The sequence below is a fragment of the Collinsella aerofaciens genome (genome assembly GCF_902501475.1).
In the GTDB taxonomy this organism is placed as follows: Bacteria; Actinomycetota; Coriobacteriia; order Coriobacteriales; family Coriobacteriaceae; genus Collinsella; species Collinsella aerofaciens_AL.
Map to the genome: position 1 here is coordinate 57,672 of NZ_CABWIF010000011.1, position 57,671 is coordinate 115,342.

General features: G+C 59.9%; 52 protein-coding genes, 2 tRNA genes, 1 other RNA gene and 1 pseudogene (2 of these 56 cut by a window edge). 19 read left to right on the plus strand and 37 right to left on the minus strand.

All coding sequences use genetic code 11. The features are described 5' to 3' along the window. Positions 1-1,697, minus strand: partial view of a formate dehydrogenase subunit alpha gene (gene fdhF / locus GDJ93_RS03100; protein ID WP_082222889.1) — the 5' portion only. Its footprint begins 526 nt before the window's first position; 1,697 of the gene's 2,223 nt are visible here — the first part of the coding sequence; the start codon lies at positions 1,695-1,697; its stop codon lies off the left edge, out of view. 76 nt (positions 1,698-1,773) lie between these two features. After that, entirely contained in the window at positions 1,774-2,292 is a 519-nt protein-coding gene (locus GDJ93_RS03105) for a 4Fe-4S dicluster domain-containing protein (protein ID WP_022095206.1), read from the minus strand. Between the two features lie 428 nt (positions 2,293-2,720). Between GDJ93_RS03105 and GDJ93_RS03110 the strand changes: the two genes are divergently transcribed. Both GDJ93_RS03110 and GDJ93_RS03115 read left to right on the plus strand, forming a co-directional pair. After that, positions 2,721-3,044 (plus strand): type II toxin-antitoxin system RelB/DinJ family antitoxin, encoded by a 324-nt coding sequence (locus tag GDJ93_RS03110; protein ID WP_152067705.1) that lies wholly within the window; start codon positions 2,721-2,723, stop codon positions 3,042-3,044. After that, the gene (locus GDJ93_RS03115; protein WP_193221427.1) at positions 3,037-3,513 is read left to right on the plus strand and encodes a type II toxin-antitoxin system VapC family toxin; all 477 of its coding nucleotides are present in this window, start codon (positions 3,037-3,039) and stop codon (positions 3,511-3,513) included. Before GDJ93_RS03110 ends, GDJ93_RS03115 begins: the two co-directional genes overlap by 8 nt. A gap of 110 nt (positions 3,514-3,623) precedes the next feature. Here the strand turns inward: GDJ93_RS03115 and GDJ93_RS03120 are convergent, their stop codons facing one another. Then, positions 3,624-4,625, minus strand: a complete 1,002-nt coding sequence (locus GDJ93_RS03120; RefSeq protein WP_152067706.1) for a hypothetical protein — start codon at positions 4,623-4,625, stop codon at positions 3,624-3,626. A gap of 535 nt (positions 4,626-5,160) precedes the next feature. Between GDJ93_RS03120 and GDJ93_RS03125 the strand changes: the two genes are divergently transcribed. The 7 genes from GDJ93_RS03125 to GDJ93_RS03155 all read left to right on the plus strand — a co-directional run bounded on the left by GDJ93_RS03125 (position 5,161) and on the right by GDJ93_RS03155 (position 10,962). Continuing rightward, complete coding sequence (locus tag GDJ93_RS03125; RefSeq protein WP_152067707.1) at positions 5,161-6,444, plus strand: tyrosine-type recombinase/integrase; 1,284 nt, start codon at positions 5,161-5,163, stop codon at positions 6,442-6,444. 27 nt (positions 6,445-6,471) lie between these two features. Next, a complete protein-coding gene (locus GDJ93_RS03130) occupies positions 6,472-6,693 on the plus strand; it encodes a hypothetical protein (RefSeq protein WP_152067708.1) in 222 nt (73 codons plus the stop codon). A gap of 156 nt (positions 6,694-6,849) precedes the next feature. Then, the gene (locus GDJ93_RS03135; protein WP_152067709.1) at positions 6,850-7,293 is read left to right on the plus strand and encodes a helix-turn-helix domain-containing protein; all 444 of its coding nucleotides are present in this window, start codon (positions 6,850-6,852) and stop codon (positions 7,291-7,293) included. A 290-nt stretch (positions 7,294-7,583) separates the two neighbouring features. Further along, on the plus strand, positions 7,584-7,832 hold the full coding sequence (locus GDJ93_RS03140) for a helix-turn-helix domain-containing protein (RefSeq protein ID WP_152067710.1): 249 nt from the start codon (positions 7,584-7,586) through the stop codon (positions 7,830-7,832). Between the two features lie 12 nt (positions 7,833-7,844). Next, the gene (locus GDJ93_RS03145) at positions 7,845-8,318 is read left to right on the plus strand and encodes a helix-turn-helix domain-containing protein (protein WP_152067711.1); all 474 of its coding nucleotides are present in this window, start codon (positions 7,845-7,847) and stop codon (positions 8,316-8,318) included. Positions 8,319-8,655: 337 nt separating this feature from the next. Continuing rightward, positions 8,656-10,341, plus strand: coding sequence for a DnaB-like helicase C-terminal domain-containing protein (locus tag GDJ93_RS03150; RefSeq protein ID WP_152067712.1), 1,686 nt, complete (start codon positions 8,656-8,658; stop codon positions 10,339-10,341). A 114-nt stretch (positions 10,342-10,455) separates the two neighbouring features. Further along, on the plus strand, positions 10,456-10,962 hold the full coding sequence (locus tag GDJ93_RS03155; protein ID WP_152067713.1) for a hypothetical protein: 507 nt from the start codon (positions 10,456-10,458) through the stop codon (positions 10,960-10,962). Positions 10,963-11,265: 303 nt separating this feature from the next. On the opposite strand, the gene GDJ93_RS03160 is transcribed toward GDJ93_RS03155, so the two are convergent. The 19 genes and pseudogenes from GDJ93_RS03160 to GDJ93_RS03250 form a co-directional block, all read right to left on the minus strand. Then, positions 11,266-11,339 (minus strand) — tRNA-Gly (locus GDJ93_RS03160). Positions 11,340-11,345: 6 nt separating this feature from the next. Further along, a tRNA-Pro gene (locus GDJ93_RS03165) sits at positions 11,346-11,422 on the minus strand. Between the two features lie 91 nt (positions 11,423-11,513). Then, positions 11,514-12,872: a branched-chain amino acid transport system II carrier protein gene (gene brnQ, locus GDJ93_RS03170; RefSeq protein ID WP_152067714.1), complete on the minus strand. Its 1,359-nt coding sequence runs from the start codon at positions 12,870-12,872 to the stop codon at positions 11,514-11,516. A gap of 67 nt (positions 12,873-12,939) precedes the next feature. After that, a complete protein-coding gene (locus GDJ93_RS03175; protein ID WP_152067715.1) occupies positions 12,940-14,079 on the minus strand; it encodes an aminotransferase class V-fold PLP-dependent enzyme in 1,140 nt (379 codons plus the stop codon). Beyond that, positions 14,076-14,327 carry a putative Se/S carrier protein gene (locus tag GDJ93_RS03180; protein WP_152067716.1) on the minus strand — a complete coding sequence of 84 codons (252 nt, stop codon included), beginning with the start codon at positions 14,325-14,327 and terminating at the stop codon, positions 14,076-14,078. Before GDJ93_RS03180 ends, GDJ93_RS03175 begins: the two co-directional genes overlap by 4 nt. Positions 14,328-14,346: 19 nt before the next feature. Next, positions 14,347-14,973, minus strand: a complete 627-nt coding sequence (gene yedF, locus GDJ93_RS03185) for a sulfurtransferase-like selenium metabolism protein YedF (RefSeq protein ID WP_152067717.1) — start codon at positions 14,971-14,973, stop codon at positions 14,347-14,349. 61 nt (positions 14,974-15,034) lie between these two features. Then, positions 15,035-16,084: a selenide, water dikinase SelD gene (selD, locus tag GDJ93_RS03190; protein ID WP_152067718.1), complete on the minus strand. Its 1,050-nt coding sequence runs from the start codon at positions 16,082-16,084 to the stop codon at positions 15,035-15,037. Then, positions 16,077-17,294, minus strand: a complete 1,218-nt coding sequence (locus tag GDJ93_RS03195) for a glycosyltransferase family 4 protein (RefSeq protein WP_152067719.1) — start codon at positions 17,292-17,294, stop codon at positions 16,077-16,079. The genes selD and GDJ93_RS03195 overlap by 8 nt, the downstream gene beginning before the upstream one ends. A 14-nt stretch (positions 17,295-17,308) precedes the next feature. After that, positions 17,309-17,951: pseudogene (locus GDJ93_RS10195) on the minus strand (BadF/BadG/BcrA/BcrD ATPase family protein). Positions 17,952-18,106: 155 nt separating this feature from the next. Beyond that, positions 18,107-19,270, minus strand: coding sequence for a double-cubane-cluster-containing anaerobic reductase (locus GDJ93_RS03205; protein WP_152067720.1), 1,164 nt, complete (start codon positions 19,268-19,270; stop codon positions 18,107-18,109). Positions 19,271-19,328: 58 nt separating this feature from the next. Beyond that, positions 19,329-20,156, minus strand: coding sequence for an ABC transporter permease (locus tag GDJ93_RS03210; RefSeq protein WP_152067721.1), 828 nt, complete (start codon positions 20,154-20,156; stop codon positions 19,329-19,331). Then, the gene (locus tag GDJ93_RS03215) at positions 20,149-21,126 is read right to left on the minus strand and encodes an ABC transporter permease (RefSeq protein WP_152067722.1); all 978 of its coding nucleotides are present in this window, start codon (positions 21,124-21,126) and stop codon (positions 20,149-20,151) included. Before GDJ93_RS03215 ends, GDJ93_RS03210 begins: the two co-directional genes overlap by 8 nt. Before the next feature lie 85 nt (positions 21,127-21,211). Beyond that, on the minus strand, positions 21,212-22,804 hold the full coding sequence (locus tag GDJ93_RS03220) for an ABC transporter substrate-binding protein (protein WP_152067723.1): 1,593 nt from the start codon (positions 22,802-22,804) through the stop codon (positions 21,212-21,214). A 135-nt stretch (positions 22,805-22,939) separates the two neighbouring features. Then, positions 22,940-24,223: a double-cubane-cluster-containing anaerobic reductase gene (locus tag GDJ93_RS03225; RefSeq protein WP_152067724.1), complete on the minus strand. Its 1,284-nt coding sequence runs from the start codon at positions 24,221-24,223 to the stop codon at positions 22,940-22,942. 429 nt (positions 24,224-24,652) lie between these two features. Beyond that, positions 24,653-25,723 carry a sulfate/molybdate ABC transporter ATP-binding protein gene (locus GDJ93_RS03230; protein ID WP_152067725.1) on the minus strand — a complete coding sequence of 357 codons (1,071 nt, stop codon included), beginning with the start codon at positions 25,721-25,723 and terminating at the stop codon, positions 24,653-24,655. Positions 25,724-25,726: 3 nt separating this feature from the next. Further along, positions 25,727-27,169: a molybdate ABC transporter permease subunit gene (gene modB / locus GDJ93_RS03235; RefSeq protein WP_226812439.1), complete on the minus strand. Its 1,443-nt coding sequence runs from the start codon at positions 27,167-27,169 to the stop codon at positions 25,727-25,729. A gap of 68 nt (positions 27,170-27,237) precedes the next feature. After that, positions 27,238-28,113, minus strand: coding sequence for a molybdate ABC transporter substrate-binding protein (gene modA, locus GDJ93_RS03240; RefSeq protein ID WP_152067726.1), 876 nt, complete (start codon positions 28,111-28,113; stop codon positions 27,238-27,240). Positions 28,114-28,316: 203 nt separating this feature from the next. Beyond that, entirely contained in the window at positions 28,317-28,796 is a 480-nt protein-coding gene (locus tag GDJ93_RS03245; RefSeq protein ID WP_152067727.1) for a MogA/MoaB family molybdenum cofactor biosynthesis protein, read from the minus strand. 10 nt (positions 28,797-28,806) lie between these two features. Further along, positions 28,807-30,069, minus strand: a complete 1,263-nt coding sequence (locus GDJ93_RS03250; RefSeq protein WP_152067728.1) for a molybdopterin molybdotransferase MoeA — start codon at positions 30,067-30,069, stop codon at positions 28,807-28,809. A gap of 210 nt (positions 30,070-30,279) precedes the next feature. Between GDJ93_RS03250 and GDJ93_RS03255 the strand changes: the two genes are divergently transcribed. Next, complete coding sequence (locus tag GDJ93_RS03255) at positions 30,280-31,713, plus strand: chloride channel protein (RefSeq protein WP_193221428.1); 1,434 nt, start codon at positions 30,280-30,282, stop codon at positions 31,711-31,713. 87 nt (positions 31,714-31,800) lie between these two features. Continuing rightward, the gene (locus GDJ93_RS03260; protein WP_152067729.1) at positions 31,801-32,763 is read left to right on the plus strand and encodes a diacylglycerol/lipid kinase family protein; all 963 of its coding nucleotides are present in this window, start codon (positions 31,801-31,803) and stop codon (positions 32,761-32,763) included. Positions 32,764-32,849: 86 nt separating this feature from the next. Here the strand turns inward: GDJ93_RS03260 and GDJ93_RS03265 are convergent, their stop codons facing one another. The 4 genes from GDJ93_RS03265 to GDJ93_RS03280 form a co-directional block, all read right to left on the minus strand. Further along, entirely contained in the window at positions 32,850-33,230 is a 381-nt protein-coding gene (locus GDJ93_RS03265; protein WP_370739706.1) for a peptide chain release factor family protein, read from the minus strand. 84 nt (positions 33,231-33,314) lie between these two features. Continuing rightward, complete coding sequence (locus GDJ93_RS03270) at positions 33,315-33,893, minus strand: xanthine phosphoribosyltransferase (protein WP_152067730.1); 579 nt, start codon at positions 33,891-33,893, stop codon at positions 33,315-33,317. Positions 33,894-34,050: 157 nt separating this feature from the next. Further along, positions 34,051-35,355 carry an MFS transporter gene (locus GDJ93_RS03275; protein ID WP_152067731.1) on the minus strand — a complete coding sequence of 435 codons (1,305 nt, stop codon included), beginning with the start codon at positions 35,353-35,355 and terminating at the stop codon, positions 34,051-34,053. A gap of 141 nt (positions 35,356-35,496) precedes the next feature. After that, complete coding sequence (locus GDJ93_RS03280) at positions 35,497-36,780, minus strand: O-acetylhomoserine aminocarboxypropyltransferase/cysteine synthase family protein (protein WP_152067732.1); 1,284 nt, start codon at positions 36,778-36,780, stop codon at positions 35,497-35,499. A 229-nt stretch (positions 36,781-37,009) separates the two neighbouring features. Between GDJ93_RS03280 and GDJ93_RS03285 the strand changes: the two genes are divergently transcribed. Then, positions 37,010-37,456, plus strand: coding sequence for a C-GCAxxG-C-C family protein (locus GDJ93_RS03285; RefSeq protein ID WP_226812440.1), 447 nt, complete (start codon positions 37,010-37,012; stop codon positions 37,454-37,456). Between the two features lie 70 nt (positions 37,457-37,526). Here the strand turns inward: GDJ93_RS03285 and GDJ93_RS03290 are convergent, their stop codons facing one another. From GDJ93_RS03290 to rpsA, 3 genes are all read right to left on the minus strand, one after another. Then, positions 37,527-38,165, minus strand: coding sequence for a YigZ family protein (locus GDJ93_RS03290; RefSeq protein WP_193221430.1), 639 nt, complete (start codon positions 38,163-38,165; stop codon positions 37,527-37,529). Between the two features lie 228 nt (positions 38,166-38,393). Further along, positions 38,394-38,755, minus strand: an RNA gene (rnpB, locus tag GDJ93_RS03295) — RNase P RNA component class A. Positions 38,756-39,082: 327 nt separating this feature from the next. Next, positions 39,083-40,249, minus strand: coding sequence for a 30S ribosomal protein S1 (gene rpsA / locus GDJ93_RS03300; protein WP_022095232.1), 1,167 nt, complete (start codon positions 40,247-40,249; stop codon positions 39,083-39,085). 315 nt (positions 40,250-40,564) lie between these two features. Here rpsA and GDJ93_RS03305 point away from each other — a divergent pair, with 315 nt between their 5' ends. Further along, complete coding sequence (locus GDJ93_RS03305) at positions 40,565-41,323, plus strand: HAD family hydrolase (protein WP_152067735.1); 759 nt, start codon at positions 40,565-40,567, stop codon at positions 41,321-41,323. Here GDJ93_RS03305 and GDJ93_RS03310 read toward each other — a convergent pair. Then, entirely contained in the window at positions 41,320-42,639 is a 1,320-nt protein-coding gene (locus GDJ93_RS03310; RefSeq protein WP_152067736.1) for an L-cysteine desulfidase family protein, read from the minus strand. The two genes, GDJ93_RS03305 and GDJ93_RS03310, sit on opposite strands and share 4 nt — an antisense overlap. A 271-nt stretch (positions 42,640-42,910) precedes the next feature. On the opposite strand from GDJ93_RS03310, the gene rpiB reads away from it, so the two are divergent. Then, complete coding sequence (gene rpiB, locus GDJ93_RS03315; RefSeq protein ID WP_117762860.1) at positions 42,911-43,378, plus strand: ribose 5-phosphate isomerase B; 468 nt, start codon at positions 42,911-42,913, stop codon at positions 43,376-43,378. Between the two features lie 151 nt (positions 43,379-43,529). Here rpiB and ndk read toward each other — a convergent pair whose 3' ends face one another. The 4 genes from ndk to GDJ93_RS03330 form a co-directional block, all read right to left on the minus strand. Further along, positions 43,530-43,934, minus strand: coding sequence for a nucleoside-diphosphate kinase (gene ndk / locus GDJ93_RS03320; RefSeq protein WP_035138006.1), 405 nt, complete (start codon positions 43,932-43,934; stop codon positions 43,530-43,532). 385 nt (positions 43,935-44,319) lie between these two features. Beyond that, a complete protein-coding gene (gene argH / locus GDJ93_RS03325) occupies positions 44,320-45,750 on the minus strand; it encodes an argininosuccinate lyase (protein WP_152067737.1) in 1,431 nt (476 codons plus the stop codon). 118 nt (positions 45,751-45,868) lie between these two features. Next, positions 45,869-46,039, minus strand: a complete 171-nt coding sequence (locus tag GDJ93_RS09980; protein WP_158550218.1) for a hypothetical protein — start codon at positions 46,037-46,039, stop codon at positions 45,869-45,871. A gap of 233 nt (positions 46,040-46,272) precedes the next feature. Continuing rightward, complete coding sequence (locus GDJ93_RS03330; RefSeq protein WP_152067738.1) at positions 46,273-47,499, minus strand: argininosuccinate synthase; 1,227 nt, start codon at positions 47,497-47,499, stop codon at positions 46,273-46,275. Between the two features lie 554 nt (positions 47,500-48,053). Here GDJ93_RS03330 and GDJ93_RS03335 point away from each other — a divergent pair. Further along, positions 48,054-48,881: a Cof-type HAD-IIB family hydrolase gene (locus GDJ93_RS03335; protein WP_152067739.1), complete on the plus strand. Its 828-nt coding sequence runs from the start codon at positions 48,054-48,056 to the stop codon at positions 48,879-48,881. Positions 48,882-49,156: 275 nt separating this feature from the next. On the opposite strand, the gene polA is transcribed toward GDJ93_RS03335, so the two are convergent. Beyond that, positions 49,157-51,907 (minus strand): DNA polymerase I, encoded by a 2,751-nt coding sequence (gene polA / locus GDJ93_RS03340; RefSeq protein ID WP_152067740.1) that lies wholly within the window; start codon positions 51,905-51,907, stop codon positions 49,157-49,159. A 166-nt stretch (positions 51,908-52,073) separates the two neighbouring features. On the opposite strand from polA, the gene GDJ93_RS03345 reads away from it, so the two are divergent. Together GDJ93_RS03345 and GDJ93_RS03350 are read left to right on the plus strand one after the other, a co-directional pair. Further along, complete coding sequence (locus GDJ93_RS03345; RefSeq protein WP_152067741.1) at positions 52,074-53,471, plus strand: aminopeptidase; 1,398 nt, start codon at positions 52,074-52,076, stop codon at positions 53,469-53,471. Positions 53,472-53,575: 104 nt separating this feature from the next. Further along, a complete protein-coding gene (locus GDJ93_RS03350) occupies positions 53,576-54,385 on the plus strand; it encodes a YaaA family protein (protein WP_152067742.1) in 810 nt (269 codons plus the stop codon). Between the two features lie 23 nt (positions 54,386-54,408). Here the strand turns inward: GDJ93_RS03350 and GDJ93_RS03355 are convergent, their stop codons facing one another. Beyond that, positions 54,409-54,924: a hypothetical protein gene (locus GDJ93_RS03355; RefSeq protein WP_152067743.1), complete on the minus strand. Its 516-nt coding sequence runs from the start codon at positions 54,922-54,924 to the stop codon at positions 54,409-54,411. A 171-nt stretch (positions 54,925-55,095) separates the two neighbouring features. Between GDJ93_RS03355 and thiC the strand changes: the two genes are divergently transcribed. Beyond that, positions 55,096-56,430: a phosphomethylpyrimidine synthase ThiC gene (gene thiC, locus GDJ93_RS03360; RefSeq protein ID WP_152067744.1), complete on the plus strand. Its 1,335-nt coding sequence runs from the start codon at positions 55,096-55,098 to the stop codon at positions 56,428-56,430. Positions 56,431-56,612: 182 nt separating this feature from the next. After that, positions 56,613-57,443, plus strand: a complete 831-nt coding sequence (gene thiD / locus GDJ93_RS03365; RefSeq protein ID WP_152067745.1) for a bifunctional hydroxymethylpyrimidine kinase/phosphomethylpyrimidine kinase — start codon at positions 56,613-56,615, stop codon at positions 57,441-57,443. 60 nt (positions 57,444-57,503) lie between these two features. Here the strand turns inward: thiD and GDJ93_RS03370 are convergent, their stop codons facing one another. Continuing rightward, positions 57,504-57,671: the 3' portion of an SGNH/GDSL hydrolase family protein gene (locus tag GDJ93_RS03370; RefSeq protein WP_152067746.1), read on the minus strand. The gene runs 492 nt beyond the window's last position; 168 of the gene's 660 nt are visible here — the last part of the coding sequence; its start codon lies beyond the right edge, outside the window; its stop codon occupies positions 57,504-57,506.

Sequence of the window (57,671 nt, forward strand, 5' to 3'; positions counted from 1 at the left end):
TCGTGTGCCATCAGGTTGGCGCGGCCGTCCTTGGTGGTGAACTTGCCACCAGCGAACATGTCGGGCGTACCGTGGTCGTTCACATCGGTGCTCTTGACGGGCCACTGGGCGTAACCGCCCTCGGGAGCCATCTTCTCGTAGGTCGCGCCCACAAAGTTGGGGCACAGGCTAATGCACTCGTTCCAGATCTGCTCGGTGTTGTCGTAGTGCATGGGATAGCCCATGCGCGTAGACAGGTCCGCGAAGATCTCCCAGTCGTGACGGCACTCGCCCTTGGGCGGAACGGCCGCGTCAAAGTGCTGGAAGCTACGGTCGGATGCGGTAAAGACACCCTCGTGCTCGCCCCAAGAGGTAGCGGGCAGGATGACGTCGGCGAGCATGGTCGTCTGCGTCATAAAGATGTCCTGGCAAATGAACAGGTCCAGCTCGGAGAGCGTCTTGCGCATGCCGGCCGAATCGGGCTCGGTCTGCACCGGGTCCTCGCCGTAGTTGTAGAAGCAGTGCACCTTACCCTCGTCGACCAGGTGGCCCAGGTCGGTGAGCTTGTAGCCCTCCTCGAGCGGGAGCTTTTCCTCGGGTACGCCCCAAGCCTTGGCAAACTTGGCACGCACTGCCGGGTCGGTGACCTTCTGGTAGCCAGGGTACAGGTTGGGCAGCATGCCCATATCGCAGGAGCCCTGGACGTTATTCTGGCCACGCACGGGCGCGAGACCGGAATTGGGTTTGCCGATCTGGCCGGCAACGCAGGCGATGGAGGCGATGGTGTGCACCGTCTTCAGGTTCTGCTTCTGCTGGCATACGCCCATGCCCCAGCCAATGATGGCAGAGGGCTTCGCCGTGGCGTACATCTCGGCAGCTTGGTGGATCAACGCGGGCTCGACACCCGTGATGTCCTGTACGGATTCGGGAGTGTAGTTCTTGATGGTCTCCCACCACTCGTCAAAGCCGTTCGTGTGCTCGGCGACGAATTCCTTGTCGTAGAGGCCATCGTTGACCAGACAGTTGGCAAAGGCGTTGAGGAACGCAACATTGCAACCGTTCTTGATCGGAAGGTAGAGATCGGCGATACGCGCGGTTTCGATATGGCGCGGATCGGCGACGATGATCTTGCAACCCTTTTCTTTGGCTCGCACGATACGCCTTGCGACGATGGGGTGCGAATCGGCAGGGTTATAGCCGAAGAGGAAAATGCAGCCCGCATCCTCCATACCGGGGATGGAGCATGACATGCAACCTGAACCAACCGTGTCCATCAGACCGAGGACAGTAGGGCCGTGTCAAGTACGGGCGCAGTTGTCCACGCTGTGGGTGCCGATGCACGCACGCGTAAACTTCTGCATGACGTAGTTCGCCTCATTGCCGCCGCCTCGCGAAGAGCCGGTGGTCATGACAGCGTTAGGACCATATTCGTCAATTATGGCCTGCATCTTAGATGCGGTGAAATCCAGTGCCTCGTCCCAGCTTACGCGCTCAAGATCCGCGCCCTTGGTGCGGCGGATCATCGGGTGCAGTACGCGGGGAGTCAAGATCTTGGTGTCGTTGATGAAGTCGTAGCCGCTCATGCCCTTAAGGCACAGCTCGCTCTGGTTGGTGATGCCGTTGAGCGGTTCGGTACCCACGACCTGGCCGTTTTGGACCAAGAGGTTAAACTGGCAACCGGCGCCGCAGTACGGGCAGATCACTTTATGCTTCTCCATGACACCCTCCTTCCTTTCTCTGCTACCGAATGCTCGGTACTTATTTGACAATCATTGGGCCTGTTTGGCCGTCCGCTTACGCCTCGTTTTCGATGGTGGCGCGGGCACGTTCGGCAGTCAGTTCTGCCAGACGCTCCTCGTCTACCAGGGTGAGGCCCTTGGTCGGGCACGCCTCGGCACACGCCGGACCGCCGGGACGGTCCACGCACAGGTCGCACTTGAGCACGAAGCTCTTAGTCTGCGAACCCACGCGCACGTCACCCATCAAGACGGGGACCTGCGTGGTCGCCACGCTCACGGCGCCAAAGGGGCAGGCCATGACGCAGCTCTTGCAGCCGATGCAGTTGTCCTCGTTGACGCCAATGCGATGGTTCTTTGGATCAAAGAACAAGGCGCCCGTAGGACAGGCCTTCGCGCACGGAGCGTCCTCGCAGTGGTGACATGCCACCGGCGCGGAAATCTCGTAGGTGCGCGTTACGCGCAAGCGAGGTGCGGCGATGTTGCCGGGAATATCGTGTGCCTCGATGCACGCCGCCATACAGGTTTGGCACCCAATGCAGCGTGAAGAATCGGCTACGACTCGTTTATTGCCCATGTTGTTCACTCCCTCCTGAATCCCATGCCGGAGAAATCCTGTCGACGTAGTCCCGGACCGCCCGTGGTCCGGCATCGGCGTATCGAGTGCATGCGGCGAAACAGGCACTTCGATAGAATTCCTCCAACGATATACAGGTTAAATATACGCAGTTGCAGGGGGCAAACTTGAGCTTAGGCCCTGCAATACGGGTGTATTGCAGGGGTTTTGGCAGGTTGGAATTATTCTCTAGAAGCTATAAAGGTGAGTGTATTACATGCGTACACCTCTGAGATTTTTACACGCTCTCATTTTGGATGTACTACGCTTGTATTCGTGTTAATGGTTATTTACTTGAGTAAAATAAAGTAATGGTTATAAGATTCTATGATGTCGGCACATGCCGCATTTGACCGACTATATTGCACGTTAGCTAAGGGAGGGCAGTGATGTCATCGACGCAAAAACGAGCCATCCTGCAGGTGCGCATTCGCGAAGAGGACAAACAGCATGCCGAGCGCCTCTACGACGCCATGGGCACATCGCTCGCCGAGGCTGTCCGCCTTTTTGTCGCGCAGAGCATTTTGATGCGCAAGCTTCCCTTTCAGCCGGTCGCCGTGCGCTCAAAGGACGGCACCGCCGCCTATGGATCGCTCAAAGCATACGGAGATCCCAATCGCCGCGCCGAGGAGCGCAATGCCTGGATTGAATACCTTGCCACGGAAAGCGACGATTCGATTTTGGGTCCCGAGGAAGTAGATATCCATGAGTAGCACCATCATCGACGAGACCGTCATCCTACGCTACCTGCTCAACGACGACGAAGTTCTGTCACCGCGCGCCGCCAAGGTCATCGCCACGCGCACCGCTCGCGTCTACCCCGAGATCATCACGCGCGTCGTGGTCACGCTGCGCGACGTCTATAAGGTTCCCCGCGCTGAGATTGCTACGGCCATGAGAAGGCTGCTCGATGACGTCATGGTCGACGAGCCCACCGTTGTCGCCCTTGCCGTCAAACTCTTTGGCAAGACCCATATGGACTTTACCGACTGCCTCCTCGCAGCCCGAACCGCCATCTACAACGATGATGTCGTGAGCTTTGGCAAGCCCATCATCCAAGGCATGATCGATTACCGCCGCCAGCGCCAAACCGCTGCCGACGCCCGCGACCGCGCCGCCGAAGCCCGCAGCCACGGCACCGACGCCACCATCGACAAGCTCCGCCACCGCCCCCGCAGCTAACCCCATCCCCTCCTAAGTTGCGGTGAAATACGGACTGTTTTTGCTGGTCAAACCGCAAAACAGTCCGTATTTCACCGCAACTTATTGAAGGTTGACCGCGAACGATTTCGCTATCGGGAGTCGGCGTAGGGTTTTGTTGTCGGAATGCCGTAGCCGCGCATCATGGCACCGAACGATTCCACGTCGTAGGTGTCCGAGAGTTTGAAATGAATGACATTGTGGCCCATGGCGCGAAGGTTCGCGTCACGCATGAGGGCCGCTCGATAGGTTTTTGACGCCGCTTGCTCTAGATCATTTCGAGCTTCGCCTTCAAACTTACCTAGCCCATGCAGCTCTCCCAGCGTCCATGAGCCGCCTGGCATCTGCCAGCCATAATCTGCTAGATAATAGCCAGCGTTTCCCGGTCGCGTTATCTCAACTTGAAGCTCAGGCGCGGCAACCCCAGCGAGAATCATCGCTGCTCTCGCCTCGGACTCGCCGCCATTGTCTGACCTGCCATCCATATACTCAAAAACGTCAAATGCACGCGCGATGCCATGCAGTCCTCGGCAATTTGCCTGCGCATACGCTCGCAGCTCTTCGCGTTCGACATCGTACTCACGGGCCAAGCCATCGACATAGCCCAGCGCATAGCGAAAGGCGCTCGTTCGGGCGATATCAACAACCGTTCGACACGGATCCGTAAGCGTAAACAGACCGAGCCGCCACACTTCGCCCGCCCGCCAGCGCTTGTATTCAACGAACTCATACGTATCACGCCTTGTAGACCGTGGTAGCAGCACTTGCACTTTATCCAGAAGCGTATACGCCGAGCCGATGCCATAGAGCAGCGCTGCCGTCGATCCGCAAAACACAGCATCCGGTTCAACGACCGCAATAGCGGATGCCAACTGAAAGATCCGATCTGCAACCCCAAGATTATTCCAATAGACCGGATCCGCATACACATGGTTGTAAAGACGAAGCATGAGCTCTTCCTGCATAAGCTCGCGCGCACGGCGTTCATCCCAAGGATCAATTGTTATAAGCAGCTGTCCATCTTGATGAATTCCAACGGCCGAGAATAGCATCCTTGCATAGGACTGCGGAAAATGTTTGCCTTTATCGAGCATGGCCAACCCCATAACCATCACGACGGAGAGAATACCATTACGCTATCGCATGCTTCCGTCCGCAGGCCTTGCCAAAAGCTGACCAAAAGCTTGACGCCGCAGGTCAGAGCTTAAAAAAATATTTCCACTCTCGGTAGACGGTCGCTACGACCCTCCCAACGGCATCAAAATCCAACCTTACAAATAGTTGCGGTGAAATACGGACTACATGGGCCATAAAAGCCGAAAAACAGTCCGTATTTCACCGCAACTTAGAAGGGGATGTGGGGTCCCGGCATGTATATGAAAATGGCTCTGGTCCCAAAAGGAATCAGAGCCATTCATCTATCTTGTGGAGCGGGCGACGGGAATCGAACCCGCGTCATCAGCTTGGAAGTGTTGCGACTTTTTACACCAGGCCGTCTACCTGCAAAAATGCGGTCGCTCTACCTGCTGTTTCTCTGTCTGTTGCGTCTAAAAAGACTATGTTTTATAGTTCAGTCAACGCCATTTTGCGACTATTTTGCGACCAAGATTGCGACTAAAAAGGAGAGACATGGATACCCTGCTACCTGCGGAAACGTTCGCCACCTATTCGCTAATCAAACACGACAATGTGCGCAAAGACGGCACGACCGACTACAAATGGAAAGCCCAGTACCCTTACAAGGACGAAAACGGCAAGTGGAAGAAAAAGACCGTCACGCTCAAAACCGAGGGACGCGACAACGGGCGCTCTAAGCAGGTCGAAAAGGCGGCGAACCAAGAAGCAGAAGCAATCCGCCAGCAGCTCAACGAACAGGCTGTCAAAGACCCCCACAGCGGCGAGACGGTAGCCGAGTATTTCGGGAAGTACGTGGAGGAACGCGCAAACAGCATCGAGCGTTCATCAGCCAACGAGCTAAGGCGCATACTCAAAAGCTATATCGCACCCAGTATCGGGGCTATCGAGCTGGATGCACTGACCCCAGACGATGTGGCGGCATGGGTTACGAAGCTCAGCAAGAAGTATTCACCGTCCACGGTGAAGAAGTGCCTAACCAACCTGCGCTCAGCCATGCGGCAGGCGGTAGACCGTGACAGGCTCGTTAAAGACCCCACGCGCGGCGTTAAGAACCCCCAGCAAGCGCACAGGAACCCCAACGCCCTAGATGCAAAGGGACGCGCCAAGGTAGCGCAGTTCATCGCCCTAGACCCCGACAAGCCGCTGAACGTTGGGTTTGCCCTAGCAATGTATATGGGTTTGCGAGAGGGCGAGATATGCGGACTGACGTGGAAGTGCGTTGATCTGGACGAGGGAACCGTAAGCATCGAGCGCACTATAGGGCGTGACGGCTCAAAGTGGTACGTAAAGGAACCCAAGACGGGCGGCAGCAGGCGCGAGCTGTACGCGCCCTCTATCATCGCCGATATGCTCACGGCACGCCTAGCCAACGCCAAAGCCGAGTGCCTAGAGCTGGGCGTTCCGTTCGATGAAAACATGTACGTGACGGGCGGCGCTGACGGTTCGTTTATGCAGCCCCACTATCTTTCGCATAGGTGGAGGATTGCGGCTGACGCTTTGGAGCTTATCGGTACGGAGGGCAACCGCCCAACGTTCCATGACCTGCGCCACACGTTCGCAACGGCGGCGGTTACGGCAGGCACGGATATTAAGACCGTGGCGAGCATGATGGGACACGCCAACGCAGCTATGACGCTGAACATATACGCGAGCGCTGACAGAGAAGCCAAGAAGCGCGGCGCGGCTGTGGTTGAGCAGGCGTACATGGCAGACGTTGCCCAGCACGCAAAGGACGGCTCAGTTATCGAGCTGAACAGGACGGGAACCGAGGACTAGGAAGGTAAGAGGAAGGGACAGAGGTTAATGGCTTTCCCAAACATGCGAGCGGAGTTAGAGCGTTCCGCAATCAGCTATCAACAATGCGCTGATCTTCTCGGGACTGATCTGGACAGCTTCAACTTGAAACTGGACGAGCAAGCACCTATGACCGTTGTGGAAGCCAAGCGCATCCGCGATGCTTTCTGCCAAGATTGCACACTGGATTACCTACTTGAAAGCGATAGCCCAGCCAAACCAACCATCTAGCGCTATCGCCGAGCGGGAATAGAATATAGACAGGTCGGGGCGCTCGAAAGCCGAACGCCCCTTTTTCGTAACTCCCCGCGCTGCAAACGGGAAATGTACACGCCGCCATTCTAGCGCATCGTTGGGACACGCGCGGCACTTGGAGGTCTAGCGCCTATGATTGACGAGCGCCTGAAAGAGCAAATGGCAGATGCAATGGCTTTTCTGCCCAACGGCACGGTCAAGACGGCGCTACAGGCTCTATTCAAGCATTACGGCGTATCGCAATCCAAGATAGCGAAACGAATAAGCATTGACGGCGGGACGCTAAGCAGGCGGCTAGACAAGCTAAAGGGTCTATCAGAGCGCGACCAAGAACGCATCTACCAAATACTGGAAGCCGTAGCCGAGATTAGCGCCACGCCGCCCAGATCGCCCAAGGATGTTGCCGAGCGGTTCATTGGTGAGCTGGAAGAAGCGAACACGTTGGAGTCACCGACCACCCCGCGCGACATAGCCGTTATGAATATCGCCCAGATGCTAGATAATCTGACCGACAGCGACATAAAGCTTGTAGAGCGGATGGTCGAGAGGTTGCAGGAGCATGGCAACGGCTCATAGCGCCCATTAGTGCCCATATCTCAAATATGAACAGCCCATGTGTTTTCTGCCCCAATCGAAAATTGCAGTCATTGCACAATTCGTGCAACGTGGCAGTAGCCGCAGGGCTATAGCCGCCTTATACAATTCGCATCGCTTCTACAGAGGGCTATACGCGCCTATGGAAAAATAAGGCGCTCAGCCGTTGCGCCGAAAGCGCAACGAAAGCCGCCCAGACGTGCGCGGCGGCGTTTCTCCCCTACGGGTATCTTTCGACTTGTAAGACCGTCCGCAAGCGAAAGAGGTAAGACATGGACGCTGATACCAAGACCACAACCAGCCAAGAGAAAGCCCGCAGCGCGGAGACGCTAGAGGAAATCTTGAACTCTGACGCGCTCGTTCTGACCGTCAAGCAGGCGGCAACCCTGCTGGATTGCAGCGAACGTTCGGTTTGCCGAGCGTGCGAGCGCGGCATGATTAAAGCCGCCAAGGTTATGAGCATGTGGCGCATCAACAAGGCGGCGCTGCTCGAATATATCGGAATCGATACAGCCGCCTAATGGGTCAGCTCTATGAAGTTTGAAACTAATGAGCTGTTTTCGAGGATGTTCGAAAAGTGGTATTGGCAGATTGCCGAAAACAATTTCAGCAAGAACGAAATGCTAATCATCATGGCGTTAGCGCAAAACTTGGAAGCCGATGAGAACGGCAGGCTATACGCTTGGCGATCACGCGAAGAGCTAGCGCAGCTAACTGGAATGACCACGGGCAGCGTATCGAGCGCGATTCATAGGCTAACCAAGCCGAACCCAGCCAAGGGGCGAAACATACGCGGTCTTGAACTGAAAAGCGCGGGACACAGGAACAGATGTTCCGTGTATTACGTTATGCCCGACACGCCGATTGAGGTTAAGTTGCTCGACAACAAGAACCCCCACAACGGGAAACCAAAGGCACGCAAGCGCAAGCGTACCGACACCGACCAAGCAGCCGAACCAGAGCGGGAACTAACGCCAACAGAAACAGCCGAGAAGCTAGGTCTGTAAAGGTGTAGCAGTTAGGCTAAACCAAAGCCGTATTAAAAGGTATAGCCGCTATCGCTAAACCAAACGGCTTAAAGGTGTAGCGATTAGGGCTAAACCTATCGAGCTTAAAGGTGTAGCAGGAAGGCGCATTTAGGTATAGCCCCATAGCTACACCCATAAGAAGAGAAGAAGGGGGCTGCTATACGCCCACCGCTTATTCGCGGTGGGACGATAGCACCCCTACTCCTGCTTTCAAAAATAAAAAACCGCGCGACCACTACCGACCACTCATGACGGTGAATCGCGTGGGCGGTCTGGAAGTATCCGCGCGTGGCACGAGAGGGGGCGACACGCCCGAATGGATGAAACGGAAAGGGAGCGATCACGTAGAGAAAAGTTCGCGTTTGTCGATGATGTGTTCGAGCGGCTCACGGCTATGGGAATTACCGACCTGAAAACGCGAGTGGATATAGCCGAGCATGAATGGTACCTGTTCACCCTGAATTGCGAGTACTACGAACAAGAGCGGTTGAAAAGGTATCTGGAACGCGAACGGCAGAGGGAAATCGAAAGGGAGTGTTTGTGGTTGATGGACGAAGAAGAAGCCGCGCGGCAGGTCGAAACACCCAGCACCGACCACGATGAGAAGCAGGAAAGCGCCACCGACCACGACCAGCACCCCGAGGGCGAGAAGCAGGGCGATGGAGGGGCAGAACTGGAAACGGACACGACCGAGGGCGATGGGAATGAACCCGACAACGAAACCGCCGAATCACTTGAACTGCTAGCGGAAATTGATGGGATGTTGTCGGGTGTGGCTGATGTCACCAGAACGGCAGCGGCGAACGCCATACCCAGATTAAAGACGGGAATCAAAACCCTAGATGAAGCACTGGGCGGCGGACTTTATGAGGGCTTGCATGTACTCATGGCACCGCCCAGCGAAGGAAAGACCTCGCACTCATTGTTCATGTGCCTAAAGGCGCTCAGCGAAGATGCAAACAAATGGGGCATAGATGATCTAGTTCTCTACTGGGGTCTGGACACGAGCGAATCAGACGTGCGGGCACGCTTGGCAAGCTGTGTATCAATGCTGAAACGAAAAGAGCTTGGCATAGAGCCGTTTGCATACAAAGACGTTCCGAGCGATGAACTCATACGGCTAAACCAACTCATGAATGACGTTGAGCGCTACAGGAAGAACCCCGCCAACCATGAGCGCGAATTGAGGGAGTGCAAAGAAGCTATAAAAGAGATCATGGGCGGCACCGTGGGCGATTACCTGAAAGCCACCCACAAGGTTGAAGAGATGGTACACGGCAGATTTGACAACGCTGGGTTTAAGTTCATGAGACCGACCGACAGCACGCGCAATGACCTAGACAAGATCTTTAGCGGCTGGAATAGGCAGTGGTACCTCGATAGGGATATGGGCGAAAAGCTGACGGATTACCTAGAACTAGAGCCACTGGTCAATGAGTACGGAGAAGAGGATTGGGAGAAAACGTTTGATATTTTCTATGACGAAACTCTTTCCTTTAGCAAACTGGTCGGCAAGGGCTTGATAGGTCGAATACCAGCAGGTGACGAGGTGGAGCTGCTTCTTTCCTATCTGCACACAGAGAACGTACGCCTATGTGTGGTCGATTACTTGAAACTGCTGAAGATTGCGCCAAAGAACGGTAAAGGAGACGAGCAGCAGAGAAAAGACAGAATAATAGAGCTGCTATCAGATACAGCAATGGAGAAGAAGATACCCATAGTGCTGATATGCGATATGAGCAAGACGGGCGCACAGTCTGACAGACCAGACATGATGAACGCGAGCGGCAGCTCAACGCTACAGTACAAAGCCGAAACGATAACGGAAATGAGAACAAAGAAGAAAGGGCAGGGCGAAAACACGGTCGAGCTGCACGTAGAGAAGAACAAGCGCGGGAAACCGTGCACCGTGAAGCTTAAATATGCGCCCGCGTACAACTGCTTTGCCGAGGTGAAGGAAGCAGAACAGGAGGGCGCGGGCACGGCAAGGGAGGGGCGGTAACGGATCGCATCGAAGCGCCCACGGACTACCATCCGCATGTGCCCCATTCCTCTCTCCCCGACCATATTAGCGGGGCTGTAGCCCTGCGGATGAAACGCCCAAGGAGGTAGCGGGATGGAAGGAAACGCCAAAAAGAACGCTGGAAGCCCACCAAAGGGCAAGAAACGCCAAAACAAGGGCGACACGACCGACAACCCGACCGCATACGACATAGTGAAGCGGGAAAACGAGCGCGGGGACGCGCAGAAGAGCGGCAAGCCATGGACGGACGAAGATAAGCGCTACCTGATAGCCCACGCCGCAGACGGGTACGTTTTCCTAGCAATGGCGATGGGCAGGACGGAGGGCGCGATAAGGTCGAAAGCCGATGAGATGGGCGTACGCATGACCATGCGCCCAAGGCTGGGCGGTCTGTGCCCCAACTGCGGGCGGCACAGGATGAGGGAAACCAGCACACGCGCGTACAACATGGGGCTGTGCCCAACGTGCTACGAGATCGCCAAGGCTGACGCTATGGCAGAGCGCGTGGACTTTATGAAAGCCCGCAGGCGCTACACGGCAAATAAGAGAGAGTGCCAAAGGGAGAAGGGGCGGGCGCGGAAGCAGAACCGAGAACCCTAGCAGAGCCAACCAGAAGCCCCAAAACGGCGCACAGCACCGAACAGCAACCACGCAGCACAAGACCGAAACAAGGCGCTCAGAGCCGTCCACAATCACCGTGGGCGGCTTTTTTCATGGCACGGGAAAGGCGAAACCAACAGCACCGCAGGGCGCACGGGCAAGTGAAAAAAGGGGCGCTTGGACAGGGCTGGAACGGTCGCAATCAAAGCGCAATCGAATGGTATTTTGCGACTATTTTGCGACTATTCATTGCGACTAAAAAAGCAGGCCAGAAGCTTTAATACCTCTGACCTGCGGTTTTTCTGGAGCGGGCGACGGGAATCGAACCCGCGTCATCAGCTTGGAAGGCTGGGGTTCTACCATTGAACTACGCCCGCAAGATATGGTCGGGACGACAGGATTTGAACCTGCGACATCCTGCTCCCAAAGCAGGCGCGCTACCAAACTGCGCCACGTCCCGAAGGTGTTGAGCAGCTAAGGTCTAGACCTTGCGTGTCCCAAAGCGAAGGAAATTATAGGGGAGACTCCCCGCCTGTGCAAGCGCAGAAACCCTAGCTCCTCGAATGTGCGACAAACTGGCTATGAACCAGACCAATCACAAACGCGACCACAGCAACCGGCGCCCACGCAGCGCCGATATCTGCCAGCGGCAACGCATCAAACGGCAGCCACGCGCCAGCAAAGAACGCATCGCGGACCGAAGTGATTACGCTCTGTACCGCGACAACGCCGCCGACCCAGACCCACACCTGCGGGTGCGCGTCGCAAAAGCCGTGCACCAGGCCCATAAGTACCAGCACAATGGCAACGGGATACAGGGCATTGAGCATAGGCACCGAGAACATGAGGATCACGTCGAGGCCCACGTTGGAGAGCACACACGAAAACGCTGCGAACACAAAGGCGAGAATCGCAAAGGGACGGCGCATGGCCTCCTCGGAGGCCCCCGCTCCCCCTTCGACCACATACGTCTCGCAGAAGTAACGCGCGCAGCAGCTGATGAGGCCGATGCACACGTTCATACAGGCTAAGAAGAAAATCGCAAAGACGACAACCGTGCCGACAAGGCCAAAGTGCACGGAGGCAGAGCGGGCAAGGATGGCGGCGCCGTTGGTGGCATCGGGCATCACGGTGCTGAGCTGCGTGCCGGCAAGCGCCAGGCCGCAGTAGATGACGGCCATGAGCACGCCGGCGATCACACCCGAACGCGAGATCTCGAAGGCCACGCGCTTATCGTCGGTAACGCCGAGCTCATGGATGGTCTCGGCGATGATGATGCCAAAGGCGAGCGACGCAAGCAGGTCCATGGTCTGGTAGCCAGTCAAAAAACCCTGCACGGCGGCACCGGCATTGTAGGGAGCCTGCGGCGCGGCAGCGGGACCCAGCGGCGAAATCACGGCAGCACCCACGACCAGCACGATGAGCGCAATGAGCGCGGGACCTGTAATGCGGCCGAGCACGCGCGTGATGACACCCGGGCGCAGCGTGAGCGCAAACGCGACGACGAAGAACCCAACGGCAAACACCAGGCGAGCCGTATCAAGCGAAACGCCCTCGGGCAGCAGCGGCACCAGCATCTCGAAGGCCGTGGAGCTCGTGCGCGGAATAGCCAGGCACGGGCCGATGGCCAGATAGACCGCCGCGACAAAGAACTCACCAAACTTGGGGTGCACGCGGCCGGCAAGCTCGCGCGCCGTGCCGGCGAGCGCGACGGCGATAAATCCCATGACGGGCAGACCGATGGCGGCAATCAAAAAGCCGATCATGGCAAGTGGCGTGGCCGTGCCGGCCTGAAGTGCCAGCAACGGCGGAATGATGAGGTTACCGGCGCCAAAGAGCATCGAAAACAGCGCAATGCCGACGGTAACGACATGGTCGGAGCGCAGACCGCGCGGGGCGGATGAGGCCATAGGCACACCTTTCGGGTCGAAACAAAAACGGGACGGGCAAAAGACCCGTCCCGCAAGTATATACGCTCTAGCAGGCTAAATCGCGCAAAGCGTCAATCGCGGTGTCGACTTCCTCGTCCGTGTTGAAGTAACCAAACGAGAAGCGAACCACGCCTTGGCGCTCGGTCCCGAGCGCGCGGTGCATGAGCGGAGCGCAATGGGCGCCGGGGCGCGTCGCAATCCCCCACCCTTGCATGAGCGCGTCCGAAATCTCGGCAGAGTCGATATCGCCCACGTTGAGCGACACGATCGCCGAGCGCGCGGGTTGGTCAAAGGCACCGTAGAGCTTAATCCCCGGAATCTTTCGAACACCGGCGAGGAAGCGCTCTGCAAGCGAGTGCTCATGCGCCGCAATCGCCTCGACCCCGCCTTGCGCCTCGATAAAGTCGAGGCCGGCAGAAAGCCCAGCGATACCGTGACCGTTGAGCGTGCCCGCCTCAAGGCGCGTGGGCCACTCAAGCGGCTGCAGCGCATCGAAGCTGTGCACGCCCGTGCCGCCCATGGCCCACGGCGCCACGTCAATGCCCTCCGCCACGGCCAGCCCGCCGGTCCCCTGCGGACCCATGAGCCCCTTGTGGCCAGTAAAGCACACCACGTCGAGCCCCATGGCCTGCATATCGATATGCGCCGTGCCGGCAGACTGCGAGGCATCGACAATCACAAGCGCGCCGGCCGCATGGGCCATGGCGGCCACGCGCGCAATGTCGACCTCATTGCCGGTCACATTGGAGGCGTGCGTCACCACCACAGCACGCGTGCCCGGCGTGACCAACCGCTCAAGCTCGTCATAGTCGAGCACGCCGTTCGCGTCGCAGCCCGCATGCTCAACGGTAGCACCCTGTTCTGCCGCCAGGCGGTTGAGCGGACGCAGCACCGAGTTGTGCTCGAGCACCGTCGTGACCACGCGGTCGCCGGGGCGCACCACCCCGTTGATGGCGGTGTTGAGCGCCGCCGTAGAGTTGGGCGTAAAGCAAACATGGTCCGCCCTCGGGCAACCCAAAAGGCGCGCGAGCTTGGCACGGCAAGCGTGAATCGTACGAGCAGCATCGAGGGCACCCGACGTGGCGCCGCGCCCGGCATTGCCGAGCGAGCACATCGCCTGCGTCACGGCATCGATAACCGTCTGCGGCTTGTGCATGGTCGTCGCCGCGTTATCCAGGTAGATCATCGCACGACCTCCCACATATCAATCACGGTATAGCCCTCGGTGGGAACGCCCGCCGAGGTAAGCTCGCTGCGCAGCAGCTCCTCATCGGCAGGCAACGCCTTCCACGCCAGACCGCAGCCGGCAGCGACCTCCCCGGGCACGGGAATCGTTCGCCCGGGAAGGCCGCGCTCGATGCACAGGGACTCGCAGCCCATGGCGGCCGCCGTGGTGGGAAACGTGATGACAAGCGCCGGGCGCTTCTCCCTCATGGCAACTCCAACCAATACGCTACGGGCGCACGACGCGCACGGCCTGCTCCATCTTCTCCACGATCACGTACATATTCGTGACCTCGCCCACCGCGAGCTGGTCCTTAATGCCATAGTGATCGAGGCAGGTGCCGCAGGTAAGGATCTCGACGCCCTGCTCGGCCAGACCCTTCAGGTCGTCGAGCACCGGTGAGCCCTCGACGGTGAGCTTGGCGCCACCGTTGTAGAACAGCATGGTCGCGGGCAACTCCTCCTGCTGCGTCACGGCAAAGATAAACGCCTTCATGAGCTTGTGGCCCAGCTCGTCGTCGCCGCGGCCCATGCAGTCGGTGTAGACGGAAATGACGAGTTTGCCCTTACCGGCGCTGGCGTCGCAGAAAGCGGCACCGTCCTGCTCGGGGTCCGCAACGGCAACGGCGCCAGAGGTCGCCACGGTCACGTGCCACTCGGCGTCAGAAACCTTCTCGACTGAGGCCGTGCAGCCCTTCTCCTGCGCCATCTTGGAGATGTTCTTGACGGCGGTCTCGTTGTCGACCGCGGTCACGACGGCGCCCTCTCCATTGAGCTGCTTGAGGGCCTTAAGCGTCTTGACGACGGGCAGCGGGCAGGCATCGCCCATGGCATTGACTTCAATCTTGGTAGACATAGCAAATTCCTTTCGAAAGAACCGTTCTAGAGAACGGCAAACAGTTACATAAACGTGCGGGCTAGCGAACAACGCGGACGGCAGGACCGCCCAGCTCCGCCTCGCACACGCGCCCGACGACGGCCGCGATGCGCCCCTCGGCATCCAGGCGACGCGCAAGCTCATCCACATCCTTCGCGGGCGCCGCAATAAGCAAACCACCCGAGGTCTGCGGATCGTACAGCGCGTCGAGCATGCCCAGCTCCAGGTCCTCTTCGGCAGCCACACGCGGGCCAAAGAAGTCCTGGTTGCGATAGGAGCCCGCGGGGATAATGCCCAAACGCGCCATGTCGAGCACCTGATCAAAGAGTGGCACCGCCCCCGACGCAAGCTCAACTTGCACGCCCGAGCCCTCGGCCATCTCGCACGTATGTCCGATCAAGCCAAAACCCGTAACATCGGTGCAGCCGTGCAGCTCAAGTCCCTCGGCCAGACGAATCGGTGCCTCGTTGAGGGTGCGCATCGATTCAAACATGGCTGCGGCCTCGTCCTGCTCGATGAGCTCGCCCTTAATGGCCGTGGTGATGATGCCCGAGCCGATCGCCTTGGTCAGCAGCAGAACATCGCCCACGCGCGCGCCGCTGTTGGCGAGCATACGGTCAAGCGCGACAAACCCGCTCACGGACAGGCCGTACTTGGGCTCGTCGTCGTTGATGGTGTGGCCGCCCGCGATGGAGCAGCCGGCCTCGACGCACTTGTCGGCGCCGCCCGCCAGAATTTCGCCGGCAACCTCAACTCCCAGGCAACTGGGAATGCACAGAAGGTTCATGGCATGGCTCGGCCGCCCGCCCATGGCGTAGATGTCCGACAGCGAATTTGCCGCGGCAATCTGGCCAAACAGAAACGGGTCGTCGACCATCGGTGGGAAGAAGTCGATGGACTGCACGAGCCCCAGGTTCTCCCCTACGCGGAAGACGCTCGCATCGTCGGAGGTATCGAACCCCACGAGCAGGTTGTCGTTATGCACATTGGGTAAATCACCCAGGACCTGGGCGAGGGCTCCGGGAGCCAACTTAGCGGCTCAACCGCTCGCGGCCGTCATGGACGTGAGCCTCATGGTGTCCTTAGCCATACGAACCCCCTTCCAACAAATCAACGACTTTAAGTATACGCCCCAGGCACGCTTCCCAAGAGACCGCCGACGGCTCGAACGTCGAAGGCGGTGCCGCAAGCGCCTGCACGATAGCATCTGCCAGTGCGCGCTCAAACAACGGAAGGTCGGCCGCCACGGGCGTGTCGACATCCGTCATACGCGGCGACGCCACCCACGTCACGGGAGCACCGGGAAGCATCGCCTCCATCCAGGGACGAACGCCGGGCAAATCGGTCGCCACAACTTTGCAGCCGCACGCGAGGGCCTCGATCGTCACGAGCGGCAGACCCTCGTAAAACGAAGGCAGCACAAAGACGTCGGAACTGCGGTAGGCATGCACGAGTCCATCGCTATCCAGGCGCCCCGCCAGCTTCACCGGCACATCCGAGGCCGCGGCCAAGCGCTCGATACGCGCGTACTCGGCATCGTCCCCGCGACCGCCCACAAGTACCAAGCCAGATGGGCGGACGTCATCGTCAATCGGCAATGACACGGCTCGAACCAACGACTCGACGCCCTTTTTAAAGCAAATCTTGCCCACGTACACAAGCGATCCCGGCTGCCTCGCCACGCTTGCGTCGCGGCAGAACACGCGATGGTCGTAGCCCGTCCCAATCACGTGGATGCGATCGGCATCGACGCCGCACACCAGGCCAATCTGCTCAGCCTGCTCAGCATGGAGCGCAAAGACAGCATCGAGCCGACGAACCGCACTTACGATGCGATCGCGCTCGAGCGTATGCGAACGCAGCTGGCGCAGGTCGGTCGAATGGCACACGGCAACAACCGGCACGCCCCGGACGCACTCGCGCGCCAATGCGGTCACCAGATACAGGTGATGGCAGAGCACCAGATCGGGCCGAAACTCAGCCACCGCCCGATCGATTGCTGCAGCAAATGCCCGCTCAAATGCCTTGAGCATCGAAGGCGTCAGGTCACGATAGCGCGTGGAGGGATAGGGCATGACATCGGACATACCGCAGATGGGGAACGGCAGCTCGGGCGACTCGAACGGTACGGCAAACACGGCAGTACGCCGGTCCAGCTCGCCTTGGGTATCACCCGGCGCCGCACCGCAAAGCACGGCGGCGCGATGCCCCGTCTCGATCTGCTCGCGCACAAGCGCGGCAAGGTAGGTGCCGCTGCCGGTGCTATCTGGTTTTTGTGCCGTGATATTGAGGATGCGCATGTCGCGGTACACCCCTAGGCCAAGGCGGCGGCGCGGACAGCCGCGCCGATCGCTCCGGCAAAGCGAGCCTGGGGCGAGGTGGTCACCGGCGACCCCAGTAGCTCGCCCAACCGCTCCACCACGAAGGCGTTCTCGCACAGGCCACCGGTCAGGTAGTACGGGGCGCCCGCGGCCTGCCCGGCCATGGTCGCCACGCGCGACACGACGCTCTCGATCACGCCGCGCGCAATGTTCTCACGCGGCTCGCCGCGACCGATTAGGCTGATGACCTCGCTTTCGGCAAACACCGTGCACATGCTGCTGATCTTGGTGGGCTCACCGGAACGCGCCAAGTCGGCCATCTGCTGTTGGGAAATACCCAGACGGTCGGCCATGATCTCCAAACAGGCGCACGGCACCGGTGCCGTGGCAGGTAATCTCGGTCACGACCTTGTGCGCATAGGGCACGGCGACACGGCCGTAGCCGGTCGCGATCACGCGCACGTCGTCGGCAGCCACGTCATAGCCAGCCGCTGCCAGTGCCTCGCGCAGCCGCTCGGAAGCATCGACCGAGGAGAACCCGGTTGGCTGCACGCACGTCCACGCCACCGAACCCTCCCCGTCGACCACAGCAGCCTTAGCCGCCGTAGACCCGATATCGATCCCGATCCCTATCATGGCTCTCTCCCAATCTAAACATCAAAGGTAGCGGCGCGTTCAGGCGCCTTAGCTCTAGGTTTCTCAGGTGCCGGAGATTGCCCCGAAAGAGGAGCGCAGCGTACTTTGGGTACGCAAGCGACGGTTTGAGGAGCAAGATCCGGTGCCTGAGGAAGCTAGAGGGTTTCGATGAAGGCGGCGATGCGCGTCTCGATCTGACCCATGTCGCCGTTGCTGTAATCGGTCTCGATCTTCATGTACGGAATACCCGCACCCTCGACAGCCTCCTGCATGCGGGCACTCTCCACGTTAAAGGTGTGGCACGCCTGGAGCACATTCTCGACCACGCCATCGACGTGATACTTCTCGCACATGGCCAGCGTGTTTTCCATACGACCGTCGTTGGGCGTCATGACCGAGCAGTTAATGTCGAGGTAGCGGTCGGCGATGGCGCGCAGGATGTCGGGAGCCTCTGGGTCGATCATCATGGCCGCCGTGCGCTCTCCCGAGCAGTCATCCATACACACGACCACACCGCCGTTGGACTCGATGGTGCGACCGATCTTGTTGATCACGCCGCCCACCGGGCAACCGGTGATCAGAATGCACTTGGCGTCCGCCGCAACCGGGCGCTCGCCCGTGTCGTAGGCCTCGCGCAGCTTGGCAACCTTTTGCTCCAGCTGCTGCGTATAGGCCTCGATATCAAAGCTGAACGTGCCGGCAAACATGGTGCTCATCAGGTCGACGCCGCTCATAGCCGCCGGCTGATTGGCCTGCAGTGCAAACATCTCGAGCTGGGCGGCACGCAGGCGGTTGCGACGACGGACGGCAGCGCGCAGGTCGTCATCGGTAATCGTGATGCCGTAGAAACCCTCGAGCTCCTCCTTGAGCAGGCGGCACTCCTCGTACCAGCCCTCGCGCTCGTAGGCGCGATCGCGACCCTGCGGAAGATGCAGAATGTGCGTGCGCTTGAGCTCGTTGAGCAGCTCGTACATCTTCTTCTTGCCGTCGCAGGTGGTCTCACCGATGATCATGTCGCTAAAGTACGTAAACGGGCACTTTTGCGAGTAGGCAAAACCGTAGGTCGACTTGATGAGCGGGCAGAGGTTTGCCGGCAGCACCTTCTCGGCCTCGGGAATCACCTCGTCGGATGTACCGCACAAGGCCACACTTGCAGCGCCCGCGGCATCGATAATCTCGAGCGGCGTATAGCTGCACAAAAAGCCAACCAGGCGATTACCCGCCTGCTTGTAATCCTTAACGCGAATAAACGCCGCCTTGCGCTGCTCGTTGAACTCCTCAAACGTGCGCGGCAACGGCGTTTGTTCGATTTCCTCCATGTGATTCTCCCCTCTTTGAAAATCTAAAATGACTTAACCCCGGGCTCGCGAAGAGCGATTAGAGCTGCCTTGGATCGAGCGCCTGCTGGAGCGTGTCTCCCAACACGTTGAAGCAGAGCACCGTAAGCAAGATAAAGAGCCCCGGCACGAGCGCGAGCACGGGACTGTAGAGAATGTACTGCTGAGCCCCCTGGAGCATGGAGCCCCACGAAGCCATGGGCAGCTGAACACCATAGCCCAAAAACGAGAGTGCGCTCTCATCGAGGATCGCGTTAGCCACCGCAAGGCTCGCGGCAACGATCACCTGAGGCAACAGGTTGGGCATGATGTAGCGCAGGATGATGCGCGCATGCCCCGCACCGAGTGCTCGCGCGGCATCCACGAAGTCGCGCTGCTTGAGCGTGAGCGTCTGCGCGCGGGTAACGCGCGCAACCGAGGTCCACGAGAAAAAGGCGAGCATAAACACCAGCGTCACGAGGTTGCGCGGCGCAAAGGCGTAGACCACGATGATAAACAGCAGGCTGGGAACCGAGAGGAACACGTCGACGATGCGCATCAGCACCGCATCGACCTTTCCGCCCGCGTACCCGGCAACAGATCCCACCAGGCACCCGATCACCACGGCCACGGCCATGGCGGCAAAGCCCACCAAAAGCGACACACGCCCGCCGTACAGGGCGCGGGTAAACGTATCGCGACCCAGGTCATCGGTTCCCAGCAGATGCTCGGCGCAGGGGCCCATCAGCTTGTCGGGCGAGAGCGCGTCGGGATCGTAGGGAGAGAGCGGTGCCAGCAGCGCGCCCAACACGATCACGCAGAGGATGACGGCGCAAACCGGGGCCAAGCGGTTCTTGGCCATGCGCTTGAAGAGTCCGGCCCTATTCATCGGAACCTCCGTCCAGGCGAATGCGCGGATCGACAACGGCGTAGAGAACGTCAGCAAGCAGGTTTCCGATCAAAAGGAGGCACGAGGCGAGCATCGTGATGCCCATGATCATGGTGTAGTCGCGGTTGTTGACGGCATCCATGCAGAGCACGCCCAGCCCGGGCCAGCCAAATACGCTCTCCACGATAAAAGAGCCCGTGACGAGCGTGCCAAAGTTCATACCCACCATGGTGATGAGCGGCAGAATCGAGTTGCGCAGCACATGGTGCGTGAGCACACGGCGGCGCGGGGTTCCCTGGGCCACGGCAACGGTGACGTACTCCTCGCGCATCTGCGAAATCACGCCCGCACGCAGGTAGCGCACAAAGGTGGCTGTGTTTCCCACCGAGAGCACGATCACGGGAAGGATAGCGTGGCGCGCCACATCGACGGGGTCGTTGACGCCGATGGTGCGCATGCCCGAGCTCGGCAGCACGCCCAGCACAAGCGCGAACAGGATGATCAGCATGATGCCAAACCAAAACGGGGGCACCGAGATGCCGATATAGGTCAAAAGGCTGATCACGTTATCGGGCAGCCGGTTTCTAAAATAGCCCGCGAGCAGACCCAACGGAATCGCGAGAGCCACCGAGAGAACGAGCGCGGCACCCATGAGCCCCACGGTGTTGGGCAGCCTGCTCAGGATCTGGTCCTTGACGGGCTGATGGTTGCTCGTGGAGAGACCCCAATCGCCCTGGAGCATCTTTCCCGCCCAGCTCACATAACGCTCGGCGATATTGCCCGAGAGACCCAACGAGTCCCTCATCGACTTCAACTGCTCATCGGAGAGCTTATGCGATGAGACCGAGGGGGACGTGTAAAGGTAGAGCGGGTCGCCCGGTGCAAAGTAGACGATCGAGAAGGCGAACATCGACACCAGGACAAAGACGAGCGCTGTCTGGGAGAGGCGTTTGAGCAGATACGATCTCATGGGTTCCTTTCATGCGCAAGGGGCACGGACGGCAAACGGCGCCCGCGCCCCCATCGAGCCCTATGTGGGCCGCAACCATATGAGGCTAATCGAACTTGATCTCGGTGTAGTCCTCGAAGATCGGCGTGGTCTGGCACGTATCGACGCCCTTGAGGTTGGAAGGCGCGGCAAAGCAGTAGTTAGGGTAGGCGATCGGGAAAACGAGGTTGGCATCGTGGGCCTTCTGCTGAAGGTCGGCGTAGATCTCCTCACGCTGCTTCTCGTCAACGGTACCGCGACCCTGGATAAAGAGGTCGAGGACCTCCTGCGGGGTATCCACGTTGATGCCCCAGGTGCCGTCGTACATGCCAACGACCACGTCGTCGGGATCGCCCGCGGAGGCGTAGCCGTTGAGATAGAGCTCGTAGTCGGCCTGATCGGTAAAGACGATGTCGAAGAAGCCGTTGGACTCCACGCCTTGGACGTCGACCGTCACGTCGATGGTCTTGAGCTGCTGCTGGATAACCTGAGCGGTCTCCTTCATGTAGGCACGGTCGGCGTTGAAGTAGAGCTTGACGGTCTTCCCCGCAAGACCGGAGCTCTCGGCGAGCTTCTTGGCCTTGTCCACGTCCTGTTTATACGCCTTGACGGAATCGCTGTGGTAGAGCGTGCGGTTGGAAAAGATGGAGTTGGCCACCACGGCAAGGTTCTCGCCGTAAACCGTGTCGACGATCTCCTGAACGTCGAGCGCGGCAAAGACGGCCGCCACGGCGTCCTTATCGCTCCAGGTCTCGCAGTACTTGTTCCAGGCAAGGTAGTTGACGCGGCCCTCGGGGATGGAGGTGAGCGTCACATCGCTGCTGTCGCGGTACTCCTTGGCCACCGTCTCGGTGGTAACGGGCAGCAAGTTGACTTCGCCGTTTTTGAAGGCGACCTGCTGAGCGCTAGCATCGCCGATCACCTTGAAGGTGAGCGTCTTGATGCTCGGGGCGCCCTTGTAGTAATCCTCGAAGGCTTCGAGAACGAGTGACTCGCCGTCCTTGAACTCCTTGAGCTTGTAGGGGCCGGAGCCTATATCGGTGAGGTTAGCCTTGGCGGACTTGATATCGGTGTTGCCGTCAAAGGCGTGCTTGGGGATCAGCACCAGATGGCCCAGAATCTCAAAGTATGAAGCGGAGACCACGGGAAGGGTGATCTTGACGGTCAGGTCGTCGACCTTCTCGTAGGTAACAGGATCCTCGCCCACAAAGACGCAGTTGGTGAAGCCGGCACCGTTGTCGGTCTCGGCGTTGCAGTCGAGCGTGAAGATCACGTCGTCGGCGGTGATGGCCTCGCCATCATGCCATTTGAGGCCGTCACGCAGCTTGAGCGTGTAGGTCTGTCCGTCGTCGGTGTCACAGCTCTCGGCAAGGTAGTAGCGTGTGTCGCCGTTATCGACGACATAGAGCTCGGTGGTAAAGCCCTTGAGCTCTAGGAAGCCCTCGGCCATGCTCTCAAGATCGCGGTTGAGCGAGGTCACCGTGGCGGAGACGGGAATCACGAGACCATCGGTCGCGCCCGCGTTACCCGCGGCGCTGCCGCTAGCAGAATTGGAGCCGCCGCAGCCCGTAAGGCCCAGTCCCGCCAGCACGCCTAGGGCTCCGGCGCCGGTCAGAAAGCTGCGACGGGAGATGCCCGCCTTGAAAAGGTCGTTGTTCATCGAAATCCTCTCTTGTTGAACAAACGTGCAGAAAACTATGCTCAGCCGACAGGCACTCTGCGGCACATCCGGGCACCCGTCGGCTCAGGACAACATAGTTCGAAGTCCTACCACGAAGGTAGGTAGGGCCTAAACCTAAATGGTTTCCAGAAACGCCTCAATACGGGTCTGGAGCTGGCCGGCATCCTCGCCGGCATAATCCGTGGTGATATGCATAAACGGAATGCCCGCCTCCTCGGCGGCCTTCTCCACGGCAAACGACTCCATCTCGTAGAGCGTGCAGAACTGCAGGGCCACGTCGACGATACCGTCGGCATGCAGGTCCTTGGCCATCTGGACAATGTCCTTCATACGCTGGTCGTTGGGCGTAAAGACAGCGCAGTTGATCTTAAAGTAGCGCTCGGCGATGGCATCGAGCATCTCATCGACCGTCTCGCCGGACTCGTCGACCAGATCCTTGTAGTAGCGCGAGCCCGTGCAGGACTCCTCGCCCACCACGACGCCGCCGGCCTTCTCGATGAGGTTGAACAGCTTCCAGTTGGGCACGGCCATGGGCGTGCCGGTGTACAGGATGCGCTTGGTCCCCTTGGGCGCCACGCCCTCGCCGGCCTCGACACGCTGCTCGCACTCAGCCGCCATATCGTTAATGGCTCCGGTCAGACGCGGCGTGTCGTCCATAAAGGCGGCCTGAACGGTCAGCAGGCTGTCGAGACCGCTGATGGGCGCCGGGTCGGCAGCGCGCGTGGCAGCGAGGCGCTGCAGGGCGCGACGCTTCTCATTGACAGCGTGGATGGCGGCCTTCAGACGCTCGGGCGTAATCTTGACGCCACACTCTTCCTCGATCTTGGCGGCGAGCTTCTTGACCTCGGCCTTCCAGATCACGAGCGTCGACTCGTCGTGCACGTTGGGAATATCCATGACGTACATGTTCTTTTGCGTGGCAAAGAACTCGTAGGCCTTCTTCTTGCCATCGCAGGTGTTCTCGCCGACTACCAAGTCGCTCGACTCGATGTAGGGGCAGACCTCGCCCAGCTTAAAGCCGGCAAAGCTCTTGATGAGCGGGCAAGTGTTGCGCGGCAAGTGCTCCTCGACTTTGTCGGTTGCCCAGTCGGCACCCGAGCACAGGCCCACGGGGATGCCGTCGCAGGCAAGCACGATCTCCTCGGGCACGTACACACAGAACGAACCGACGATCTTGGTGGCCTCGCCGGCCTCCTTCTTGTCGAGCATCTCCTTAATACGGCCGCTGTGGATGTTGGTGGCGACAAAATCCAGGTAGGACGTTGACTTGGGGCGATTGTTCTGCGTCAGGAACATATCGCCGTACATCTGACCCACGGCGTCCAGCAGCATGTCGTGGTCGGCAAGATTCATGCCGAGGCTCTCCCACATCGGATGGAAATCAAATTCTTCAGCCATGGCGGTTCCCCTCTCGAACCAAAAATGAATAGCTACGGTATTGCTGCACGGTGGGTGGCGAAAACCCAGCCGCGCTCAAACCCGGAATTTTGGGGAACCCGCTTTGCAGCTGATTATTTAGTTGTGCGTCGTCTCTCCCGGAGCCGTGAACATACCTGCTCATATGCGGCTCCGAGCCATATACAGGGCGCGCGCGGCAACGCGGCGAATGTATGTCGTCTGCGGCATGTGCGCACCCTCCTTTACAAGTTGAGGTCAACTATATCAACGGTCGTCGACCATGCGAACACCGTTGACATTCGTACGACAGCGTCGCGTGCCGTAGTTTAATAAATAATTATCTTTATTGATAAGAGTTTGTCATCCTTCATTCGGCGAACGGCAAGACAAAGCCGCCGAGGCCTATATCCCCGACGGCATTACCCGGCGCTATCGACAAACCAAATGGATCCTACTCGCATCGAAGTGCATGCGCAGGTTCTCGCCTGCTTGCGGCAGCTCGTCGACAGGCACGCCCACCTTGTTGACCTTCCACTGCAGACGCGTGGGCGCATCAGCGCGCGGCACGTCCAGCAATACCAGCCGCTCAAAGCGCGAATCGCTCACACGGGCCACATGCAAATCGTAGCTGTTACGGCCCCGCTCAACGCGATTATCAACATGGAAATAGCTTGCGCGAACGCCCAGGTACGCCACAGTATCGGGAACCGCGCGACCCACGTTAAAGGTCATGCCCCAGTCCAGGGCTTCAACTTCCTGAGACCCGATCTTGCGCGCCCGACTTGTGTTCTTGCAGCCCGTCAGGCGCAGCGCCGCCAGCGTTTGCGGACGACGGACCACATCATCGACGGAGCCGATCTCCTCGACATGTCCGTTATGCATCACGCAAATGCGCTCGCACAGGCGGCATGCCTCGTCAATATCGTGGCTCACGTAGAGCACGGTGCGGTTGCATACATCGAACAGGTCGAGCATGTTCTGTTCGAGGGCGCTCTTAAGATAGGAATCGAGTGCGCTCATGGGCTCGTCGAACATAAAGATGCCCGGGTGAGCCGCCACCATACGGGCAAGCGCCACACGTTGCTGCTGACCGCCCGAGAGGCGCGCGGGATAGCGGTCGGCAAAATCGGCTAGGCCAAAGATGCCCAGGTAGCGCTCGGCAAGTTTTTTACGCGCCGCGGCGTCGCCCGCGTCCTTTACGCCGGCACATACGTTATCGGCCACCGTCATGTTGGGAAACAGCTGATAGTTTTGGAACAGCAGGGCGCATTTGCGCTCCTGGGGCGACAGGTTGATGCCCGCCGCCGAGTCAAAAAAGGTCACGCCGTTGACGACGATCTTGCCCTCGTCGGGCGTCTCCACGCCGGCGATGCAGCGCAGCGTACAGCTCTTGCCGCAACCCGAGGCGCCCAGCAGTGCCACACGCTCCTCGCCGGCCTCAAGCTGCATGTCGAGCATAAACCCGGGATAGCACTTTTTGATATCCAGAACGAGTGACATGACCTATCGACCTCCCTGCGGCGCCGCATCATCGCGCATGAGCTCGGCCAGCGCCTCGCGATCGATACGCAGGGCGTCGCCGCCCACCGGGTCGAGCGAATCGCCCTGTCCGGCGAGCTCTTTGGCCTGCTTGCGCTTCGCACGCGAAAGGCCCCGCTCGCGATACTTTTGCGAATGCGCGGTGTACATGTTGATGAACAGGATGACCAGGAAACTAAACACAATCACAACGGCGACCCAAAAGAGGGCCACCGAGGTGTTGCCGCCCATCCACTCAAAGTAAATCGCAATCGGAATGGTCTGCGTAATGCCGGCGTAGTTGCCCGCAAAGAACAGGGTGCAGCCAAACTCGCCCATCGAGCGGGCAAAGGCGAGCACCGTGCCGGCGGCAATCGAGGGCCAGCCGAGCGGCATCATAAGTCTGGTAAAGATGCGGCGCTCGGACCATCCCAAGGTTCGCGCGGCGTCGAGCATCTGCGTGTCGAGGCTCTCAAAGGCACCGAGCGCCGTACGGTAGACCAAGGGAAACGACACCACCACGGCAGATATCACCGCCGCGGGCCACGTAAAGACGATTGAGACGCCGTGCGCGATAAGCCACCGACCGGCCCCGGTCGAGCGGCCAAACAGCATGAGGAGCAGGAAGCCGCAGACCGTGGGCGGCAGCACCATAGGAATCGTAAAGACCGAATCGAGCAGGCCCTTGATGCGACTCGAGGTACCCATAGTCTTCCACGCGGCGAACAGGCCCAGCGCAAAGGAGATCAGCAGGGCAAGACCGCTCGTTTTAATGGACACCCAAAACGGGCGATAGTCGATGTCGCCCAAAAAGGAAGCCAGAGAGGTCAAGGGCCCCTGCTCATCCCGCAACACGACAGACGATGCCTCTACCATTTGAGCGCTATCAAGCCAACGCGCGCCGCCCTTGGCATCACCCGAGGCTGATGCAATCACCACATAGCGGTCCCCATCCGCACCGCGCTCGTCAAAGCCATAGGTATACCCACCGGCATCAAACGTAGTTTCCTCCGTGACATACCAAGGAAGATCCACGTCCCCCAGCTGCGCACCTCCCATGCAGTTTGCGCTGTCGAGCTCACAGACGAGGGCCTTGAGACCCGATACGCACTCGTTGTCCTGCGGATCCAATCCATACTTCTCGACCGCCTTGGGCGACATCCACGCCACAACGCGATCGGCAGCGGGCGCCACTACAAGGTCCACGTCCTCGTCAACGGGAAAGCGGTAGCCCTCAGGCTGGCCCTCCATGGCACGAGCGGTCCCCTTGGCCAACCGCTCAAAACCCTCAATCCCATAGGAAAGCCCATGAGCGGTCGCAGCATCCTGGGCCCCGTCCTCAGCGTCCCCAGCAAATGCAAATCCCGGCACCCAGCAAAGCGCGAAGGTCAAAGCACAGGCGACAAACATGCGGAATCTATTAAGCACGAAAAGCTCCAAGAGAATACAAGGACGGAGTGAAACACAAAACGATGGAATTATCGCGCCAAGCCGCACTACGCGGAAAGCTCAAAGCCGTACTTAGCCCAAATCTTCTGAGCCTTCTTGTTGGTCAGACAGAAGTCGATGAACGCCTTGGCCTCGTCGGCATGCTCAGAGCTATCGGCGACAGCACCGGGATACACGATGGGCTTGTGCGAGTCCTCGGGGCACACAAAGGCCTCCTCGATGCCATCGTAGCGGAAGATATCGGAGCTGTAGACAAAACCTGCCACGCAGTCGCCCGTAGAGACGTAGGCCGCAGCGGTGCCGACCTTGTCGGCCAGGGCCACCTTGTCAGCGAGCTCGGGTGCATACTCGCCGTCGTCGCCCTCGGTGCCAGTGTAGAGGCCCACGGAGGCCAGGGCCTGGTTGGCGTACTTGCCGGCGGGAACGGTCTTGGCGTCGCCAATGGCGATCTTGCCGTCCAGATTCGCGACGTCGGCGATGGCCTCGACCTTGGTGTCGGAGCCCTCGGCGCGAATAATCACGAGGTCGTTGACGAACATATCCTCACGGGTGCCGGCGTCGACGAGCTCGGCAGCTTCGGCGTCGTCCATGGTGCCCTTGGAGGCTGTGATGAGCACGTCGACGGCGGCACCGGCGCGCATCTGCTCGACGAGGTCGCCGGAGGCCTTAAACTGCGTGTCGGCAAACGTGGTACCGGTCTGGTCAGTGTAGAGCTCCTGAACCTCGGGCAGAGCCTTCTCGAGGGAGTTGGCGGCAAAGACCTGCAGCTCAATAGCCTTCTTCTTAGAGGAAGACTTGGCGGAGCCGGCATCGGAACCGGCGGGCTCGGACGTCTTGTTGCCCGAGCAGCCAGCAAGGCCAAGGCCGGCGGCAGCGGCAGCAGAAAGCGAGACGAAACCGCGGCGTGAAACCATATCGAACATATTCAACCCTTTCGGATCTTGTGCCCGGGTACCCCACCGCGGGCTTTAATCTGCAATCAGATTATACTTCTGCGCGAATAATGATAGTGAGAAATTATTCTCGTCAGAGAATATAGTTTCGAATTACCGCGCACCTCGGCGTCGCTTCGGCGGAAAACAAAGGCGGAGCAGCCGTTCAGGTCGCCCCGCCGCAGGTAAACCGCTTAGTTGGTATGTCCGCCGCCCGCTGTCATCTGAGCCGCATGCTCCAGCTGGTCTGCTATGGCCTCCCAGCTTTCGCGGGCGGCCTTCGTAGAACCGGGAAAGTTTACGACAAGTGTATGACCTCGTTGCATGCAAATAGCACGCGAGAGCATGGCGCGGCGCGTCTTGGTCATCGAATACGCGCGGATTGCCTCTGCAATACCCGGCACATCGCGGTCGCAGACGGAACGCGTCGCCTCGGGCGTAACATCGCGCATCGAAAGCCCCGTGCCGCCGCAGGTGAGCACGACATTGGCGTGGCACTCATCGGCGGCTTCCACAATGGCATCACCGATCTCGCTGACGTCGTCGCGTACGACCACGTGTGAGGAGACCGTCCAGCCCTGTGCCTCGATAAGTTCCTCGAGTGCGGCTCCAGCCTCGTCCTGGGCAAGATCGCGCGTATCCGAGCACGTCACAATCGAAATCTTCAGCTCCATAACATTCCTCCTATAGCACCGTGCCCTCAGGCAGGTCGACACGCACGACATCCACCACGTCGCCCGCCTTGAGCTCGCACGGACCTTCGTCAATACGCAGCAGGCAGTTGGCCCGCTGCATTGTGCCGAGCAGCGCCGAATTCTGCGTCTTGGCCTCGGTCACCAACAACTCACCGGTCTCGGGGTCGCGCAAAACCGTGGCGCGATCGAAGAAGCGGCGATGCTGTCGCTTTTTCACGCCGTGTGTGAGCGTCGCCTGTTGCACGGGACGCGCACCCTCGGCAAAGCCGCGCATCTTGCGGATCGCCGGGCGGGCGAGCATCTCAAAGCCCACATACGCCGCGGCCGGGTTGCCCGAAAGCCCCAGGTAGGGCTTACCCCCGAGCAAGCCAAACGTGATGGCCTTGCCGGGGCGCATCGAGATGCGGTCAAACAGTACCTCGCCCTCGCGCCGGACGAGCGCCGTCACGAAATCGTAATCGCCCGCCGAGGCGCCACCGCTCGTAATGACAAAATCGCACTCTCGCGTGGCGCGATGTACCAGCTCGGCAATCGCCTGCTCATCATCGGGCGCGATGCCGTAGAACACGGGCTCGGCGCCGGCATCGAGTGCCTCGGCCATCAGCGCCGAGGAGTTGGAATCGCGAATCTGACCACGCGCCGGCACCTTACTCGGTGCGACCAGTTCCGTGCCCAGCGAGATGATGCCCACACGCGGGGCAGCGTGCATCTTCACGCTCGCGTATCCGGCGCTCGCCAGCAGACCCGCGCCGGCCGGAGCCACAACCTCGCCAGCGCGCATCACGACGTCGCCGGCATGGGCTTCCTCAGCAGCCGAGCGAACGTTCTCCCCTACCTTAGCCGGCGCCGAGAAGCGAACGTGCGAGCCCTCGTTGCCATCGCCGTCGAGCACATCGACGATCTCGTATTTCACCACGGCGTCGGCACCTTCGGGCACCGGCGCGCCTGTCATAATGCGGACCGCCTCGCCCGCGCCGATAGCGCCCTCAAACACATGGCCCGCGGCCTCGTGTCCGATAACGTCGAGCGTCACCGGCGCCTCGCCAGATGCCTGCGCCAAGTCCGCCGAGCGCACGGCATATCCGTCCATAGCGCTGTTGGCAAACGGCGAGATGTCGATATCGGCCACCGCGTCCTCGGCCAAGGGAAGACCGGCGGCCTGCCACACGGGAATCTCAACGAGATCGGTCGGAGCAACGTGCGACAGGACAATCGACTGTGCGTCATCCAGCGGAATGAGTTTCTCTGCCATATGCACCTCTTAATGTCACGGCGCACAACAGGGGCGCCGATTCTTTATGCTTGTCTCAGTATAATCCCCCGACGCACGACCGCGACTCGGCCTGTACCCGCAAATACACCTGTCGGTTGTAGGCCGCGAAACAGAATGGAAACCAACCCACCGGCTCGTCGCGTTTACCGCGTTTTATAATGCTTGCGTTGCAACCTAAAAGAGGAACGTATGGCTCATAACGACAAAACCGAAAGCGCAAACGAAACGCAGGATCATTCCCAGCCGCTCGACGATGGCGGCTTTTTCTCCCTGAACGACGTCATCACGGCAGGCAGGCATCAACTTACCCGCTCCGAGCATCTCTTGGCTGCCGACACGCGCCGCAACGCCCGCAACCTACTCGCGAGCGCCAAGTTGCTCGCGCTCGTCGTCATTGTCTCGCTCGCCATGGGCGTTGCCGCTTGGGCGTTTTTGGCCTCGCTGAATATCGCCACCGACTATCGCGAGCACCATGCGTGGATTTACGCACTGCTTCCCGTTGTGGGCGTTGCCACCGCATGGGTGTACAAAAACCACGGTCTTGCCGCCAAACGCGGTAACAACCTGGTCATTGACTCCGCTCTGGGCACACGCCTCATCCATATGCGCATGGCCGTCCTCACCTTCGTCTGCTCCACGCTCACGCACCTAACGGGTGGATCGGCCGGTCGCGAGGGAGCCGCGGTTCAGATTGGCGGCACCATCGCCAGCAACATCTCGAGCCTCGCCCACCTCAAAAAGCATGACCACCACGACCTCATGCTCGCCGGCATCTCGTCGGCCTTTGGCGCCGCCTTTGGCGCCGTATTCGGCTCGCCCCTTGCCGGGGCTTTCTTTGGCATGGAGATGTGCTTTATCGGCAAGATCGACTACACCGCGGGCATCTACTGCCTGGTCGCCTCGTTTACCGGCTACTTTACATCACTCGCCCTGGGTACCGAGTACGAGGCGAATGTTATCGCCAGCGTTCCCAACATGACACCACGGACGGTTGTCATCGTTGTTATCAGCGCCATTATCTTCGGTCTGACGGCACGCCTCTTTGCCTGGTCAGTTCGAACCGTCAAGAGCCTGTACGGTCGCTTTATCACCAATTACCTCGTTCGCGCACTCATAGGCGCACTCGTGGTTTTGGCCGCCTATGCCCTTCTCGACGCCTGGGACTACGCCGGCCTTTCCACGTGGCTTTCCGGCGCCGGATTTGCCGGCAACACCACCCTGGCAGACGCAGCCATCAAGTTGGTCGTCACAGCGCTTACCCTGGGTGCGGGCTTCCAAGGCGGCGAGGTCACGCCCCTGTTTGGCATCGGTGCGGCGCTCGGCGGCTGGATCGGTTGCCTCGTCGGAATCGACCCCAGTTTTCTGGCGGCTCTCGGCATGCTCGGCGTGTTCTGTGCCGGCCTCAACGTGCCCATCACCACCTGCATGATGGCCATCGACCTGTTCCACGGCACGGCAGCCGGGTTCTTTGTCATCGTGGCCTTTATCAGCTACCTAACTGCCGGACACCGCGGCGTGTACCCCGCCCAGCGCATCATCTCGCCCAAGCGCCGTTCGCTTATTGTGGATGAGGGCGGTACGGTAGCGGATGCTATCGAGCGCCACAACGACCTGATAGAGTAGACGTAAGTATTCGACGTGCAGCCACAATCGGGGGCAATTCGACCTGAGCGCGACCGCACCGTCACGTCATACGCCGGGAGTCGCCCCATGCACGCAACTGATTTTGGCCGCACGCTCATCATCGCCAACCCAGCCGCCCAGTCGGGTGCGGCGCACGAAGTTGCCGAGCGCCTGCAACGCTTTTTGGACATGACTGCACGCACATCCCAGTTTGACTTGGTGCTAACCGAGCGCATGGGACACGCCAAGGAGCTGGCCGCACAGGCCCAGGGCTATCGCACCGTTATCGCCCTTGGCGGCGACGGCGTAATCCACGAGGTCGTCAACGGGCTTATGACGCAAAAGGAGGACGCCCGCCCCGCTCTTGCCGTCCTGCCCGTAGGCTCCGGCAATGATTTTGCCCAAACACTCGGCATCGACGATTTCTCCGGTAAGGATTTTGGCGCGCTGCTCACCTGCGAGCTGCAGCGCCAGGACATCGGGCGCATTCGCTCATGGAACCCCGCAAGCGGTAGCGGCGAGGCTTCCGTTGAGTACTACGACCAGACGCTTTCGATCGGCATCGATGCCGCCATCGGCCTGGGCACCACCGAGCTGCGCAAAAAGACGGGCCTCGCCGGCGCTCCGCTCTACACCCTATCGGGACTTGAGCAGTTTGGTCTGCGCTATCGCAACTACCCCATGACAGTCAGCTTTGACGGGACGCCCGCCGAGCGCGTGAGGACGATCATCATGGCGATTCAGCTGGGTCCTACCTATGGCTCGGGCTATCGCATCTGCCCCGATGCCGACCCCTGCGACGGCATACTCGACGTCTGCTACGCCTGCGGCCCCGTCCCTCGCGCGGTTGCCCTGCCTATGTTTCTTTCGGCCAAGGACGGCCACCATACCAAGTTGCCGCCGGTTCGCATGCGCCGCTGCCACCATGTCGAGCTCACCTTTGAGGAGCCCAACTATCCCATCCAGGCCGACGGCGAGCCCATCGTCGCCTCGCGCATCGAGGTCGACATCCTTGCCGGCGCCCTCCACGTCTGGCACCCCACCCGCTAACCCCACCTAAGTTGCGGTGAAATAGGGACTGTATATGCATCTAAAGCCGCAAAACAGTCCCTATTTCACCGCAACTTATGAGGAGGCTATTCGTCGCTGCACGGCTTGCGACGGTTGGCCTTTTTAATGGCGTTGAAGTGCTTGTCATTGAGCCTGCGCTGGCGAGATCGCAGAGGCACCTTGGTCTTTACGCGTCGGCGCGGTGGACGCCCGCGACGCTCAAGCTCAGCGAGCAGCTTGCGCAGGCAGCTCGCGCGATTCTGAAACTGGCTGCGGCTCTCACGCGCCGTCACGGTAATCCCCGAAGGGATATGTTTCATGCGTACCGCCGAGTCCGTCGTGTTCACGCCCTGTCCGCCCGGACCCGTCGCGCGAAACACCTGCACCTCGCAATCGCGCGCCAACTCCTCGACCGACATCTCGGCATAGCGCGCATACTCGCGCCATCCCATCTTGTTCTCATCCATATCAACACCTCCCCTCATACAAAAAAATGTGACAAAGGGACAGTCCCTTTGTCACATCGCACACCAATCGCTTGTGCTGCGCGCCTAGGCGAACGTAATCTCGCCGTTCTCGCAGTCCATTTCGGCGATACGGGCCAGGCTCTCAACGCGGAAGCCGCGCTTGCGGAGCTTATCGCCGCCGCCCTGGAAGCCCTTCTCAACGGCGATGCCAATGCCGGCAACTTCGGCGCCCGCAGCCTCGCAGATCTTGATAAGGCCCTCGAGCGCGCAGCCGTTGGCCAGGAAGTCGTCGATAATCAGGACTTTGTCGCCCTCGGACAGGAAGCGCTTGCCAACGATGACCGGGTACTCCTTCTGCTTGGTAAAGGAGTAGATGGTCGTGGCATACTGCTCGCCGTCGAGGTTGATGGACTGCGCCTTCTTGGCAAAGACCACCGGCACGCCGCCAAAATGCTGGGCCGCGATGCAAGCCATTCCAATGCCCGAAGCCTCGATAGTCAGGATCTTATTGATCTCGACACCCTCGAACAGACGGGCCCACTCGGCGCCCATGTGGTCGAACAGCTCAACGTCGCACTGGTGGTTGAGGAAGGCATCAACCTTAAGGACGTTACCGGCCTTTACGATGCCGTCATGGCGAATACGATCCTCAAGCTCCTGCATGGCGCAACCCCTTCTCGCGGCAACGATACCGCGCGATTAATAAACGTTGTTCGATAGTCTACCACGGACCGACCCCCGCCCGCCCCACAAGCCGCATCGCACCACAAACCAGTCTTTTTGGGACAGCGCGAATCGTGGCAGACAGCCTCCCAACACGCTAATGGCGGGCGTGCATCTTCACCAAACGCACCATGGCAAGCGCAAAGCCCACGGCGGCCACAACCATAAGCACGTAGAACACCGAGCGAAAGCCGAATAGGAATACATCCGGACGACCTGCAACAAAACTGGTCACGGCCTCGCCCATTGCCACGCTCATCTGCCCATACAGGATATGCGACGCCGCCGTAATGCCGAGCGCCATGCCGGCGTAGCGTGCCAAACTGCCCAAGCTGCCCGCAAAGCCGAGTGCTTCGCGCGGAGCCGAGCCCATATCCAGCGAGTTATTGGGGCTCTGGAAAATCGACGTACCGCACGACATAAACGCAACGCAGCACACGATCACAGGGATAGAAGAGCGCTCGTCGAGCGTGCTTACCGCAAAGAGACCGCACACGTACACGCCCAGGCCAACCGCCGTAGGACCCTCGCAGCCAACACGGTCCGAAACCGTTCCCGAAAGCGGACCGATAAAGGCATTCACCATCGGCAGCGCCAAAAAGAGCAATCCGGAAATGTCGGAACCAAACCCATGCGCGTCCTGAAAATAGAACGGCAGGATAAACTCGGATGCACCAATACCAACGAACACGATGAGCATGCAGGCAAGGTTGATAGTGAAGGCCGAATTTGCAAAGCAGCGACGAGCGGCCTCGATCAGGGACATGGGGCGCTCGCCGGCCTCCGGCTTAACATGCGGCAGCGTGTAGAGCCCCACGATAAACGAGATCACGCCAATGGGCAGGTTGATGAGGAAGATGCTCTCCCAGGGAAAGCTTGCCACCAGCATGCCGCCGAGCACGGGGCCACACATCATGCCGAGGGCCACGAAGGTCGCGAGAATACCCATGGCACGGCCTCGTTCGCGCGCCGGAAACGACTCGGTGATGATACCCATGTTGTTAGCCATGGCCGCCGCGCAACCGACGCCCTGAACAATGCGTGCCAGGATAAGAACTTCGAGCGAGGCCGAAAGGCCGCACAGCAGCGAACCGACCGAAAAGACGATGACGCCCAGCTGGAACACATTCACCTTGCCGCGCACGTCGCCCAGACGGCCAAACGGCAACATAGCCACGCAAGTCGCAAGCAGATACACCGAGCTTACCAGCTGAATGCGATCGAGGCCCACACCGAGCTCCTTTTGCATCACGGGCAGCGCCACGGTCACGATGGTCGAATCCAGACACACCATAAACGTCATGATGAGCACGGTAAACAGAATCGCCCACTTGTTCTTGCCATGGGTGTCGCCCTCTAGGGCAATGTGCTCGCGGCGCAGCTGCTCTGCGGTTTTCTCCATATCCATCCTTTCGAGTGGCACAACGCAAAAACGGGGCCCCGATCGCCTGCGAACAGTCGCGATTGGGGTCCCGCCTACGGAATCGGAACGAAAGGTCGCCGAAGCTTTCTGCCAGCATCGGCGCCTTATGCGAACGCTAGCCTAGCACTGCTCGAGTGCCTGCTCAAGGTCGGCAATCAGATCGGCCGTGTCCTCGAGGCCGCACGACAGGCGCACCATGTCGGCGGAGATGCCACAGGCGATGAGCTCCTCATCGTTCATCTGACGATGTGTGGCATTAGCGGGATGCAGGCAGCAAGTGCGGGCGTCGGCCACGTGCGTGGCGATCTGGGCGAGCTTGAGGCTCTTCATAAAGGTTTCGGCCGCCGCGCGACCACCGTTAAAGCCAAAGCTCACAACGCCGCAGGTACCGTTGGGCATGTACTTCTGAGCGATGTCATAGTACTTATCGCCCTCCAGGCCCGGATAGCTCACGAAGCGTACCTTGGGATGGCTCTGCAGGAACTTGGCAACGGCCAGGCCATTCTCACAATGACGCGGCATGCGTACATGCAGGCTCTCGAGCGAGCTGTTCAAGAAAAACGCCGCCTGCGGGTTCTGCATGGGGCCAAGATCGCGCATGAGCTGCGCGGTGGCCTTGGTAATGAAGGCACCCTCACGACCGAACTTCTCGGCATAGGTCACGCCGTGATAGCTCTCGTCGGGCGTGGTGAGACCCGGGAACTTGTCCGCATGGGCCATCCAGTCAAACTGGCCGTGGTCAACGATCACGCCGCCCAGGTAGGCGGCATGTCCATCCATGTACTTGGTGGTGGAGTGCGTAACGATGTCGGCGCCCCACTCAAAGGGACGGCACATAACGGGCGTCGGGAAGGTGTTGTCGACCATCAGCGGCACGCCATGGTCATGCGCGGCCTTGGCAAAGCGCTCAATATCGAGCACGGCAAGGGCGGGATTGGCAATCGTCTCGCCAAAGACAAGCTTGGTATTGGGCTCAAAGGCTGCCTCAAGCTCCTCATCGGTGCAGTCGGGGGCAACGAACGTGCAGGTCAAGCCCATGCGACCCATGGTGTGAGCCAGCAGGTTGTAGGTACCGCCGTAGATAGCAGAGCTAGCGACCACATGATCGCCGGCACCGGCAACGTTAAAGATCGCGAGGAAGTTCGCAGCCATGCCCGAGCTCGTGAGCATCGCAGCGGTGCCGCCCTCCATCTCGCAGATCTTGGCGGCAACCAGATCGCACGTGGGGTTCTGCAGGCGGCTGTAGAAGTAGCCCGACTCCTCCAGGTCAAACAGCTTGCCCATGTGCTCGGACGTGTCGTACTTCCACGTGGTGGACTGGTAGATGGGCACCTGGCGCGGCTCGGCATCTCCCGGGTGATAGCCGCCCTGAACACATGTAGTACCGATGGTCTGCTCGCTCATATCTAGCTCCCTTGCCTGGGTTACGTTTTATTCGGTTCACGATACCGCTACCCCGCACCGCTCTCAACCCATCCCCAAGATGGGTTATGAGACAAATTGATCAGGGGCATTTATCTCAAGCTTCGGCATTTGCTCGATAGATAAAAATGAGGCATACATGAAGCTCTCGATGATTACACGCACCGTCACGGGTACCATAGGCGGGTACACCGTGACCAAGGAGACAACGATGAAGCAAATCGATACGGCCCAGCTCGACATCACCGCCTGTCAGGCTCAAGCTGCCGAATATCACGCCCGTGGCTTTAACTGCGCCCAGGCCGTCGCCTGCACACTCGCGCCTGCCGTCGGACTCGACCCCCAGGTCGCTTTTACCCTCACCGAGGGCTTTGGCGCCGGCATGGGCGGCATGACCGAAACTTGCGGCGCCATCTCGGGCGCCGTGGCCATCATGGGCTTTGTAATGAGCGACGGCATGGAAAACCCCAAGACCAAGGGCCAGACCTACAAGCTGTCGCGCGAGATCGCCAAGCGTTTTGGCGAGAAGAACACGACGACCGTCTGCGGCACGCTCAAGGGCATCGGATCGGACAAGGGTCCGCTCCGCAGCTGCCCCGGCTGCATCGACGATGCCGTCGCGATCGCCTGCGATGTGCTAAAGCAGCTCGCCGAGTAAACGGCAGCAACGGAAAAACAAAGGCCGGCGTGCGCTTGGGATCCATCCAAAAGCACGCCGGCCGTCGCCGTTAGAACTCGGCAAATTCGGGAGCGCCGACCTCAATCTCCTCGCGCCCCGCCATAAGCTCGCGCATCTTAGCGCAAAATGACTCCTGCTCCCCCGCCTTAAACACCAAATGAATCGTCACGGCATCCGCGTAATCGGTATCCGAAACCTTGGCACCCGAATCCTGCGCCAAACGAAGCGCCTGCTCATACTGCGGATAGGTCACATGCACGTCAACAGGCACGACACTCGTCATCTCGACGATCTGCCCGGCCTCCTGAGCCGCAGCCACCGCCGCCTGCGTCGCCGCGGTATAGGCGCGCACCAAGCCGCCAGGCCCCAATAGCGTGCCGCCAAAATAGCGCGTCACCACACAGCAAACATTTTTGAGCTCTGCGCCGCGCAACACCTCGAGCGTCGGCATACCGCTCGTGCGGCTCGGCTCACCGTCATCGCTCTGGCGCTCGCGTCCATCGACCAAAATCCACGCGGGAACATTGTGCCGAGCGTCGTAATGACGCTTGCGAACCATCTCGATAAAGGCATTCGCCTCATCCTCGGACTCAATATGGACCAGCTGGGCAATAAACCGGCTCTTGCGGTCCACAAACTCGCCCGAAGCCTCAATATTCGATTGCAGAGTAAAATAGCTGTCCAACAAAGCCCCTCAACAGAATAAAGTGCAGCAACAAACAGCCTCAATAATACGGCAAAGACAGCACTGTTGCCCTCGCCAACAAGAGCGGAAACGCCAATGATGCCGCCACCAACAGCGAGAACCCGTCAGCGCGAGCAAGGTGCCTTGAAAGACGGGGCATTGACCTTATGGTCATGCCCGAAGGCTTGAAAGGCAGATTGCCGCGCTGACGGGTTCGCAGCGTCAACATAGTTGCCAAGTGGGCCTATAAGCCGGGTTCTGTCGTGAACGGTCATTTATCTTGTCTGCACGTTACCGTGCAGCTCCACGCACGCTACCCGAACGCGGACCGGGCCGGCCCATAGCGTTCCTATTCGCGCTTGCTCCGGATGGGGCTTGCCAAGCCGCCGTGTTACCACGACGCTGGTGGTCTCTTACACCACCGTTTCAGCTTTTCCCTTTACGCCTTGCGGCGCAGGTGGGAGTCTTCTTTTCTGCGGCGCTTTCCGTCGGATCACTCCGCCCGGCCGTTAGCCGGCATCCCGCCCTCTGGAGCCCGGACTTTCCTCACGCGTGCTGCAAGCAGCACATCGCGCGACCGTCTGGCCCACTCAGCAGTGCAAGAGTGTAGCACACCGTTGCCGCAGGCAATGGTACAACACAAGCGTTCGACACGATAAACCAAGAACCACGCCATGCAGTACAATAGGGTTGTCGATGGGCAACGTCGTCAGTCGAGACGCGACCGCGCTCCGCACCCCTCCGTCTACTCGGTGTGTTCCCGCCTCCTCCCCGAGGCGGGATGTCGGCATTTTTTCATGCACCGACAACCAAATAGCCTGTGGATGGCATGGGCAGCATCGTGCATCTCGGCACCAAATGCAAAAAGGGACCCGTCCATTACGGACGGGTCCCTTAAAACAAGTGATCGTCAAACCGATTTACTCGGCGTCGGTCTCCTCGTCCTTCTTCTCGGAAGGAAGCGGGGTAACCTCGATCTCGACGCCCAGAGTCTCAGCAGCAGACTTCATGGACAGGGAGATACGACGACGGTCGAGGTCGATCTCCATGACCTTGACCTGAACCTTGTCGCCCACGTGGGTGACCTGAGAAGGCTGATCGACGTGCTTGTTGGCCATCTCGGAGATGTGCACCAGGCCCTCGATGCCCTCGCCCAGATCGACGAAAGCGCCGAACGGGACAAGCTTGGTCACAGTGCCCTCGACGATAGCGCCGACGGGGTACTTCTTGACCAGTGCGCGCCACGGATCCTCGGTGGTCTGCTTGAGACCCAGGGAGATGCGCTCGCGGTTGAGGTCGACGTCGAGAACCTCGACCTCGACCTCCTGGCCGACCTTGACAACCTCGGAAGGATGGTTGACGTGGTTCCAGGAGAGCTCGGAGATGTGGATGAGGCCGTCGATACCGCCGAGGTCGACGAAGGCGCCGAAGTCGACGATGGAGGAAACGGTGCCCTGGAGACGCATGCCAGACTTGAGCTTGGACAGGATCTCGGAGCGCTCAGCCTTACGGGACTCCTCGAGCACGACGCGACGGGAGAGGACAACGTTGTTGCGGTTGCGGTCCATCTCGATGACGCGGGCCTCGATGCGAGTGCCCATGTAGGAGGTGAGGTCCTTGACACGACGGAGGTCGACGAGGGAAGCGGGCAGGAAGCCACGCAGGCCGATGTCGAGAATCAGGCCGCCCTTGACAACCTCGATAACCTCGCCCTCGACGTTCTCGCCGGAGTTGAACTTCTCCTCGATGCGGTTCCAAGCGCGCTCGTACTCGGCACGCTTCTTGGACAGGACCAGACGACCGTCCTTGTCCTCCTTCTGGAGAACCAGAGCCTCGATGGGATCACCGAGTGCAACGATGTCTGCAGGGTTAGCGTCCTTGCGGATGGACAGCTCGCGGACCGGGATAACGCCCTCGGACTTGAATCCGATGTCAACGAGCACCTCGTCATGCTCGATCTTAACGACAGTGCCGTTAACGAGATCGCCCTCATCAAAGTCGGTAATCGTACCGTCGATGAGGTTGTTCATCTCCTCCTCATTGACATCGTCAAGAGAGAAAATGGACGAGTTCTGAATCTCACTCAAAGGTGGACCCCTTTCGAACTACGGGGCCCCGATTGCTAGGACCTACAGAAGGGTGCGACAAGCACACAACGTTTAGGAACACTCGGGAGCCGACAGATACTAATGTGACGCTTATGCAATCACGTTCGTATAGGTTACGGGGAAATGAGTTCGATTTCAAGCGTGAACTGCGATTTTTTACTCGTGTGGAGACTTTTTCGTAATCTTATGAACACACGTCTCCGCAACTTGACGATAACCAGCCAGGCATTTGGCTTTGGGGTAAAGTATCCGGAGCCAACGATTCTGGAACGATTTATCGAGAAAGGTGCCCGCGTGCTCAAAGCAGTCGTTTTCGATATGGACGAAACGCTTCTCAGCATCAACCTCAACGCGTTCATCCTTCGCTATTTTAAGGATGTCTCGTCGATGCTCGCGGATATCGGTCGCCGCAGCCACGGTGGCACGATGGCACGCCTCGGCACTATCTTGGTCGACCTCAACGCCAATCGCCGCAGCGGCACGGACAACCGCACCAATCTTGAGTTTTACCAAGAAGAGGTCGAGCGCCGATGCGGGATCAGCCTCTCCGATCCCCTCATCTACGAGGCGTTTACCTACTATGACCGCGAAGTTCTTCCGTACAAGAACGACGATGTCATTAACGCCCACGCCATGCCGGGCGCACACGCCGCGCTCCAGGCCGTACAGGACGCAGGGCTGCGTTGCGCGCTCTTTACCAACCCCAGCTTTCCGCAGGGGGCCATCGAGTGCCGCATGGGTTGGGGCGACCTGGCCGACGCCCCCTTTGAGCTCGTCACGCACATGGGTAACACCACCCGCTGCAAGCCCGATGCCACCTACTATCTAGAGCAACTTCAGGTGATGGGGCTCGAGCCGCACGAGGTCCTTATGGTGGGCAACGATCCCAAACGCGACTTCCCTAGCCCCGCCTGCGGCATTCAGACTGCCTATGTAGGCCAGGGCAAGCCCAGCCGAGCCACCTGGCGCGGAACCATGGAAGACTTCGCCCGCGACTTTAACGCCGTAGTAGAAGCCTTCTACGAACACCAAGTAGCCGACGAACTGTCTTAACAAACTCGAGTCTTGCCGATCATGATGTTGAGGATCTCGACGTCGGTGTCCTTCATGCCCACGCGGCCCACGTAGCCCATGCTGGCGATTGTCTGCTCAACGGTATCCTGGATCAGGCCCTCGCCGGCGCGGAAGCCGCGACCTTGCATAGCCATATCGTGGCCCAGAATCGCCGCATCGACGGCAGCCGAGATCTTGGCGGCACAGCTCGCCTTGGCGCCGTCGCACACGATGCCGCCCACGTTGCCGAGCGTATTCGAGACCGTCGCGCCAATCTGCTCGCGCGTGCCACCGCACAGCCAGGTAATCGCAGCGCCGGCGCCGCACGCGGCGCAAATAGCACCGCAAAACGCCGAGAGCGCACCAATATAGCTCTTGATATGCACGGCGATAAGATCGGACAGCATCACGGCGCGCACCAGGCGCTCGTGGTCGCAACGCAGGTACTCGGCATACTCCATGACGGGCAATGCGCAGGTAATGCCCTGATTGCCCGAGCCGCACACAATGGCGACCGGCAGCGCGCAGCCGTTCATGCGGGCGTCGGACCCGGCGGCCGCACGGGCACGGGCACGGCAGGCGACGTCATCGGCACGAGCACCCAGCAGCGTACGACCCACCTCGGCGCCCCAAGCGTGCGCAAGGCCCTCGGCACTGATTGCGCCATTCAGCTCAATCTGACGCTCAACGGCAGCGCGGGCGTCCTCAATGTCACCGTCCTCGATAAAGTCGATGATGGACTCAATGCTCATAGGGGTATCGGCCTTATCCGCCGCACGCTCGGCCACCACGCGCTCGGCGCAGGCGGCACACTCCCCCGCCGACTTGCCGCATACCGGAATACCATCGAGCGTATGGCACGTGACATTAGTGTGGTGATCGGTAATCTCGACGACCGCGGTATGGCCCCCGGCCGTCGCAGTCACCTTGATGTAGAGGTTGGGCACACCCTCGACAAGCGACACATCGCAGTAGCCGGCGTCGGCGAGGAGCTCGGCCACGCGAGCGCGGTCTTCATCGTTAACGCTCTCGAGCACCTCGAGCGCGCTCTTAGCGTCGCCGCCCACGGCACCCAGCACGGCCGCCGCTTCAATACCGTGCATGCCGCCCGAGTTGGGCACGGTCACGCTCTTAACGTTCTTGATGATATTGCCCGAGCAGGCAACATCCATATGATCGAGTTCGCAACCGAGCGTCTGACTCGCCAGCGCCGCTGCATAGGCAACGGCAATGGGCTCGGTACAGCCGAGCGCGCAGACAAGTTCGCGGTTCAAAACATCGCAAAACGCGGCATCACGGATGGAATCGGTAGGCATAGGTATCTCCTGCTTGCATAACGGGCTGGGCTCTCATAATAGTTAGCTCCTTTATTTGATAACAATGCATCAAAAACCGCAACCATGGTTCCGGCAGACGGCGCTCAAGCGCAAACTGACGACATTCATTCACAAGAAGTCAGTCTTGTTGCCTGCTAAAGCGTTTGACCAAAAAACGCTCGAGCGTTTACGCAAAAGTCGCGCTATCATGCAGTCGAACGCGGTAAACACCTTTAGCATTTGCGCCGCACAGACCAGAGAGGAACCATCCATGAAGATCGGTATCGGTAACGACCACGCCGCCGTCGAGCTCAAGAATATCATCTCCGAGCACCTGAAGGAGCGCGGCTGCGAGGTCGTGAACTTTGGCACCGACACCTCCGAGAGCTTTGACTACCCCATCGCCGGCTACAAGGTGGGCAAGGCAGTAGCCAACGGCGACGTCGATCTAGGCATCCTGATCTGTGGCACCGGCGTCGGGATCAGCCTGGCTGCCAACAAGGTCGAGGGCGTACGCGCCGTCGTGTGCTCCGAGCCCTTCAGCGCCAAGCTCTCCCGCATGCACAACAATACCAACGTGCTCGCTTTTGGCGCCCGCGTCGTGGGCTCCGAGCTCGCCAAGATGATCGTCGACGAGTGGCTCGACGCCGAGTTTGAGGGTGGTCGTCACGAGCGTCGCGTTAACCTCCTCAACGAGATCGATCACACGCGCGCCCTTAAGATCGTCGACGAAGCCTAAACTATTCAGTGCCACAAGCTAACAGCAGGGGCCCGCTCGGAACACATGTCCGAGCGGGCCCCTGCATAGATTTTGGAATAAAAGGGCGCCGCGGATGGAGTTCCGCGGCGCCCAAGCCACACGCTAACAGCTTTAAGGAGTCAAAGCTGGTTTAGCCAAAGAAGCGCTTAATCTCAATCTCGGCGTTCTCCAGGCAGTCGGAGCCGTGGATCACGTTGGCGTTGACATCGACGGCAAAGTCGCCGCGGATGGTACCAGGAGCAGCCTCAAGCGGGTTGGTAGCGCCCATGAGGGTGCGCATCTTAGCAACAGCGGAGAGACCGGAAACGACCATCTTGACGACCGGACCGCTCGTCATAAAGTCGCAGAGACCGCCAAAGAAGGGCTTGTCGGCCAGATGGGCGTAGTGCTCCTCGACGGTAGCGCGCTCGAGCGTGGTCATCTCCATGCGCTCGATGACAAGGCCGCTGCGCTCAATGCGAGCAACGATCTCGCCGATCTTACGGTCGCGCACGGCGTCGGGCTTAATCATGATGAAGGTCTTCTCGATAGCCATAAAAGTAGCCTTTCAAGTAGGTTCGCGCGTGCCCAAGTCCCATTCCGGCACCCGCCTGGACTGCATCGTAACAGAGTTTTAGCTGCAGTTAAACAAAAAGCTGTTTATTGAAACGTTGCAATTTATTAAAGCGCTCCATATGTGTCACTTCTGTTTCGAAGCCCGATTAGAGTACCATCCGACCGCCCATCAACCGCATCGAACAGAGCAGGCGGTCGGTTGCCGCCCGCGAACGTAACCCCTTCACAACCTGCCCAAAGGTCCTACAGAAGTTCTCGACAAGCCCCTCCCCCATAGCAACAAAATACGGGCGCCCACATCAGCAGGCGCCCGTAAAGTGAAAACGATTTATCAATAAATGGCCAAAACGGCTTCAGCCAAATCCCTACTTTACCCCGTGGCCCATCTCGACGACCTTAGTCAGTGACCCAAATACACCCTCGTCAGCCACGAGCTGTACCTCGGCGCGATCAAGCTGCACGGCAACGGCGGCAGGGGCGGTGCCGCCCTCGGTCGTGCGCGCGGCGACAATCGACGGGATGTCGAGCGCCTCGGTAATGTCGCGCTCAAAGAGCGGGCTTGCCTCCTGGAACACCTCAAACGGCAGGTCCTCAAGATTGCAGCCGCGCTTCTCGCACATCAGGACCAGATGGCCCACCACGGCATGTGCCTCGCGGAACGGCAGGCCACGCTTGGCCAGGTAATCGGCAACATCGGTGGCGGCAAGGTGCCCCACGCCGCACTCGCGCGCCATGGCATCCTCGTTGACGGTCCAAGTCGAAATCATTCCGGCCATAACGGACAGGCACTGCATGAGCGTATGGGCGGTATCGAGCGCGCCCTCCTTGTCCTCCTGCAAGTCCTTGTTATAAGCAAGCGGCAAGCCCTTCATGGTTACCAGCAGCTGCACCAGGTTGCCGTACACGCGACCGCTCTTGCCGCGGATAAGCTCGGCAAAGTCGGGGTTCTTCTTCTGCGGCATGATAGACGAGCCGGTGGAGTAGGAGTCTGAAAGCGTGATAAAGCCAAATTCGGAGCTCGACCACAGCACGATCTCCTCGGAAAGACGCGACAGGTGCATCGCCATGACGGATCCGGCGTAATGCAGATCGAGCAGGAAATCACGGTCGGAAACCGCATCGAGCGAGTTGGGAATCACGCCCGCAAAGCCAAGTTCAGCAGCCGTCATCTGGCGATCGAGCGGATAGCTCGTACCGGCAAGCGCGGCAGCACCCAGCGGGCAGTTGTCGGCGGCATCAAAGGCGGCCTTCAGGCGCGTAAAGTCGCGCGCGAACATCCAGGAATACGCCAGCAGATGATGCGACAGCAGCACGGGCTGAGCGTGCTGCATGTGCGTGTAGCCCGGCAAAATCACCTTGTCGTACTTCTTAGCCGCATCCACCAGCACATGGCGCAGCTCTAGATTGGCCTCCATGAGCTCCTTGGCCAGCGCCTTGACGCCCAGGCGCGTGTCGGTCGCCACCTGGTCGTTGCGCGAACGTCCGGTATGCAAGCGCTTACCGGCCTCGCCGATGCGACGCGTCAGCTCGCTCTCGATGGACATATGAATGTCCTCGTCGTTGATGTCGAAGGTGAAGCTGCCGGCATCGATATCCTGTTCGATTCCGGTCAGACCCTCGGCAATCGCCTGCTCGTCCTCGGCACTGATGATGCCTTGGGTCGCCAGCATTTTGGCATGCGCCTTAGAGCCGGCGATATCCTGTTTATAGAGATGTTTGTCGACCGGCAGCGACGCGCCAAACTCCTGCGTGACCTCGGCCACGCCTGCCTCAAAACGACCACCCCAAAGAGCCATGGAACCGTCCCCTTTCTCCAAATACCAAAACAAGCGCCCAAAGCAATACGCCATATCGCTAAAGCGATTTTTCAACCGCTAGTTTTACACATTCCCTACCGTGTGCGGAGCCATGTAGCTAATTTGCAAAGAAGTGACGCGCCATGCACTTGGCGCCCAACGTCTCCCTCCGGATGTTGCCCTGCGAACCATCGATCCAGGCCTTCAGGCTCATAGGGACGTCCTCGACCCTTGCGGCATCGAACTCGGGCGCGAGGGCAAGTAAAGCATGCGCGATAGCATTGAACATAGTGGATACTCCTCATATATATAGGCGCAGAGCCGCCAAATTGATAGAAGGAGCCCCGCCGGACAACCCCGGCGGGGCTCGGACTCAGCCGCAGACGCGGCATCATATATGCGGGCGGAACGTAGGGGCCACCGATGTTAAGAAGTGTCAGCAAGCATAACGAAAGGTAGGGACCCCGTGCGCCCGTTATGTATCACGCGGATGGGCCGCGCGGATACCAAGGGAAGGAGGCGCTAGGCCTGGGCGGCAGCAGAGCTGGGGCCCTGGACCTTTGCCCACGTCTTGAGCGACAGCGTATCGATCTCGATAAAGCCGGCGCTGGCCTTCTCGTCAAACGTGGTGTCGCGGTCGTAGGTAGCCAGACCGTAGTCGTAGAGGCTGAAGGGGCTCTTGCGGCCGACGACATGGCAGTTGCCCTTAAAGAACTTCAGACGGACAGTGCCGGTCACGAACTTTTGCGCGTCGGCCATAAAGGCATCGAGCGCGTTTTTGAGCGGGCTGTACCACTGGCCGTTGTACACGGCGGTGGCCCAATCCTGCTCGAGCTTGATCTTGGTCTTGAGCAGGTCGCCCTCGACGCAGATGTCCTCGAGCGCCTTGTGGGCGGTGATGAGCGTCAGGGCGCCGGGAACCTCGTAGCACTCGCGGCTCTTAAGGCCCACCAGGCGATCCTCGACCAGATCGAGACGGCCAAAGCCATTGTCGCCGGAGATCTTGTTGAGGGCGATGACGATCTCAGAGAGCTTCATCTTCTTGCCGTCGACGGCGACGGGCTTGCCGGCCTCAAACTCTATCTCGGTGTAGGTCGGGGTGTCCGGGGTGTCCTCGGGATTCTTGGTCATAACCCAAGCGTCGTCGAGCGGCTCATTCCAGGGATCCTCCAGGTGACCGCACTCAATGGCACGACCCCACAGGTTGTCGTCGATGGAGTAGGGGTTGTCGTTGGCACCCTCGGGAACCGGCACGTTGTGGGCGTGGGCATAGGCGACCTCGTCGGGGCGACACTTCAGGTCCCACTCGCGAACCGGGGCGATAACCTTGAGCTCGGGGTCGAGGGCCTTGACGGCGGCCTCAAAACGGACCTGGTCGTTACCCTTGCCGGTGCAGCCGTGGGCGACGTAGGTCGCGCCAAACTCGTGGGCGACCTCAACAAGCTTCTTGGCAAGCAGCGGGCGAGACAGGGCGGAGAGCAGCGGATACTTGTTCTCGTACATGGAGTTTGCGGCGATGGCCTTAGTCAGGAACTCATCGGAGAACTCGTCGCGCAGGTCGAGTACCTGGCAATCGAGAACGCCCAGGTCGAGCGCCTTCTGCTTCTTGGCATCCAGTCCGGTCTCTTCCTGGCCCACGTTGCCGCAGACGCAAACGACATCGAGATTCTTCTCGTCCTGGAGCCACTTGACACATACGGATGTATCAAGACCACCGGAATATGCGAGAACGACTTTTTCCTTGCTCATGGCTGTTTCCTTTCGCCCTTGGTAGCTAGTTAGAACATCGGTCAGTTGCAAGTCATTTCAAGGTCATATACCGTGCAATATCAGGTTAAATAGCAAAAATCAGCACATACATGCCCTAGAAACATGCAGCAATGTCGTGCTAAAACCCAACGACCTCAAAATGACTCTGTTGAGGCAATTCGCCCCATGCGGACAGAGACGATTGTTATCGTCGTCGGGAAATTGCGCGCTGGCGTCGGATGGCATTGTCTGCAGTGGTGATGATCTTTACGAACTGCATCTGCCTCTCCTTTCACCTATCGCCGGGCGCAATTCTAATATCGTAAACGGTACCTTTTCCTCGGTAAGCGGTTGTTTTTCCGTCTCCGTTTTCGATGGTCGCTATATTACGCTAAAGTGCCCGCAGCACAAGCGACAAATTCAAATTTCTGAAAAGTTTTTTCATTACTTTGTGAAGCGTGGTGCAAATACGCTCCGTTCCTGCGAAAATACGCCCGACTACGAATTGATGGTTATAACGTCTGAAACAATCTCGAAACGAAAGGCTCGCTTTTATGCAAACTTACGAATCGGACGCCAATATCGGAAACATTAAGATTCTCGCCGTCGACATGGACAAGACGCTGCTGACCGACGAGCGCGTGCTGCCCCAGGGTCTTGATGAGCGCCTGGACAAGCTCGCCGACGCCGACATCGTATTCTGCCCCGCCAGCGGACGTCCCGCCCCCAAGCTCGAGGAGATGTTCGAGGGCGTCAAGAACCGCCTCGCCTTTTGTCCCGACAACGGAGCGTGCGTGATCTATCGCGGCAGCTATATCTATAAGAGCACTATTGACGTGGAGCTGTATCAGCAGGTCTTGAGCCGTGCCTCGGAGGATCCGCGCGCTGTCCCCGTCCTTTGCTGCTTCGACGAGTTCTACGTGCTTGCCCGCGACCATCAATACCACGACGAGATCAGCGTCTACTACAACACAATCAACTACGTCGACAGCTTTGATGGCATTGATTTCGAGTCCAACAAGATTTCGGTCTTCTTCCCCGGCTACGACGCCGAGCCCGCTTTCCGCGAGACCTATAGTCCCGAGTTCTCGGACAAGCTCTACGTCACCAACGCCGGGCGCGAGTGGATCGACTTTATGAACCTGGGCGTCGACAAGGGCGCCGGCGTCGCGCACCTGTGCGAACACCTGGGCATCGATATCGCCGACGCCGCCGCCGTGGGCGATACGTACAACGACATCCCCATGCTCGAGCGCGTCGGGCACAGCTTTATCGTGGACAATGCCGAAGAGCACATGAACGCGCATGCCAAGTGGCGCATTCCGAGCAACAACGACGGGGGCGTACTGACGCTCATCGACGCCATCTTGGCGGCTCGTTAACGCGGCTCGTCGGACCTGGCCGGGCGAGGCGGGTAAGTTTTTCGTTCGGTCAGGTCCTGGGCTCGCTCGGAAAGCACATTAAGTGCTTTCCGGCTCGTGCGGAATCTACGAAAAACTTACCCGCCTCGCCCGGCCAGGTCCTAGGGTGACTTGCTTGCCGCCCAGATGGCGTCTTGGCGTCTAGATACTTGGCTGATTTTTTTGGAATGAAGGGGGCTCCTTGTTGGCAAGGAGCCCCCTTCTGCTTTTGGTTACTGTGGGTTGTTGGTACGTCTCTATTTGGCATCGGCCCAGGTTATGCCGGTGCTGGCTTCGGCGATTAGGGGGACGCGGAGGTCTACTACGTGTTCCATGACGTCGCGGACCATGGTGGTTAGGCGCTCGACTTCGTCGACGGGGCACTCAAAGTCCAGTTCGTCGTGTACCTGCAAGATCATGTGAGCGGCAAAGCCCTCCTCTTCCAGACGGCGGCTTACGCGGGCCATCGCGATCTTGATGATGTCGGCGGCGGTTCCCTGCATGGGGTGGTTCATAGCCGTGCGCTCGCCAAAACCGCGGAGTTGCGGGTTTTTGGCCTTGAGCTCCGGAATATGACGACGGCGGCCATACATGGTCTCGGCGTAGCCCGTTTGCTTGGCGCGCGCCACCACGTTGTCGAGGAACGTGCGCACGCCCGGGTAGGCCTCGTAGTAGCGGTCGATCATGTCGCGCGCCTCGGCCATTGAGATGTGCAGCGACTGCGACAGACCGTAGGCCTGCTGGCCGTACACGATGCCAAAGTTCACGGCCTTGGCGCGACTGCGCAGATCGGGTGTCACCTCGGACACCGGCACGCCAAATACACGCGCCGCCGTCTCGGCATGGAAGTCCTCGCCCTCGTTAAAGGCACGCACCAGATGTTCATCACCCGAAAGATGCGCGAGCAGGCGCAGCTCGATCTGCGAGTAGTCCACCGCCAAAAAGACGCTGCCCTCGCCCGCCGAGAACGCCGTCTTGACGGTACGCCCCAGCTCCGAGCGCGTCGGAATGTTCTGCAGGTTCGGGTCGCTCGAGGACAGACGCCCCGTCGCGGTGATGGTCTGGTTGTACGTGGTGTGCACTCGACCGTCACCACGGCGCAACGGACCTAGCGTGTCCAGATAGGTCGACTTAATCTTGGACTTCTCACGCCAGTCCAAAATCAGGCGCACGATCTCGTGGTCGCGGGCAAGGTCGCTCAACACCTTGGCGTTGGTCGAATAATAGCCGCGCTTAGTCTTTTTGAGGCCCTTGGTCGGAAGCCCCATAACGTCAAACAGCACGTGCGACAGCTGCATGGGACTGCCAATATTGAAGGTCTCGTCACCCGCCAGGTCGCGAATGCTGCGCTCAACCTCGGCAATCTGGGTCGCCAGACCCTCGGACAGACTGTGCAGGCGCTCGGGGTCCACGAGCATGCCCGCGCGCTCCATCTTGGCAAGCACCGGAACGAGCGGCATCTCGATGCCATCGAACACGTTGGCGGCATTCTCGCGGGCCATGCGGTCACGCAACGGCGCGATCAGCGCCAGCGTCAAGGCCGCCGTGCGAGCGGCGGGCGAAGGAGCGTCCTCACCAGCACCCTCTGCGCCGCGCGCCGCAGGCAGCGTCATTTGCAGATACGTATCGGCAAGATATGCCTCATCGAACTCGGAGCGGTCGGAATCCAGCAGGTAGGCGGCAACCACGGTATCGAAGATACGCGTGGAATCAGCGGACAGCGGATCCATGAGCTCGGGCTCAGAAGAATCGATAGGCGAAAGCTCGTGCAGCAGTGCCTTCATGTCCGGGCTCGCCACGCAGCCCTCCATAAACAGGCGCGCAAGCACGCCGGCAATCACGCCGTGGACGAAGTTGAAGCCCTCAACCTCAGCCGCTGCACCGCTGTCGCCCTCCTCGAGCGCGAACAGGCCCTTGGACGTCGCCAGCCACAGCGTGCGCGTCAGTCCAAAGAGCGCGCCCTCTTCCTTGTCGTCGTCCACCACGGCGGCGACCCACTCGCCGGCATCAATCGCGCGGGAAATCTCAGCCGCAACGGCACCAAGCGCGTCAGCATCGCCCGCGGCTGCGCGAACCATCGCAGGCATCTCAAACACACTGGAGGCAGCAGCAGCCCCGCCCCCGCCACCGATCAGCGCCAAGAAACGGTTCTGCATGGCGGTGATACCAAGCGTGCCCAGCGCCGCGGAAACCTCATCGGCAGAAAACGCCGGAAAGGACGTCGCCTCAAAATCGAGCTCAACGGGCGCATCGGTGCGGATGGTCGCGACCTTGCGGCTCAGCAGGGCATCGTCGATGTGCGCGCGCAGGTTTTCGCCCATCTTGCCCTTGACCTCGTCGGCATGCGCGATGACCTCGTCCAGGCTACCGTACTGCGCAATGAGCGCGCTCGCCTTTTTGGGGCCGATGCCCGGCACGCCGGGGATGTTATCGGACGTGTCGCCCTTCAGACCATAAAAGTCGGGCACGAGCGCCGGCGTGATGCCGTGATACAGATCGTCCACGCTCTCGGGCGTCATGATCGCCACATCGGACAGGCCCTTGCGGGTCGAGACCACGTTGACGTGCTCGGTCACGAGCTGATACATGTCGCGGTCGCCGGTCACCAGCAGCATGTCGCAGCCGGCCTGCTCGCCCAGGCGCGCCATAGTGCCCAGGATGTCATCGCCTTCCCAGCCCTCGGACTGCAAAATCGGCACGTTGAGCGCGACGAGCAGCTCCTTAATCATGGGAAACTGCGCGTGCAGATCGGGGTCCATGGGCGGGCGCTGCGCCTTATACTGCGGCAGCATCTCCATGCGCACGCGCGGCTTGCCCTTGTCAAACGCCACAACAACGCCGTCGGGATTAAAGGCGTCAATCATCTTGAGAAACATGTTCAGGAAGCCGAAGATCGCGTTGGTGGGGCGACCGTCCGGCGCGTTCATAGTCGGCGGCACGGCGTGAAAGGCGCGATGCATGAGCGAGTTGCCGTCGATGACAGCAAAGGTACGGCGCTTGTCAGACATATTGAATACCTCGCTTTGGGCTGGGCACGGTTTGCTCACTCCAGTTTACACGCTCCCCGCCCCGCGGCCACCTCACATCAAGCTCCCCCGCCACCGTGAGCCCGCGCGTGATACGATGGCTCACGGTACATCAACCAGCACGATCGATCCGAAAGGAGCCTGCGTCATGGAGCGTCCCTGCGCATGGAAAAAGTACACGCCACAGCAAATCGAGGAGCTCGAGGAGCTTTGCCGCGGCTATATGCAGTTTTTGAGTGAGAACAAAACCGAGCGCCTCTGCGTCAAGGCCGGCATCAAGATGGCCGAGGAGGCGGGATACGTCGACCTGGAGACCGTAATCGCCGAAGGCCGCGAGCTCAAGGCAGGCGACAAGGTGTACGCCGCCAATCACGGCAAGGACCTTATGCTCGTCAACCTGGGCACCGCCCCGCTCGAGCAGGGCTTTAACATCCTGGGCGCCCACGTGGACTCGCCGCGCCTGGACCTTAAGCAGAACCCCGCCTTCGAGGCCGGCGACATGGCTTATCTCGACACGCACTACTATGGCGGCGTCAAGAGCTATCACTGGGTCGCTTCCCCGCTCGCGCTCGTAGGCGTCATCTGCAAAAAGGACGGCACCACCGTCGACATCAACATCGGCGACAAGGCCGACGACCCGGTCTTTACCATCTCTGACCTGCTGATTCATCTCTCGAGCGAGCAGATGTCCAAGCCCGCCAAGGACGCCGTCGACGCCGAGATCCTCGACGTGATCGTGGGCGGCCGCCCCGTCAAGTTCGATGAGGACGACAAGGACGCCCCCAAGGAGCCCGTCAAGCAGATGTTCCTGGACATCCTCAAGGAGCAGTACGGCGTCGAGGAGGAGGACTTCCTCTCCGCCGAGATCGAGGTCGTGCCCGCCGGCCCGGCCCGCGACATGGGCCTCGACCGCTCCATGATTCTGGGCTATGGCCACGACGACCGTGTCTGCGCCTACCCCTCCATGCTTGCCCAGATCAATGTGGCCAATGTCGAGCGCACGAGCATCACGCTCATCGTCGACAAGGAGGAGATTGGCTCCGTAGGCGCTACCGGCATGACGAGCCGCTTCTTCGAGAACACCGTCGCCGAGATCATGACGCTCGCCGGCGAGGACAGCCCGCTGGCCCTGCGCCGCGCGCTCGCCCGCAGCCGCATGCTCTCCTCCGACGTGTCCGCCGGCTTCGACCCGGGCTATGCCGGCAAGTTCGAGACCAAGAACGCGGCTTTTATGGGTCGCGGCCTGTGCTTTAACAAGTACACGGGCAGCCGCGGCAAGGGTGGCTCCAACGACGCCGATGCCGAGTATGTGGCCCTCATCCGCGACATCATGGACGAGGCCGGCGTGGACTTCCAGACCTGCGAGCTCGGCCGCGTCAACGCTGGTGGCGGCGGCACCATCGCCTACATCATGGCCAAGTACGGTATGAACGTCATCGACTCCGGCGTTGCCGTCCTGTCCATGCACGCCCTGTGGGAGGTCGCCAACAAGGCCGACATCTACGAGGCCTATCGCGGCTACAAGGCCTTCCTCGAGCGCGCCTAGCCAGTCTCCTTTTAACTTGCGGTGAAATACGGACTAAACTGGCCCATAAACGGCCAAAACAGACCGTATTCCACCGCAACTTCCTTTTTGGCAGAGGAGAGTCCATGCTGCAGGTCATCATTTCGCCCGCCAAGCAGATGCGCGCGGCCCAAGATGCTTTTGAAGTCCTGGGCATTCCACCCTTTGTGCGCGAGACGGCTCGCCTCCACCGCGCGCTGCTAGATATCGAGCGGAATGAAGGCAGCGGCGGCCTGCAGGCGCTGTGGAACGTGAGTGACAAACTGCTGGGGCCTTGCCTCAACACCCTGCATGAGTTCGGGCCCATCCTGAAAAGCGGCGATCTCGACAATCCCGCACTCGCCCGTCACCTCTCCCCTGCCGTCATGTCCTATCACGGCATTCAATACCAGAGCATGGCACCCGAGGTGATGGATTCTGCGCAGCTCGCATGGCTGCAAGACCATCTGTGGATCCTCTCCGGCCTCTACGGGTGCGTTCGTCCCTTCCATGCCGTCGAACCGTATCGGCTGGAGATGGGCGCGAAGCTCGCCGTTGACGATGCCCGAGACCTCTACGCGTTTTGGAGCGACAAGCTCGCGCGGGCTATCGCCCCGGCAGGCTCAAACACCACGATCGTCAACCTCGCCAGCGCGGAATACGCCAAAGCCGTTCTGCCCCACCTCGCGGACGACGCCACGGCCGTCACATGCCTCTTTGGCGAGGGTATCCGCAACGGGAAGCCCATCCAACGGTCGACCGCCAGCAAAAAGGCGCGCGGCTCCATGGTGCGGTGGATGGCAGAAAACAAGCTCGAGGATGCAAGCGAACTTACCGCATTCAACATCGGCTATCGGCACATCCCCGAGCTTTCAGACAAAAACGCCCTGGTATTCATGAACGCGCAGGCACAATAGGCCCGCCGTTTCCAAACACCCCGTTACTCCGCCAAGCCATCGGCCTTTGCAATCTCGCTCGTCGAGCCATCTTGGTAGGTAATCTTAACGTGCTCTACGTCGGATACCGCAGCGCCCGCCGGGGGCTCCAAGCGCCATTCCGTCAGCGCAATGTCCATGGTCGTGGGCACGTCCCCTTGATCTTTGAGCTTCACCGTCAGCGTTTTGAGCGTCGCATCAAACGTCACGCGTTCGATTTCTTCGCCCGGAATAGACCCGCCGCTCAGCTGCAGCTGCACAAACTCGTCGCGCGGATACCAATAGTCGCCCGGTGCGGCAACGGTATTGCCGCCCGCGACCCTCACCGTCATTATCGGCAGGGCATCATCAGTCTCGAACTCCCATGCAGCGCCGCCACGACCGCCGAACGTCCAAATACAAAAGGCAATCACCAACACGGCAAGCACCGCAAAACCAATCGCGACAAGGCCATGGTGCGCACGGCCCTCCTCGGCCGATACATCCCATTGTGTCTCTCGATATAGATGCTTGTCTTCCATGTTCGCCTCCCCACGGGCACGCTCGTTGGCCCAATCGTACCCATTCAGGCTATACTTGAGCCCATTACATAAACGGGGAGCTTGCAGGACAAGACGGCAGGCTGAGACTGGGCGCGCCCGCCCTGACCCGCAAACCTGATATGGGTAATGCCAACGAAGGGAGCCGTGCCAATGAGCACACAGACCGAGCCCAAGCTCGTCACGCAAATCGACTTCGCCCGTGCCGGGCAGATCACGCCGCAGATGAAGGAAGTCGCCGAGCGCGAGCATCGCAACCCCGAGTACATCCGCGAGCGCGTGGCCGACGGCCGCATCGCCATTCCCGCCAACATCGTGCACATCAAAAAGGGCATGCGCGCCTTTGGCGTCGGTGAGGGCCTGTCCACCAAGGTCAACGTGAACCTGGGTATCTCGGGCGACAAGGCCGATGCCGCCGAGGAATGGAAGAAGGTCAAGATCGCCGAGGACTTTGGCGCCGACGCCATCATGGACCTCTCCAACTCGGGCAAGACGCGCCAGTTCCGCCAGCAGCTCATCGACGAGACGCCGCTCATGGTAGGCACCGTCCCCATGTACGACGCCATCGGCTACATGGAAAAGCCGCTGGTCAAGCTCACCAAGGACGACCTGTTCGAAGTCGTGCGCGCGCATGCCGAGGACGGCGTGGACTTTATGACCATTCACTGCGGCATCAACAAGTCGGTCACCAAGACCTTTAAGGAGACCGGCCGCCTGATGAACATCGTGAGCCGCGGCGGCTCACTGCTGTTTGGCTGGATGGAGGTCACCGGTAACGAGAACCCGTTCTATGAGTTCTACGACGAGTTGCTCGAGATTTGCCACGAGTACGACGTGACGATTTCGCTCGGCGACTCCTGCCGCCCGGGCTGCCTCTACGACTCCAACGACGCCACCGAGACCGCTGAGATGATCGAGCTGGGCAAGCTGTGCAAGCGCGCTTGGGCCGCCGGCGTCCAGGTCATGGTCGAGGGCCCGGGTCACATGGCGCTCGACGAGATCGCCGCCAACATGAAGCTACAGAAGCGCCTGTGCCACAACGCCCCGTTCTATGTGCTCGGGCCGCTGGTGACCGATATCGGCGTGGGTTACGACCACATCACCGCTGCCATCGGCGGCGCCATCTCCGCCAGCTCCGGTGCCGACTTCCTGTGCTACGTGACACCGGCCGAGCACCTATGCCTGCCCAACGCCCAGGATGTGCTCGACGGCCTCATGGCCACCAAGATCGCCGCACACGCCGCCGACATCGCCAAAAAGGTGCCCCACGCCCGCGACATGGACGACAAGATGGGCCAGGCACGCCGCAAGCTCGACTGGGACGCCATGTGGAAGTGCGCGCTCGACCCGGTCACCGGCAAGAAGCGCTACGAGGAATCCCCCGCCGCCACCGAGGGCACTTGCACCATGTGTGGCAAGATGTGCGCCGTCCGAACCGTCAACAAGATCTTCGAGGGCACCACGATCGACCTCGGCATGGAGGACTAACCCTGTCGCCGCGGCCGCCTCTGGCGGCGAGCTGGTGCCTGTCAATTGTTAACGTGTGAACATTTGCTTGCATTTGCGTAAAGATTGCATCGCCCGCCCGGGTTCGACATAGAGTCGGCCCGGGCATCTTTATAATGCTGGCTTAAAGACCCATTTGATTCCGACCGAACAAGGGAGCGAACATGGATCGTAGTAAGGTACCTGCCGTCCTGTCCATCGCGGGATCCGATTCCAGCGGCGGCGCCGGCATTCAGGCCGACATCAAGACCATCACGGCGCACCGCCTGTATGCCGAGACAGCCATCACAGCCATAACCGCACAAAACACGCTCGGTGTCACCGCCGTGCAGAACATCTCCCCGGATATTGTCGCGGCGCAAATCGATGCCGTTTTTGACGATATTCGACCCAACGCCGTCAAGATTGGCATGGTTTCCTCTGCCGAGATTATCGATGTTATCGCCGACCGCCTGAGCGCTTGGAACGCGACAAACGTTGTCGTCGACCCCGTCATGGTCGCCACCTCGGGCGCGCGGCTGATTGCCGAAGATGCCGCCGAGGCGCTCACCCGCCGCCTGTTCCCGCTAGCGACGGTTATCACGCCCAATATTCCCGAGGCCATGGCTCTGCTCGACTACGAGGTCGACTCCGAGCGCACGCAGCAAAATGCTGCCATGCTCCTCACCCGCCGCTTTGGTTGCGCATCCCTCGTTAAGGGTGGGCATCTTGTCAACGAGGCCAACGATGTACTGGCCGAACCCGCGCCACTCGATGACGAGGGCAACCATCTGGGAGATCCACTCACCACGTGGTTCCGCCACAAGCGCATCGAGACCGACAACACACACGGCACCGGCTGCACGCTCTCGTCCGCCATCGCCTGCGCGCTGGCCCAGGGCATGGATCTTGCCGACGCCGTCAATGCGGGCAAGGCATACCTGACAGGCGCTCTGGCCGCCGGCCTGAACATGGGCAAAGGCTCCGGCCCCGTCAATCACATGTGGCAGTATTAAGATTCGCAGCCCAAGCCACCGCAAAGGGGACAGGCACCTTTGCGGTGGCTTGGGGTCGCGCTACTCACCGAGCATCTCTTGGAGCTTGGCTGCCACGGCGTGACCCAGGCTCTCGTGGCTTTCGGGCATCATATGCAGATAGTCGATATCGCCCGGCTCGGCAAACTCCGCTGCATTCAAAAAGTCGCAGCCAAACTGCTTGGCTACGTGCGCATAGTATTCAGCAAA

Coding starts and splice junctions, on each gene's coding strand:
- GDJ93_RS09980 (WP_158550218.1), bottom strand. CDS start 46,039: ATGTTCAATGCTATCGCGCATGCTTTACTTGCCCTCGCGCCCGAGTTC.
- GDJ93_RS03205 (WP_152067720.1), bottom strand. CDS start 19,270: ATGGAGGAAATCGAACAAACGCCGTTGCCGCGCACGTTTGAGGAGTTC.
- GDJ93_RS03135 (WP_152067709.1), top strand. CDS start 6,850: ATGATTGACGAGCGCCTGAAAGAGCAAATGGCAGATGCAATGGCTTTT.
- GDJ93_RS03140 (WP_152067710.1), top strand. CDS start 7,584: ATGGACGCTGATACCAAGACCACAACCAGCCAAGAGAAAGCCCGCAGC.
- GDJ93_RS03125 (WP_152067707.1), top strand. CDS start 5,161: ATGGATACCCTGCTACCTGCGGAAACGTTCGCCACCTATTCGCTAATC.
- ndk (WP_035138006.1), bottom strand. CDS start 43,934: ATGGCTATCGAGAAGACCTTCATCATGATTAAGCCCGACGCCGTGCGC.
- GDJ93_RS03195 (WP_152067719.1), bottom strand. CDS start 17,294: ATGCGCATCCTCAATATCACGGCACAAAAACCAGATAGCACCGGCAGC.
- yedF (WP_152067717.1), bottom strand. CDS start 14,973: ATGTCTACCAAGATTGAAGTCAATGCCATGGGCGATGCCTGCCCGCTG.
- GDJ93_RS03180 (WP_152067716.1), bottom strand. CDS start 14,327: ATGAGGGAGAAGCGCCCGGCGCTTGTCATCACGTTTCCCACCACGGCG.
- GDJ93_RS03215 (WP_152067722.1), bottom strand. CDS start 21,126: ATGAGATCGTATCTGCTCAAACGCCTCTCCCAGACAGCGCTCGTCTTT.
- GDJ93_RS03280 (WP_152067732.1), bottom strand. CDS start 36,780: ATGAGCGAGCAGACCATCGGTACTACATGTGTTCAGGGCGGCTATCAC.
- GDJ93_RS03220 (WP_152067723.1), bottom strand. CDS start 22,804: ATGAACAACGACCTTTTCAAGGCGGGCATCTCCCGTCGCAGCTTTCTG.
- GDJ93_RS03265 (WP_370739706.1), bottom strand. CDS start 33,230: ATGGATGAGAACAAGATGGGATGGCGCGAGTATGCGCGCTATGCCGAG.
- GDJ93_RS03155 (WP_152067713.1), top strand. CDS start 10,456: ATGGAAGGAAACGCCAAAAAGAACGCTGGAAGCCCACCAAAGGGCAAG.
- GDJ93_RS03335 (WP_152067739.1), top strand. CDS start 48,054: ATGCAAACTTACGAATCGGACGCCAATATCGGAAACATTAAGATTCTC.
- GDJ93_RS03145 (WP_152067711.1), top strand. CDS start 7,845: ATGAAGTTTGAAACTAATGAGCTGTTTTCGAGGATGTTCGAAAAGTGG.
- GDJ93_RS03230 (WP_152067725.1), bottom strand. CDS start 25,723: ATGTCACTCGTTCTGGATATCAAAAAGTGCTATCCCGGGTTTATGCTC.
- GDJ93_RS03275 (WP_152067731.1), bottom strand. CDS start 35,355: ATGGAGAAAACCGCAGAGCAGCTGCGCCGCGAGCACATTGCCCTAGAG.
- GDJ93_RS03355 (WP_152067743.1), bottom strand. CDS start 54,924: ATGGAAGACAAGCATCTATATCGAGAGACACAATGGGATGTATCGGCC.
- GDJ93_RS03270 (WP_152067730.1), bottom strand. CDS start 33,893: ATGCAGGAGCTTGAGGATCGTATTCGCCATGACGGCATCGTAAAGGCC.
- modA (WP_152067726.1), bottom strand. CDS start 28,113: ATGTTCGATATGGTTTCACGCCGCGGTTTCGTCTCGCTTTCTGCTGCC.
- GDJ93_RS03105 (WP_022095206.1), bottom strand. CDS start 2,292: ATGGGCAATAAACGAGTCGTAGCCGATTCTTCACGCTGCATTGGGTGC.
- GDJ93_RS03285 (WP_226812440.1), top strand. CDS start 37,010: ATGAAGCAAATCGATACGGCCCAGCTCGACATCACCGCCTGTCAGGCT.
- GDJ93_RS03115 (WP_193221427.1), top strand. CDS start 3,037: ATGAGTAGCACCATCATCGACGAGACCGTCATCCTACGCTACCTGCTC.
- GDJ93_RS03350 (WP_152067742.1), top strand. CDS start 53,576: ATGCTGCAGGTCATCATTTCGCCCGCCAAGCAGATGCGCGCGGCCCAA.
- GDJ93_RS03225 (WP_152067724.1), bottom strand. CDS start 24,223: ATGGCTGAAGAATTTGATTTCCATCCGATGTGGGAGAGCCTCGGCATG.
- GDJ93_RS03330 (WP_152067738.1), bottom strand. CDS start 47,499: ATGAGCAAGGAAAAAGTCGTTCTCGCATATTCCGGTGGTCTTGATACA.
- GDJ93_RS03130 (WP_152067708.1), top strand. CDS start 6,472: ATGGCTTTCCCAAACATGCGAGCGGAGTTAGAGCGTTCCGCAATCAGC.
- brnQ (WP_152067714.1), bottom strand. CDS start 12,872: ATGGCCTCATCCGCCCCGCGCGGTCTGCGCTCCGACCATGTCGTTACC.
- GDJ93_RS03120 (WP_152067706.1), bottom strand. CDS start 4,625: ATGCTCGATAAAGGCAAACATTTTCCGCAGTCCTATGCAAGGATGCTA.
- GDJ93_RS03310 (WP_152067736.1), bottom strand. CDS start 42,639: ATGCCTACCGATTCCATCCGTGATGCCGCGTTTTGCGATGTTTTGAAC.
- GDJ93_RS03175 (WP_152067715.1), bottom strand. CDS start 14,079: ATGATCTACCTGGATAACGCGGCGACGACCATGCACAAGCCGCAGACG.
- polA (WP_152067740.1), bottom strand. CDS start 51,907: ATGTCTGACAAGCGCCGTACCTTTGCTGTCATCGACGGCAACTCGCTC.
- argH (WP_152067737.1), bottom strand. CDS start 45,750: ATGGCTCTTTGGGGTGGTCGTTTTGAGGCAGGCGTGGCCGAGGTCACG.
- GDJ93_RS03245 (WP_152067727.1), bottom strand. CDS start 28,796: ATGGAGCTGAAGATTTCGATTGTGACGTGCTCGGATACGCGCGATCTT.
- GDJ93_RS03250 (WP_152067728.1), bottom strand. CDS start 30,069: ATGGCAGAGAAACTCATTCCGCTGGATGACGCACAGTCGATTGTCCTG.
- GDJ93_RS03210 (WP_152067721.1), bottom strand. CDS start 20,156: ATGAATAGGGCCGGACTCTTCAAGCGCATGGCCAAGAACCGCTTGGCC.
- GDJ93_RS03255 (WP_193221428.1), top strand. CDS start 30,280: ATGGCTCATAACGACAAAACCGAAAGCGCAAACGAAACGCAGGATCAT.
- rpiB (WP_117762860.1), top strand. CDS start 42,911: ATGAAGATCGGTATCGGTAACGACCACGCCGCCGTCGAGCTCAAGAAT.
- GDJ93_RS03345 (WP_152067741.1), top strand. CDS start 52,074: ATGGAGCGTCCCTGCGCATGGAAAAAGTACACGCCACAGCAAATCGAG.
- GDJ93_RS03110 (WP_152067705.1), top strand. CDS start 2,721: ATGTCATCGACGCAAAAACGAGCCATCCTGCAGGTGCGCATTCGCGAA.
- thiD (WP_152067745.1), top strand. CDS start 56,613: ATGGATCGTAGTAAGGTACCTGCCGTCCTGTCCATCGCGGGATCCGAT.
- thiC (WP_152067744.1), top strand. CDS start 55,096: ATGAGCACACAGACCGAGCCCAAGCTCGTCACGCAAATCGACTTCGCC.
- GDJ93_RS03150 (WP_152067712.1), top strand. CDS start 8,656: ATGGATGAAACGGAAAGGGAGCGATCACGTAGAGAAAAGTTCGCGTTT.
- GDJ93_RS03260 (WP_152067729.1), top strand. CDS start 31,801: ATGCACGCAACTGATTTTGGCCGCACGCTCATCATCGCCAACCCAGCC.